Source organism: Pseudomonas sp. TZ252 (assembly GCF_056110345.1).
In genome coordinates, this window is the sequence record NZ_CM148566.1 from 2,791,363 (window position 1) to 2,846,764 (window position 55,402).

The 55,402-nt window shown below is 66.2% G+C and carries 52 protein-coding genes (2 of these 52 running past the window's edge); 25 read left to right on the forward strand and 27 right to left on the reverse strand.

The window, feature by feature from the left end; genetic code table 11:
- From ACYAF3_RS12825 to ACYAF3_RS12835, 3 genes are all read right to left on the reverse strand, one after another.
- A protein-coding gene (locus ACYAF3_RS12825) for a CynX/NimT family MFS transporter (protein WP_474727909.1) crosses the window boundary here: on the reverse strand, positions 1–977 show its 5' portion. 238 nt of this gene lie to the left of the window's left edge; the window shows 977 of its 1,215 coding nt (coding positions 1–977); its start codon is at positions 975–977; its stop codon lies beyond the left edge, outside the window.
- Positions 978–1,139: 162 nt separating this feature from the next.
- A complete protein-coding gene (locus ACYAF3_RS12830; protein ID WP_034007873.1) occupies positions 1,140–1,910 on the reverse strand; it encodes a hypothetical protein in 771 nt (256 codons plus the stop codon).
- A gap of 108 nt (positions 1,911–2,018) precedes the next feature.
- Positions 2,019–2,705 (reverse strand): Crp/Fnr family transcriptional regulator, encoded by a 687-nt coding sequence (locus tag ACYAF3_RS12835; RefSeq protein ID WP_474727910.1) that lies wholly within the window; start codon positions 2,703–2,705, stop codon positions 2,019–2,021.
- A gap of 75 nt (positions 2,706–2,780) precedes the next feature.
- On the opposite strand from ACYAF3_RS12835, the gene ACYAF3_RS12840 reads away from it, so the two are divergent.
- Positions 2,781–3,296: an Mpo1 family 2-hydroxy fatty acid dioxygenase gene (locus tag ACYAF3_RS12840; RefSeq protein ID WP_003107722.1), complete on the forward strand. Its 516-nt coding sequence runs from the start codon at positions 2,781–2,783 to the stop codon at positions 3,294–3,296.
- Positions 3,297–3,335: 39 nt separating this feature from the next.
- On the opposite strand, the gene loiP is transcribed toward ACYAF3_RS12840, so the two are convergent.
- Entirely contained in the window at positions 3,336–4,094 is a 759-nt protein-coding gene (loiP, locus tag ACYAF3_RS12845; RefSeq protein ID WP_003084230.1) for a metalloprotease LoiP, read from the reverse strand.
- Between the two features lie 171 nt (positions 4,095–4,265).
- A complete protein-coding gene (locus tag ACYAF3_RS12850) occupies positions 4,266–5,018 on the reverse strand; it encodes a sulfite exporter TauE/SafE family protein (protein WP_003118717.1) in 753 nt (250 codons plus the stop codon).
- A gap of 93 nt (positions 5,019–5,111) precedes the next feature.
- Between ACYAF3_RS12850 and ACYAF3_RS12855 the strand changes: the two genes are divergently transcribed.
- Entirely contained in the window at positions 5,112–5,810 is a 699-nt protein-coding gene (locus tag ACYAF3_RS12855; protein WP_003160946.1) for an ArsR/SmtB family transcription factor, read from the forward strand.
- A gap of 13 nt (positions 5,811–5,823) precedes the next feature.
- Here ACYAF3_RS12855 and ACYAF3_RS12860 read toward each other — a convergent pair whose 3' ends face one another.
- The 6 genes from ACYAF3_RS12860 to ACYAF3_RS12885 form a co-directional block, all read right to left on the reverse strand.
- The gene (locus ACYAF3_RS12860; protein WP_003104490.1) at positions 5,824–6,813 is read right to left on the reverse strand and encodes a sulfate/molybdate ABC transporter ATP-binding protein; all 990 of its coding nucleotides are present in this window, start codon (positions 6,811–6,813) and stop codon (positions 5,824–5,826) included.
- 3 nt (positions 6,814–6,816) lie between these two features.
- Positions 6,817–7,686 (reverse strand): sulfate ABC transporter permease subunit CysW, encoded by an 870-nt coding sequence (gene cysW, locus ACYAF3_RS12865; protein WP_003084239.1) that lies wholly within the window; start codon positions 7,684–7,686, stop codon positions 6,817–6,819.
- A 10-nt stretch (positions 7,687–7,696) separates the two neighbouring features.
- The gene (gene cysT, locus ACYAF3_RS12870; protein WP_003084241.1) at positions 7,697–8,515 is read right to left on the reverse strand and encodes a sulfate ABC transporter permease subunit CysT; all 819 of its coding nucleotides are present in this window, start codon (positions 8,513–8,515) and stop codon (positions 7,697–7,699) included.
- 161 nt (positions 8,516–8,676) lie between these two features.
- Complete coding sequence (locus tag ACYAF3_RS12875) at positions 8,677–9,675, reverse strand: sulfate ABC transporter substrate-binding protein (protein WP_003084243.1); 999 nt, start codon at positions 9,673–9,675, stop codon at positions 8,677–8,679.
- A gap of 176 nt (positions 9,676–9,851) precedes the next feature.
- A complete protein-coding gene (oscA, locus tag ACYAF3_RS12880; RefSeq protein WP_003084246.1) occupies positions 9,852–10,034 on the reverse strand; it encodes a sulfur starvation response protein OscA in 183 nt (60 codons plus the stop codon).
- Between the two features lie 163 nt (positions 10,035–10,197).
- Positions 10,198–12,480, reverse strand: a complete 2,283-nt coding sequence (locus ACYAF3_RS12885) for a putative bifunctional diguanylate cyclase/phosphodiesterase (RefSeq protein ID WP_003118721.1) — start codon at positions 12,478–12,480, stop codon at positions 10,198–10,200.
- Between the two features lie 171 nt (positions 12,481–12,651).
- On the opposite strand from ACYAF3_RS12885, the gene desA reads away from it, so the two are divergent.
- The 6 genes from desA to ACYAF3_RS12915 all read left to right on the forward strand — a co-directional run bounded on the left by desA (position 12,652) and on the right by ACYAF3_RS12915 (position 20,550).
- On the forward strand, positions 12,652–13,830 hold the full coding sequence (desA, locus tag ACYAF3_RS12890; RefSeq protein WP_003104496.1) for a delta-9 fatty acid desaturase DesA: 1,179 nt from the start codon (positions 12,652–12,654) through the stop codon (positions 13,828–13,830).
- 228 nt (positions 13,831–14,058) lie between these two features.
- Positions 14,059–15,444 carry a sodium:solute symporter family protein gene (locus tag ACYAF3_RS12895; RefSeq protein ID WP_003104497.1) on the forward strand — a complete coding sequence of 462 codons (1,386 nt, stop codon included), beginning with the start codon at positions 14,059–14,061 and terminating at the stop codon, positions 15,442–15,444.
- 55 nt (positions 15,445–15,499) lie between these two features.
- Positions 15,500–16,456: an agmatinase gene (gene speB / locus ACYAF3_RS12900; protein ID WP_003104498.1), complete on the forward strand. Its 957-nt coding sequence runs from the start codon at positions 15,500–15,502 to the stop codon at positions 16,454–16,456.
- Positions 16,457–16,508: 52 nt separating this feature from the next.
- Positions 16,509–17,471 (forward strand): LysR family transcriptional regulator, encoded by a 963-nt coding sequence (locus ACYAF3_RS12905; protein ID WP_003118724.1) that lies wholly within the window; start codon positions 16,509–16,511, stop codon positions 17,469–17,471.
- A gap of 112 nt (positions 17,472–17,583) precedes the next feature.
- Positions 17,584–18,555: a GGDEF domain-containing protein gene (locus tag ACYAF3_RS12910; protein ID WP_003104500.1), complete on the forward strand. Its 972-nt coding sequence runs from the start codon at positions 17,584–17,586 to the stop codon at positions 18,553–18,555.
- A gap of 612 nt (positions 18,556–19,167) precedes the next feature.
- A complete protein-coding gene (locus ACYAF3_RS12915) occupies positions 19,168–20,550 on the forward strand; it encodes an OprD family porin (protein ID WP_003084265.1) in 1,383 nt (460 codons plus the stop codon).
- Between the two features lie 134 nt (positions 20,551–20,684).
- Here the strand turns inward: ACYAF3_RS12915 and aguA are convergent, their stop codons facing one another.
- The 5 genes from aguA to ACYAF3_RS12940 form a co-directional block, all read right to left on the reverse strand.
- Entirely contained in the window at positions 20,685–21,791 is a 1,107-nt protein-coding gene (aguA, locus tag ACYAF3_RS12920; protein ID WP_003118139.1) for an agmatine deiminase, read from the reverse strand.
- Positions 21,792–21,876: 85 nt separating this feature from the next.
- A complete protein-coding gene (gene aguB, locus ACYAF3_RS12925; protein ID WP_003111119.1) occupies positions 21,877–22,755 on the reverse strand; it encodes an N-carbamoylputrescine amidase in 879 nt (292 codons plus the stop codon).
- A 162-nt stretch (positions 22,756–22,917) separates the two neighbouring features.
- A complete protein-coding gene (locus ACYAF3_RS12930) occupies positions 22,918–23,583 on the reverse strand; it encodes a TetR/AcrR family transcriptional regulator (RefSeq protein ID WP_003107783.1) in 666 nt (221 codons plus the stop codon).
- A 60-nt stretch (positions 23,584–23,643) separates the two neighbouring features.
- A complete protein-coding gene (locus ACYAF3_RS12935; RefSeq protein WP_003107781.1) occupies positions 23,644–24,705 on the reverse strand; it encodes a polyamine ABC transporter substrate-binding protein in 1,062 nt (353 codons plus the stop codon).
- Between the two features lie 255 nt (positions 24,706–24,960).
- On the reverse strand, positions 24,961–26,337 hold the full coding sequence (locus ACYAF3_RS12940) for a glutamine synthetase family protein (protein WP_003112937.1): 1,377 nt from the start codon (positions 26,335–26,337) through the stop codon (positions 24,961–24,963).
- Positions 26,338–26,615: 278 nt separating this feature from the next.
- Here ACYAF3_RS12940 and ACYAF3_RS12945 point away from each other — a divergent pair, with 278 nt between their 5' ends.
- From ACYAF3_RS12945 to ACYAF3_RS12980, 8 genes are all read left to right on the forward strand, one after another.
- Positions 26,616–27,368 (forward strand): gamma-glutamyl-gamma-aminobutyrate hydrolase family protein, encoded by a 753-nt coding sequence (locus ACYAF3_RS12945; RefSeq protein WP_003118755.1) that lies wholly within the window; start codon positions 26,616–26,618, stop codon positions 27,366–27,368.
- A 40-nt stretch (positions 27,369–27,408) separates the two neighbouring features.
- The gene (locus ACYAF3_RS12950) at positions 27,409–28,767 is read left to right on the forward strand and encodes a glutamine synthetase family protein (protein ID WP_003084290.1); all 1,359 of its coding nucleotides are present in this window, start codon (positions 27,409–27,411) and stop codon (positions 28,765–28,767) included.
- 65 nt (positions 28,768–28,832) lie between these two features.
- Positions 28,833–30,203 (forward strand): putrescine--pyruvate aminotransferase, encoded by a 1,371-nt coding sequence (gene spuC, locus ACYAF3_RS12955; protein ID WP_003084297.1) that lies wholly within the window; start codon positions 28,833–28,835, stop codon positions 30,201–30,203.
- Between the two features lie 115 nt (positions 30,204–30,318).
- Positions 30,319–31,422: a putrescine-binding protein SpuD gene (gene spuD, locus ACYAF3_RS12960; RefSeq protein WP_003084299.1), complete on the forward strand. Its 1,104-nt coding sequence runs from the start codon at positions 30,319–30,321 to the stop codon at positions 31,420–31,422.
- Between the two features lie 418 nt (positions 31,423–31,840).
- On the forward strand, positions 31,841–32,938 hold the full coding sequence (gene spuE / locus ACYAF3_RS12965; protein ID WP_003084301.1) for a spermidine-binding protein SpuE: 1,098 nt from the start codon (positions 31,841–31,843) through the stop codon (positions 32,936–32,938).
- A gap of 54 nt (positions 32,939–32,992) precedes the next feature.
- Positions 32,993–34,147 carry a polyamine ABC transporter ATP-binding protein gene (gene potA / locus ACYAF3_RS12970; protein ID WP_003084303.1) on the forward strand — a complete coding sequence of 385 codons (1,155 nt, stop codon included), beginning with the start codon at positions 32,993–32,995 and terminating at the stop codon, positions 34,145–34,147.
- A 26-nt stretch (positions 34,148–34,173) separates the two neighbouring features.
- Positions 34,174–35,055, forward strand: coding sequence for an ABC transporter permease subunit (locus ACYAF3_RS12975; RefSeq protein ID WP_003121722.1), 882 nt, complete (start codon positions 34,174–34,176; stop codon positions 35,053–35,055).
- Positions 35,056–35,137: 82 nt separating this feature from the next.
- The gene (locus ACYAF3_RS12980) at positions 35,138–36,007 is read left to right on the forward strand and encodes an ABC transporter permease subunit (RefSeq protein WP_003084307.1); all 870 of its coding nucleotides are present in this window, start codon (positions 35,138–35,140) and stop codon (positions 36,005–36,007) included.
- Positions 36,008–36,184: 177 nt separating this feature from the next.
- On the opposite strand, the gene hacB is transcribed toward ACYAF3_RS12980, so the two are convergent.
- Positions 36,185–38,572: an N-acylhomoserine lactone acylase HacB gene (hacB, locus tag ACYAF3_RS12985; RefSeq protein WP_023115706.1), complete on the reverse strand. Its 2,388-nt coding sequence runs from the start codon at positions 38,570–38,572 to the stop codon at positions 36,185–36,187.
- A 110-nt stretch (positions 38,573–38,682) separates the two neighbouring features.
- On the opposite strand from hacB, the gene ACYAF3_RS12990 reads away from it, so the two are divergent.
- A complete protein-coding gene (locus tag ACYAF3_RS12990) occupies positions 38,683–39,735 on the forward strand; it encodes an AraC family transcriptional regulator (RefSeq protein ID WP_003112941.1) in 1,053 nt (350 codons plus the stop codon).
- Here ACYAF3_RS12990 and ACYAF3_RS12995 read toward each other — a convergent pair.
- Positions 39,714–40,217, reverse strand: coding sequence for a transcriptional regulator (locus tag ACYAF3_RS12995; RefSeq protein WP_003112942.1), 504 nt, complete (start codon positions 40,215–40,217; stop codon positions 39,714–39,716). The genes ACYAF3_RS12990 and ACYAF3_RS12995 overlap by 22 nt on opposite strands.
- 104 nt (positions 40,218–40,321) lie before the next feature.
- Complete coding sequence (locus ACYAF3_RS13000) at positions 40,322–40,933, reverse strand: DUF6436 domain-containing protein (protein WP_003118762.1); 612 nt, start codon at positions 40,931–40,933, stop codon at positions 40,322–40,324.
- Between the two features lie 76 nt (positions 40,934–41,009).
- Here ACYAF3_RS13000 and bipL point away from each other — a divergent pair, with 76 nt between their 5' ends.
- On the forward strand, positions 41,010–41,951 hold the full coding sequence (gene bipL / locus ACYAF3_RS13005) for a phospholipase BipL (protein ID WP_003084318.1): 942 nt from the start codon (positions 41,010–41,012) through the stop codon (positions 41,949–41,951).
- A gap of 19 nt (positions 41,952–41,970) precedes the next feature.
- Here bipL and ACYAF3_RS13010 read toward each other — a convergent pair whose 3' ends face one another.
- A complete protein-coding gene (locus tag ACYAF3_RS13010) occupies positions 41,971–42,723 on the reverse strand; it encodes a hypothetical protein (protein WP_003084320.1) in 753 nt (250 codons plus the stop codon).
- 48 nt (positions 42,724–42,771) lie between these two features.
- Between ACYAF3_RS13010 and ACYAF3_RS13015 the strand changes: the two genes are divergently transcribed.
- A complete protein-coding gene (locus ACYAF3_RS13015; protein WP_003118764.1) occupies positions 42,772–43,470 on the forward strand; it encodes a 2OG-Fe(II) oxygenase in 699 nt (232 codons plus the stop codon).
- 21 nt (positions 43,471–43,491) lie between these two features.
- Here ACYAF3_RS13015 and ACYAF3_RS13020 read toward each other — a convergent pair whose 3' ends face one another.
- A complete protein-coding gene (locus tag ACYAF3_RS13020; protein WP_003084327.1) occupies positions 43,492–44,046 on the reverse strand; it encodes a DUF6160 family protein in 555 nt (184 codons plus the stop codon).
- 265 nt (positions 44,047–44,311) lie between these two features.
- On the opposite strand from ACYAF3_RS13020, the gene ACYAF3_RS13025 reads away from it, so the two are divergent.
- On the forward strand, positions 44,312–44,806 hold the full coding sequence (locus tag ACYAF3_RS13025) for a 2-thiouracil desulfurase family protein (RefSeq protein WP_003112945.1): 495 nt from the start codon (positions 44,312–44,314) through the stop codon (positions 44,804–44,806).
- Positions 44,807–44,808: 2 nt separating this feature from the next.
- Here the strand turns inward: ACYAF3_RS13025 and ACYAF3_RS13030 are convergent, their stop codons facing one another.
- Together ACYAF3_RS13030 and ACYAF3_RS13035 are read right to left on the reverse strand one after the other, a co-directional pair.
- The gene (locus tag ACYAF3_RS13030; protein ID WP_003084339.1) at positions 44,809–45,501 is read right to left on the reverse strand and encodes an amino acid ABC transporter permease; all 693 of its coding nucleotides are present in this window, start codon (positions 45,499–45,501) and stop codon (positions 44,809–44,811) included.
- A 71-nt stretch (positions 45,502–45,572) separates the two neighbouring features.
- Positions 45,573–46,343 carry a cystine ABC transporter substrate-binding protein gene (locus ACYAF3_RS13035; protein WP_003112946.1) on the reverse strand — a complete coding sequence of 257 codons (771 nt, stop codon included), beginning with the start codon at positions 46,341–46,343 and terminating at the stop codon, positions 45,573–45,575.
- A gap of 292 nt (positions 46,344–46,635) precedes the next feature.
- Here ACYAF3_RS13035 and ACYAF3_RS13040 point away from each other — a divergent pair, with 292 nt between their 5' ends.
- Complete coding sequence (locus tag ACYAF3_RS13040) at positions 46,636–47,073, forward strand: DUF4399 domain-containing protein (RefSeq protein WP_003084345.1); 438 nt, start codon at positions 46,636–46,638, stop codon at positions 47,071–47,073.
- A gap of 57 nt (positions 47,074–47,130) precedes the next feature.
- Here ACYAF3_RS13040 and serA read toward each other — a convergent pair whose 3' ends face one another.
- The gene (gene serA / locus ACYAF3_RS13045; protein ID WP_003112947.1) at positions 47,131–48,360 is read right to left on the reverse strand and encodes a phosphoglycerate dehydrogenase; all 1,230 of its coding nucleotides are present in this window, start codon (positions 48,358–48,360) and stop codon (positions 47,131–47,133) included.
- 203 nt (positions 48,361–48,563) lie between these two features.
- On the opposite strand from serA, the gene ACYAF3_RS13050 reads away from it, so the two are divergent.
- The 4 genes from ACYAF3_RS13050 (at position 48,564) to ACYAF3_RS13065 (ending at position 52,237) form a co-directional block, all read left to right on the forward strand.
- Complete coding sequence (locus ACYAF3_RS13050) at positions 48,564–49,958, forward strand: FAD-binding oxidoreductase (protein ID WP_023115707.1); 1,395 nt, start codon at positions 48,564–48,566, stop codon at positions 49,956–49,958.
- A gap of 91 nt (positions 49,959–50,049) precedes the next feature.
- Positions 50,050–50,715: a fumarylacetoacetate hydrolase family protein gene (locus ACYAF3_RS13055; RefSeq protein WP_003110705.1), complete on the forward strand. Its 666-nt coding sequence runs from the start codon at positions 50,050–50,052 to the stop codon at positions 50,713–50,715.
- A 98-nt stretch (positions 50,716–50,813) separates the two neighbouring features.
- Positions 50,814–51,803, forward strand: a complete 990-nt coding sequence (locus ACYAF3_RS13060) for an SdiA-regulated domain-containing protein (RefSeq protein WP_016561505.1) — start codon at positions 50,814–50,816, stop codon at positions 51,801–51,803.
- An 83-nt stretch (positions 51,804–51,886) separates the two neighbouring features.
- Positions 51,887–52,237 (forward strand): NirD/YgiW/YdeI family stress tolerance protein, encoded by a 351-nt coding sequence (locus tag ACYAF3_RS13065; protein ID WP_003084357.1) that lies wholly within the window; start codon positions 51,887–51,889, stop codon positions 52,235–52,237.
- An 80-nt stretch (positions 52,238–52,317) separates the two neighbouring features.
- Here ACYAF3_RS13065 and aphB read toward each other — a convergent pair whose 3' ends face one another.
- From aphB to ACYAF3_RS13080, 3 genes are all read right to left on the reverse strand, one after another.
- On the reverse strand, positions 52,318–53,352 hold the full coding sequence (gene aphB, locus ACYAF3_RS13070; protein WP_003112950.1) for an acetylpolyamine amidohydrolase AphB: 1,035 nt from the start codon (positions 53,350–53,352) through the stop codon (positions 52,318–52,320).
- Between the two features lie 15 nt (positions 53,353–53,367).
- Positions 53,368–54,762: an APC family permease gene (locus ACYAF3_RS13075; protein ID WP_003112951.1), complete on the reverse strand. Its 1,395-nt coding sequence runs from the start codon at positions 54,760–54,762 to the stop codon at positions 53,368–53,370.
- Between the two features lie 420 nt (positions 54,763–55,182).
- Positions 55,183–55,402: the 3' end of an ABC transporter substrate-binding protein gene (locus ACYAF3_RS13080; protein WP_003084365.1), read on the reverse strand. It continues 824 nt past the right edge of the window; only the last 220 of its 1,044 coding nucleotides appear in the window; the start codon falls outside the window, past its right edge; it ends in the stop codon at positions 55,183–55,185.

A 55,402-nucleotide genomic window follows, 5' to 3' on the forward strand; every position in this document is an offset into this window, starting at 1 on the left:
TGCGGCGCGTCGAAGTGGTCGAGGCAGACGATCAAGCCCATGGGGAACAGCCCGCCGATGCCCAGTCCGAGACACAGCGCCCAGAGCAGCGGCAGGCTGGCCGGCGCCCAGGCGAGGCCGAGGAAGCCGGCCAGCATCAGCGCCGTTAGCCCGACCAGCACCGGGCGGCGATCCCGCGAGCGGCTGGCCAGGGCCGGCGCGAGCAACCCGGAGAGCACCTCCATGGCCGTCAGGAAACCGAGCAGCAGCCCGGATTCCTGGGCGCTCCAGCCCTGCTCCAGGTAATAGGGCGCGAGCCAGGCCAGCACGCAGGTGTAGCAGGCCGTGCCGAGGCCGAAGAACAGGACCAGCAGCCAGGTCCGCGGATAGCGCAGGAGGCTCCTGCCCGGCTGCGCGTCGGGCAGGCGCAGGCGGGTGCCGGGTTGCAGCCACCAGGCCAGCAGCGCGAGCGCGGCGAGCGCCGCCCAGGCACCGAGGCCGAGCCGCCAGCCGGCGTGCTCCGCCAGGGTCGGCGCGGCGCTGGCGGACAGCGCCGCGCCAGCCATGATGGCGGTGACGTAGAGCCCCGTGCAGAGCGGCGTGCGCGCGCCGAAACGGGCCTTGATCAGGGCCGGCATCAGCGCCTGGATCAGGGCGATGCCGAGACCGGCGAGCATGGCGCTGCCGAGCAGGTCGGGCAGGCCTCGGCTGCCCAGGCGCAGGGCGCTGGCGGCGCCGATCAGCAGCAGGGCGAGGGCCACCGAACGCCACTCGCCGACGCGGCGGGCGATGCCCAGGCCGAAGAACATGCCGAGGCCGAGGGTCAGCACCGGCAGGGCGGTCAGCAGCGAGACGTCGCCGAAGCTGAGCGCGATCTCGCCGCGCATGGCGTTCAGCAGTGGGCCGACGGCGGCCATGGAGGGCCGCAGGTTGAGGCCGACCAGGACGATGGCGGCCATCAGCCAGAGGGTGCGGCCGGGTGGGTTGGCAGTGGGCATGGCGATCTCCTTTCGGGAGCACCATTGCGCCTGCGCCAGGGCGTGGCGGCAAATCAAAATCCGCAGGGCGGATTCGAAAAAATGCGCTGGCCAGGGAGTCGGGGCGGACGCTGGCGCAACGTTGCGAGTCGCGAGGTTATCCGCCCCGTGCGGCGCGTGGCCTCACTCCGCACTCAAGCGCATCAGGCTTTCGCTCAGGGCCCGCGCGTGGCGGTCGACGATGATCGGCGCCCAGGGCCTGCCGGAAGCGCTGACCAGCGCGCTGCTCTTGCTGTTCAGGTCGCGCAGGGCCTGGCTCAGGTACTCCCAGCGGTTTTCCAGTTTCTTCAGTCCCGCCGGGTTGGCGCTTTGCGCCACCAGCAGGGCGATGCGCCGGTCGATCAGCGGGACCAGCACGCTCTCGTCCTGGCCGAGATAGTCCCGGGGCTGCTCGCGGGCAATCTCCAGCCCGCCCAGGTAGGCGCGCGCCAGGTATTGCAGGGACAGGTACTCGACCCGCACCGGCAACTGCCAGAGCGGCAGGGGCTGGTCTGGCGGGGGCGGCGGCACCTGGCGTTCCACCAGGTTGAGGAAGTCACGCAGGGCGCGGCTCAGTTGCTGCGGGTAGCGCCAGGGCAGGTCCTCTTCGCGGGGGCCGTAGGCCGCGCCTTCACGGATGCGCGCCACCAGCGTCTTTTCGCCTTGCCGCAGGAGCACCCCCTCGGGGGCGGCGGCGAGCGCCCGATCGAGGCTGGCGAGGTCCTTCTCCAGTTGCGCCGCGTGCTGTTCCTGGAAACCCTCGCCGCGCAGCAACAACAGGCTGCCCACCGCGCGACAGGCCTGGACCTGCAGTTGTTGCAGGGCGCGTTGCTGGTCGTCGAGGGTAGCGCGCGCCGGCAGCGCCAGCAGCAGGCAGTAAAGACAGAGGACAGCGGGAAGCGCGGGACGGAGCATGGGGAGATCCTGTTGTTGTCGTTATGGATATCCGCACCGAGGGCAGGTGCCCTGCACACGGTAGCCGGCCATGGCGCGCCTGCAAGCGTTCGAAAGTGTGATTCGCGCTCAGCCGTGGGTGGCCGCGCGCAGGCCGGCGAGGTCGAGAATCTCGATGCCGCCGTAGCTGAGCTGGAGGATGCCCTGGGCTTCGAGGTCCTTGAGGATCTGGTTGGTGGTCTGCCGCGACAGCGACAGCATCAATGCCAGCTGTTCCTGCGGCAGGTGCAGGACCTGCCGGCTGCGGCTGTTGTCGTAGCCCTCGGCGAGCATCAGCAGGCGCCGCGCCAGGCGTTGCGCGGCCGGCAGCAGGGCCATCTCTTCCAGGGCGATGAATGCCAGGCGCAGCTTGTGGCTCATCAGCAGGGCCATGTCGCGCCAGTAATGCGGCTCGCGGCGAAGCTGTTCGAGCAGCGCCGCCTGCGGTACCTGGAGTAGCTGGGTGTGGCCTTCGGCGTAGGCGTCGTGGGTGCGCGCCTGGCCGTCGAACAGGGCGATCTCGCCGAACCAGTGCGGCGCTTCCACCAGGATCAGCAGCGCCTCCTTGCCGTTCTCGCTGACCGCGCTGATACGGATCGCGCCCTCGACCACGCAGTACAGTCCGCAGGGCGCGTCGCCGCGGGCGAACAGGCGCTGGCCCGGCGGCAACTGGCGCGGTTGGGCGAGTGCCAGCAGGTGCGTCTGCAAGGCCTCCGGCAAACCCTGGAACCAGCGGCCGGCCTGGAGTTGCGAACGGTAGTCGGTACGCTCGTTCATGTTTGTCGTCTAGCTGACAGAGTGGAAAACCGGGGCGGCGCGATGATGCGAGAACCCTGGCGTGAGACCACAACAATGAAAACCCTAGTCGATCACCTTGCGCAATACGCCGCCTACCACCGCGACCGGCGCAACATCTTCAGCCATTTCATCGGCATTCCGATGATCGTCCTCTCCATCGCCGTGTTGCTGGCGCGGCCGGCGCTGGGGTTCGGCCTGTCTCCGGCGCTGCTGCTGGCGCTCGCCGCGGCGCTGTTCTACCTGCGCCTGGACCTGCGCTTCGGCGTGGCCATGACGGCGCTGCTGGCGCTGACGGTGTGGGGCGCTGCGCAATTGGCGGCGGGGACTACCGCGGCCTGGCTGGGCTGGGGCGTCGGCCTGTTCGTGGTCGGCTGGATCATCCAGTTCGTCGGTCATTACTACGAAGGGCGCAAGCCGGCCTTCGTCGACGATCTCAGCGGGTTGATCGTCGGTCCGCTCTTCGTGCTGGCGGAACTGGCCTTTCTGCTGGGGCTGCGCGGCGACGTGCAGCGCGAGGTCGAGGAGCGCGCCGGCCCGACCTGCATTCGCGAGCACAAGCGGGCGGCGTGAGGCGGTCTCCCGCGAGCGCGGGAGACCGGGGTGGGAGCGTTACTTGCGATCCGCAGCGATGCGCTGGCGGATGTGATCGGCGCGGGCCTGGGAGCCCGGGTGCGAATCGAACATGCTGCTGTCGCCGCCGCCCAGCTTGGCCAGCTTCTCGAAGGCGGTGACCAGGCCCTGGGTGTTCACTCCGCGCTTCTTCAGCAACTCGTAGGAGAAATCGTCGGCGTCGGATTCCTGGGACTGGGAGAACTGCGCGTTGACCAGCGATTCGGTGAGTTCGCCCAGCTGGGAGCCGGACAGGGCGGCCAGCGCGCCGCTCTTCGAGGCGCCGGCGGCGCCGCGCACCGCGGCGGCCGCGTAGGCGGTCTGGGCGGCCTTGCGGGTGTGGCCGAGGGCGACGTGGCCCATCTCGTGGCCGAGTACGCCTTCGATCTCGTTGTCGCTCATCAGCTCCATCAGCCCGCTGTAGACGCGGATGCAGCCGTTGGCCATGGCCCAGGCGTTGACCTCCTCGGTGAGGTAGACCTTGTAGTTCACCGGCACGCCGTCGATCTGGTCGCCCAGGGCCTTGGCGATCTTGTCCAGGCGCTGGCCGTACTTGCTGTTGGCCGGGGCGATGCGGTTTTGCTGGTCGGACTCGGCGCAGGCCTGGTCGGCGACCTGGCGGACCTCGGCGTCGCTCAGGGTTGCAGCCTTCACCGCCATCATGCCGTGCTGCATGAGGTCCCCCTGGGGCAGGTTCTGGCAGCCGGCCAGGGTGGCGCAGGCGAGGGCCAGGGCGGAAAGGGAAAGACGGGTCTTCATCGTGTGCTCCTTGCGATAGGTGGCGTTCCGTGCCGGACGGGCGTGTTCCGCCCGGTGCCGCGCGCCCGGTGGGGGTCGCGCGGCGGCGGATGATAGCGACTTGTGCCGTTCGTCGGAAGTCCCGCGAAGGCCGCAGGCCCGCCCTGGCGGGTGCGCAATGCGTCCCTGGCGTCAGTGGAAACCGCGCCAGGCGAGGTCGGCGCCGAGCAGCAGGAGACCGACGAAGAAGCAGCGCCTGAACAGCGTCGCGCTGATCCGCTGGCGCAGCCACTGGCCGAGGAGCATCCCGCCCAGCGCCGGGACCAGGGTCAGCAGCGAGGCGCCGAGCATCTGCGGTTCGAGCAGGTCGCCGTGCACGCCGAGAGTGACCGCCAGGGCCAGGGTCGAGGCGCTGAACGACAGGCCGAGGGCCTGGACCAGTTCGTCGCGCTGCAATCCTAGGGCTCCCAGATAGGGCACCGCGGGAATCACGAAAACCCCGGTGACCGCGGTCAGCGCGCCGGTCGCCAGCCCGACCAGCGGGCCGGCCCAGGGCTCGTGGCGCGCCGGCAGGTGCAGCGGGATCGCGGCCAGGCCGAGCAGCGCGTAGGCCGCCAGGGCCAGGCCGAGCACGCCGGTGGCCTGCCTTGGGGCGTCGCCGCCGAGCCATGCGCCGACCAGCAGGGTGCCCACGATCACCCCGAGCAGCAGGCCGGCCAGGCGCTTCATCAAGCCGAGGAAGCGCGGGCCGCAGGCGAGCTGCCAGAGGTTGGTCACCATCGACGGTACGATCAGCAGCGCCGCCGCCTGCATCGGCGGCATGGCCAGGCCGAGCAGGCCCACCGAGACCGTCGGCAGGCCCAGGCCGACCACGCCCTTGACGAAGCCCGCGAGAAGGAAGGTGAGGGCGATCAGTGGGATCAGGGCGTGGAGGTCGACGGACATGCGGGTTCTTCCTTGTCTCGGGCTGGCGCGAACGGGCGATGGCGGCCAGTATCTCTCGTCGTCGACAGGCAATGTTTCACCCGGAGGTGAAGCATGCAATTCAATCCCGGCTTCAGTTCGCTGGCGGCGCTGCTCGCCGATCCCGGCCGCGCGCAGATGATCTGGGCACTGATGGATGGCAGCGCCCGCCCGGCCAGCGAGCTGGCGCTGCTGGCGGGCGTCTCGCCGTCCTCCGCCAGCGGCCACCTGGGACGGCTGGTCGAGGGCGGCGTGCTGAGCCTGGAGGCGCGCGGGCGCAATCGCTTCTATCGCCTGGCCGGGCCGGAAGTGGGACAGGCGGTGGAAGCGCTGGTCAGCGCCTCCCTGGCCCTGCAGCCGCAGCGGCGCAGCCTGCCGCCGAGCCACGGCACGCCGTCGGCGTTGCGCGAGGCGCGGACCTGCTACGACCACCTGGCCGGCGAACTCGCGGTCGGTGTGTTCGCACGGATGCTGGATGCCGGCTGGATCGAGCAGGAGGGCAGGACGCTGCGCCTGAGCGCGACCGGCGAGGCCGGGCTGGCCAGGTTGGGAATCGACCTGGCGGAGGTCCGCCGCCGCCGTCGGCAGTTCGCCTGCGCCTGCCCCGACTGGAGCGAACGCAAGCCGCACCTCGGCGGCGCGCTGGGGGCGGCGTTGCTGGAGGCCTGTCTGCGCCAGGGCTGGTTGCGGCCGCAGGACGGCTCGCGGGCGTTGCAGGTGTCGTCGAAGGGCCGCGCGGGACTGCGCGGCCTGGCGGAGCGCACGGCGGGCTGAACCCGCCGCGGGATCAGAGATTGGCCACCGGCTGGAAGGCCTTCGGCTTGAAGTAGAGGGTCTCGCCGCGGGCCAGGCCGGCCAGGCTGTCGTGGTCCTTCACCACTTCGGCTTCGATCAGTTCGTCCTGGCCGTCGACCTTCAGCGTTACCCGGGTGATCGCCCCCAGCGGACGGATGTCGCGGACCTCGGCGGCGCGGTGCTCGGCCACCGCGGAACGCGACAGCGACACTTCGTGGGGGCGGAACAGCAGGTGCTGATCGTTGCCCAGTTGCAGGCGGTTGGAGTCGCCGAGGAAGTGGTAGACGAAATCGCTGGCCGGGTTCTCGTAGACCTCGCCGGGCGAGCCGATCTGCTCGATCACGCCCTTGTTCATCACCACGATGCGGTCGGCCACTTCCATCGCTTCTTCCTGGTCGTGGGTGACGAACACCGAGGTCAGGTTGATCTCCTCGTGCAGGCGCGCCAGCCAGCGGCGCAGCTCCTTGCGTACCTTGGCGTCGAGGGCGCCGAAGGGTTCGTCGAGGAGCAGGATCTTCGGCTCCACCGCCAGCGCGCGGGCCAGGGCGATACGCTGCCGCTGGCCACCGGAGAGTTGCTCGGGATAGCGGTCGGCGAGCCAGTCGAGCTGCACCATGTTGAGCAGCTCGTGGACCTTGGCCTTGATCGCGGATTCGCCCGGCCGCTCGCCCTTGGGCTTCATGCGCAGGCCGAAGGCGACGTTGTCGAACACCGTCATGTGGCGGAACAGCGCGTAGTGCTGGAAGACGAAGCCGACGTTGCGGTCGCGCACGTCGTGCTGCGAGACGTCCTCGCCATGGAACACGATGTTGCCGGCGTCCGGGGTTTCCAGCCCGGCGATGATCCGCAGCAGGGTGGTCTTGCCGCACCCGGAGGGGCCGAGCAGGGCCACCAGCTCGCCGCTCTGGATGTCCAGGTTGATGTTGTCCAGGGCCTTGAAGGCGTTGAAGTTCTTGCTGACGTTACGGATTTCGATACTCATGGTTCATTCCTCGTCAGCATTGCTTTTCAGTCGGGACATGCGGGATTCGCTCCACTGCTTGAGCAGAAGGATGACCAGCGCCATCAGCAGCAACAGGCTGGCGACGCTGAAGGCGGCGACATGGTTGTATTCGTTGTAGAGGATCTCGACGTGCAGCGGCAGGGTGTTGGTGACACCGCGGATATGCCCGGAAACCACCGACACCGCGCCGAACTCGCCCATCGCCCGCGCGGTGCAGAGCACCACGCCGTAGATCAGGCCCCACTTGATGTTCGGCAGGGTCACGTGCCAGAACATCTGCCAGCCGTTGGCGCCGAGCAGGCGGGCGGCTTCCTCCTCCTGGGTGCCCTGCTCCTGCATCAGCGGGATCAGTTCGCGGGCGACGAAGGGCACGGTGACGAAGAGGGTCGCCAGGACGATTCCGGGCACCGCGAAGACGATCTGGATGTCGTGGTCGCTCAGCCATTCGCCGAAGTAGCCCTGGGCGCCGAACAACAGCACGTAGATCAGGCCGGCGATCACCGGCGAGACCGAGAACGGCAGGTCGATCAGGGTCACCAGGATGCTCTTGCCGCGAAACTCGAACTTGCTCACGCACCAGGCGGCGGCGACACCGAACAGCAGGTTGAGCGGCACCGAGATGGCCACCGCGATCAGGGTCAGCTTCAGCGCGGCCAGCGCGTCGGGTTCGAGGATCGCCTCGAAGAAGGTGCCGAAACCCTGCTTCAGCGCCTCGCTCAGGACCACGTAGAGCGGCAGCAGGAGGAACAGGGCGAAGACCAGCCAGGCCAGGACGATCAGGGCCAGGCGGCCGCCGGCGTTGCCGCGGCGGGAGGCGCTGGCGGTGGCAGCGGAAATGCTTGCACTGGACATGGCGCCCTCCTTACGGGGTTTCGATGCGACGCTGCAGCAGGTTGATCAGCAGCAGCAGGATGAAGGACACCACCAGCATCAGCACGCCGATGGCGGTGGCGCCGGTGTAGTCGTACTGGTCCAGCTTGACCATGATCAGCAGCGGCAGGATCTCGGTCTTCATCGGCATGTTGCCGGCGATGAAGATCACCGAGCCGTATTCGCCGACGCCCCGGGCGAAGGCCAGGGCGAAACCGGTCAGCCAGGCCGGCAGCAGCGCCGGCACGAGGATGTGGCGGAACACCTGCAGCGGCCTGGCGCCGAGGCAGGCGGCGGCTTCCTCGACTTCCTTGGGAATGTCGGCGAGCACCGGCTGCACCGTGCGGACCACGAACGGCAGGGTCACGAAAGTCAGCGCCAGGGTGATCCCCAGGGGGGTATAGGCGATCTTGAAGCCGAGGTCGCTGGCGAACTGGCCGACCAGGCCGGCCGGCGCATAGAGCGCGGTGAGGGCGATACCGGCGACGGCGGTGGGCAGGGCGAAGGGCAGGTCGATCATGGCATCGATGATCTTCCGTCCGGGGAATTCGTAGCGCACCAGGACCCAGGCCAGCAGCGTGCCGATCAAGCCGTTGAGCACGGCGGCGGCGAGCGCGGTGCCGAAGCTCAGCTTGAGCGCGGCGAGCACCCGCGGCGCGCTGATGATGGCCCAGAATTGCTCCCAGCTGAGCTGGGTGGTCTTGAGGAACATGGCCCCCAGCGGGATCAGGACCAGCAGGCTGAGGTACACCAGGGTGTATCCCAGGGTCAGCCCGAAGCCGGGTATGACCGGGGAAATGCGTCGTGACATGTTCTGTCCTTACTCTGCGTTGGAACGCTTGGTGGCTCTCCCGGTGCCGGTTCCTTCCGGCAGTGGGCCCGGTACGGGACCGGGCCTGCTAGCCCCCTCGCCCGTCCGGGAGAGGGTCTGGGAGAGGGGCCGTGGTTCGGGCGACGGGTCTGCCGTCGCGATCATTGCGCCTGGTAGATCTGGTCGAAGATGCCCCCGTCGTTGAAGAACTTCGGCTGGGCCGTCTTCCAGCCGCCGAAATCGGAGTCGACGGTGACCAGGTTCAGTTTCGGGAACTGCGTGGCGAACTCGGCGGCGACCTTCTGGTTGCGCGGCCGGTAGAAGTTCTGCGCGGCGATGCGCTGGCCTTCCTCGCTGTACAGGTATTGCAGGTAGGCCTCGGCGACCTTGCGGGTGCCTTTCTTCTCGACCACCTTGTCGACCACCGCGACCGGCGGTTCGGCAAGGATGGAGATGGAGGGTACGACGATCTCGAAGTTTTCCCCGCCCTGTTCCTTCTTCGCCAGGAACGCCTCGTTCTCCCAGGCCAGCAGCACGTCGCCGATCTGGTTGTTGACGAAGGTGATGGTCGAGCCGCGGGCGCCGGTGTCAAGTACCGGTACGTGCTTGTACAGCGCCTGCACGTAGTCCTTGGCCTTCTCGTCGCTGCCGTACTGCTTCTTCGCCCAGGCCCAGGCGGCGAGGAAGTTCCAGCGCGCGCCGCCGGAGGTCTTCGGGTTCGGCGTGATGACTTCCACGCCTTCCTTGGTCAGGTCGCCCCAGTCCTTGATTCCCTTGGGGTTGCCCTTGCGCACCAGGAACACGATGGTCGAGGTGTAGGGGGTGCTGTTGTCCGGCAGGCGTGCCTGCCAGTCGGCCGGCAGCAGCTTGCCGAGCTTGTGCAGTTCGTCGATGTCGCCGGCCAGGGCCAGGGTCACCACGTCGGCCTTGAGCCCGTCGATCACCGCGCGGGCCTGCTTGCCGGAGCCGCCGTGGGACTGCTGGACGGTCAGGTCCTCGCCGCCCTGGGCCTTCCAGTGCTTGATGAAGGCCGCGTTGTAGGCCTGGTACAGCTCGCGGGTCGGGTCGTAGGAAACGTTCAGCAGTTGCGTGGCTGCGGCAACCGGGCCGGAGACCAGGGCGCTGGCGAGTGCGGCCAGGGCGAAACGACGAAGGGACATGTGCAGCTCCTAGGTGTGTGCTGTTTCGATTGTTCTAATGGGGTGTTGGCGGAACGACGGGAACACGGGGCGTCAGGCGCGCATTCGCGGCCGACAGCTGCAGTACCGGTGCGGATGGGGTATCGAACGGATGTTCATGGCGAGACGCCTCCGGTGGTCCAGTCGGGTCGTGTGCTTCAGGCCTGCTTGACGGCCGGTTGCTGCAGACGGAATTTTTCCTTGCGCTCGATCTGCACCACCTGGCCGTTGTGCACGGTGATCTCGACGGCGCCGAAGCGCAGGCCGCGCAGGGCACTCTGGATTTCACGCAGGATGGTGGCTTCGTCCTGGCCATCCAGGCTTCTGAGGGTTGCGCTCATGGGTCTCTGCTCCTGTGGCTCGAGGTGCCGCGTTGCTCGACGAAGTGGAGGCGGCGTGAGGCGCATAGTAAGCAGTGGGCAATATTCTTAAAAATATTGTTTAAGAATCTTTATAGGTAAAGTGGTTATAAGACGGCGAAGCGGCCCGGCTTCGCCGCCAGGCTCAGTCTTCCGGCAGCGCCACGGGCGGCAGGTCGAAGCGCAGCGCTTCCGCCGGTTGCGGCCGTCCGTACCAGTAGCCTTGGCCGAAGTCGCAGCCATGTTCGCGCAGGAACAGCGCCTGGTCCTGATGCTCGATGCCCTCGGCAACCACCCGCAGCCCCATGCTTTGCGCCAGGGCAACGATCGCCCGGGCGATCGCGGCGTCGTCCACCGCGCCGGGCAGGCCGGCGACGAAGCCCTGGTCGATCTTCAGCTTGTGCACCGGCAGCCGCTTGAGGCGCATCAGCGAGGAATAGCCGGTGCCGAAGTCGTCGATGGCCAGGTTCACGCCGAGGATACGCAGGCGGCAGAGCAGGTTGAGGGACTGCTCGAAGTCCTCCATCACCGCGCTTTCGGTGACTTCCAGCTCCAGGTAGCGGGGCTCCAGTCCGGACTCTTCCAGGGCATTGGCGATCCTTTCCTCCAGGCCGCCGCGGTTGAACAGCCGGCTGGAGACGTTGACCGCGACGAACTCCAGCTCGACGCCGCGCTGTTGCCACTCGCGCATCTGCCGGCAGGCACGCTTGAGCACCCAGTTGTCCAGCGCGGCGATCAGCCCGCATTCCTCCGCCACCGGGACGAACTCGCCTGGCGGCACCAGGCCGCGCTCGGGATGCTGCCAGCGCACCAGCGACTCGACGCCGACGATCCGCCCGCTGGCCAGGTCGTGCACCGGCTGGTAGTGGACGCGCAGTTCGTCGTGATCCAGCGCATGGCGCAGGGCCGATTCCACCTGGACATGGGCGCGGGCCCGGGCGGTCAGCACGCGGGTGTAGAAGGCGTAGGCGTTACGCCCGCTGTCCTTGGCCTGGAACAGCGCGGCGTCGGCGTGTTGCATCAGGTGGTCGACGTCGCTGGCGTCTTCCGGGTAGAGGCTGACACCGAGGCTTGCGCTGATATAGATCGGCTGGCAGTGGATGTCGAACGGCGCGTTGAAACCGTCGAGGATGCGCTGCGAGAGGCGCGCGACGGCTTCCGGGTCGTCGTTCTCGACGAGGATGGCGAATTCGTCGCCGCCCAGTCGCGACAGCAGGCAGCGCTCGTCGAGCTGGTGTTGCAGGCGCTTGCTGACCTCCTTGAGGAGCATGTCGCCAGTTGTATGGCCGAGGCTGTCGTTGATGTGCTTGAAGTGGTCGAGGTCGATCAGCAGCAGGGCCCCGGCCACCGTCCGGTCCTTGCCGTTCTCCAGCGCCTGCTCGATGCGCTCGCGCAGCAGCACGCGGTTGGGCAGGCCGGTCAGCGAGTCGTGGTGGGCGAGGAAGTCCAGCTCGTTCTCCGAGCGCTTGATGCTGCTCAGGTCGGAGAACACCCCGACGTAGTGGGTCAGCTGGCCCTGGTCGTTGCGCACCACGCGGATGTGCAGCCACTGCGGGTAGATCTCGCCGCTCTTGCGCCGGTTCCAGATTTCTCCGCTCCAGACGTCCTGCTCGCGCAGGGCCAGCCACAGGCGCTGGTAGAACGCCTGGTCCTGGCGGCCGGAGCGGAGGATCGCCGGGGTCTTGCCGAGCACGTCTTCGGAGCGGTAGCCGGTGATGCGCTCGAAGGAAGGGTTGACGTGCACGATCACCGCCTGGGCATCGGTGACCAGAACGCCCTCGCGGGTGCTGTCGAATACCGCCGCGGCCTGGCGCAGGTGGTCTTCCTTGAGCCGCTGCAGGGTGATGTCGCGGGCCACGCCAGTGTAGTGCAGCGGCTTGCCCAGGGCGTCGCGGAGGACCCGGCCGCGCGAGTGGATCCAGCGGTAGTCGCCGTCCTTGTGGCGCAGGCGGTAGATGTGGTCGAGATTGTCGGTCAGGCCCTGCAGGTGGTTGCGGTGGGCCTCCAGCACGGTGGCGTACTCTTCGGGGTGCAGGCGCTTCTTCCAGGTCTCGATGGGGTCGCCGAGTTCCTCCGGAGCGAGGCCGATCAGCGCGGCGTAGCCCGGCGAGACGAACATCCGGTCGGTCACCAGGTCCCAGTCCCAGAGTCCGTCGCGCACCGCTTCCAGGGCGCGGTTCAGGCGCTGCTCGCTGCCGTGCAGTTCGTCGTAGGCCTGGGCCTTGCGGCGGAACTGGCGTACCAGGTAGAGGTACAGGAGCAGGCCGGTTGCGGCGAAGAAGAACAGCCGCTTGGCGGTCATCCAGAACACCAGTTGGTCGTGGTCCTGGACCTGGTTTTGTAACAAATGATCGCTCAGGAACGCCCAGGCGATGGCGATTGCGAGATAAGCCAGGCTCAGGCGAAGGGCACTCAGGCGGGGGCTCATGGGATTTTCAGTGGGCAATTATTGGCCGGGCAGTATAAATGATGGCCATCCGGCCCTGTTCATATCTAAAAGAACGGATGGTAATCCCCAGCCGCTTGGTGATAATGCCCCCAGGTTTTGTCAGACAAGGCCCTCATCACTCCCAAGTCCCCCCGAGGTTCAGTACCGCCTATGTGGTTCAACGGTTTTCTCGACCTGTCGCCGTGGCAACTGGTGGCAGTTACCCTGGTGCTGACGCATATCACCATCGTCAGCGTGACCGTCTACCTGCATCGCTATTCCGCCCACCGTGCACTCGACCTGCACCCCGCGCTGCAGCACTTCTTCCGTTTCTGGTTGTGGTTGACCACAGGGATGAACACGCGCGAATGGACCGCGATCCACCGTAAGCACCATGCCAAGTGCGAGACCGTCGAGGATCCGCACAGCCCGGTGCACAAGGGCCTGTTCACCGTCCTGCGCGCAGGCGCGGAGCTGTACAAGGCCGAGGCGAAGAACCAGGACACCCTGCGCATCTACGGCAAGAACTGCCCGGACGACTGGATCGAGCGCAATCTCTACTCGCGCTTCCCGATCGGCGGCGTGGTGCTGATGGCGCTCATCGACCTGGCCCTGTTCGGCGCCCTTGGCCTGACCGTCTGGGCCGTGCAGATGGTATGGATTCCGTTCTGGGCCGCCGGCGTGGTCAACGGCCTCGGCCACGCGGTCGGCTATCGCAACTTCGAATGCCGCGACGCCGCCACCAACCTGGTGCCCTGGGGCATCCTCATCGGCGGCGAAGAGCTGCACAACAACCACCACACCTACCCGAACTCGGCCAAGCTGTCGGTGAAGAAGTGGGAATTCGACCTGGGCTGGGCCTGGATCAAGCTGTTCAGCTTCCTGCGCCTGGCCAGGGTCGCCCGGGTCGCGCCGATCGCCCATCGGGTCGAGGGCAAGCACAGCCTGGACATGGACACCGCCATGGCGATCCTCAACAACCGCTTCCAGATCATGGCGCAGTACCGCAAGCTGGTGATCGCGCCGCTGGTCAAGCAGGAAGTGGCCAAGGCCGACGAGTCGGTGCGCCACCTGTTCCGCCGCGCCAAGCGCCTGCTGTCGCGCGAGACCAGCCTGCTGCAGGACCGCCACCACGTGCGCATCGACTCGATGCTCGCCCACAGCCAGGCGCTGAAGGTGATCTACGAGAAGCGCCTGGCGTTGCAGCAGATCTGGGCCAAGACCAGCGCCAACGGCCACGACATGCTGGCGGCGATCAAGGACTGGGTGCATGAGGCGGAAGCCAGCGGTATCCAGTCGCTGAAGGAGTTCGCCGCGCAACTGAAGACCTACTCGCTGCGTCCCGCCTGACGCCTGGCGCGCCCTCGCGGGTGCGTCAGCCGCCTCTGCAACGCGCCGGCTCCTGCCGGCGCGTTGCGTTTCGGCGTCGCCAGTGCGACGCCCCGCCGATACTTCTCTTCCTCCGCAAGTCGACTTGCCCGATCCGGGATTCAGCCCGGGCGGCGCCCGGCCTATCTTCGGCGTGCCCAGGCGCCACGCCGGGCGTCACGCAGAACAACAAGAAAAGGAGCGCGGGCGATGTTGCTGGATTACCTGATCATGCTGGTCTACGCCCTGGCCATGCTGGGCCTGGGCTGGTACGGAATGCGCAAGGCGAAGAGCCAGAGCGATTTCCTCGTCGCCGGACGCCGTCTCGGCCCCGGCCTCTACCTGGGAACCATGGCCGCGGTGGTGCTCGGCGGCGCGTCGACCATCGGTACGGTCAAGCTCGGCTACCAGTTCGGCCTGTCCGGCTTGTGGCTGGTGTTCATGCTCGGCCTGGGGATCATCGTCCTCAGCCTGGTGTTCTCGCGGCAGATCGCGCGCCTGCGGGTGTTCACCGTGACCCAGGTGCTGGAGCAGCGCTACCAGGCCTCCTCGCGCCTGATCGGCGGGGTGGTCATGGTCGCCTACGACCTGATGGTGGCGGTCACCGCGACCATCGCCATCGGCTCGGTCACCGAGGTGGTATTCGGCATCCCGCGGATCCCGGCGATCCTCTGCGGTGGCGGGATCGTCATCGTCTATTCGGTGATCGGCGGCATGTGGTCCCTTACGCTGACCGACATCATCCAGTTCGTGATCAAGACCGTCGGTATCTTCCTGGTCCTGCTGCCGTTGTCGATCGACGGCGCCGGTGGCCTGGCGCGCATGCAGGAGGTGCTGCCGGCGGGCTTCTTCGACCTCGGCCACATCGGCCTGGATACCATCCTCACCTACTTCCTCCTGTACTTCTTCGGCGCGCTGATCGGCCAGGACATCTGGCAGCGGGTGTTCACCGCGCGCAGCGAGACGGTGGTGCGCTACGCCGGGCTTGGCGCCGGCGTCTACTGCATGCTCTACGGCGCCGCCTGCGCGCTGATCGGCGCGGCGGCGCGGGTCCTCCTGCCGGACCTGGCGGTGCCGGAGAACGCCTACGCCGAGATCACCCGCGAGGTACTGGCGCCGGGCCTGCGCGGCCTGGTGGTGGCGGCCGCGCTGTCGGCGATCATGTCCACCGCCAGCGGGTGCCTGTTGGCGGCGGCCACCGTGCTGCAGGAAGACATCTACGCGCGCTTCCTCCGCCCCGGTACCACCAGCGACATCCGTCTGAGCCGTTGCATCACCCTGCTGATGGGCGTGGCGATGCTGGTCCTGGCGTGCCTGGTCAACGATGTCATCGCGGCCCTGAGCATCGCCTACAACCTGCTGGTCGGCGGCCTGCTGGTGCCGATCGTCGGCGCGCTGCTGTGGCGCCGGGCCAGTCCGCAGGGGGCGATCGCCAGCATCGTCGCCGGTTGCCTGGCGGTGATCGCCTGCATGGCCCGCGACGGCCTGCTCGCCAACTCGCCGATCGTCTACGGCCTGCTGGCCAGCCTGGCGACCTTCGTCGCGGTCAGCCTGGCTACCCGTCCTGCCGCCAGCCTGCGAGCCCAGCCGGAATGAACCCACCGCGCCGGGCGGCGCCCGGCGCTTTCTTCCCGCCACACGGAGATGCTCCATGTCGAACGACCATCCGCAGCCCCTCGACGCCGCCGAGATTCCACGCTTCGCCGGTATCCCGACCTTCATGCGCCTGCCGGCGTTCACCGACCCGGCGGCGCTGCAGGTCGGCCTGATCGGCGTGCCCTGGGATGGCGGCACCACCAACCGCGCCGGTGCCCGCCATGGCCCGCGCGAGGTGCGCAACCTGTCCAGCCTGATGCGCAAGGTGCATCACGTCAGCCGCATCGCGCCCTACGACCTGGTGCGGGTCGGCGACCTCGGTGATGCGCCGGTGAATCCCATCGACCTGCTCGATTCGCTGCGCCGCATCGAAGGCTTCTATCGCCAGGTCCATGCCGCCGGTACCCTGCCGCTGTCGGTCGGTGGCGACCACCTGGTGACCCTGCCGATCTTTCGCGCCCTGGGTCGCGAGCGGCCGCTGGGCATGGTGCATTTCGATGCGCATTCCGATACCAACGACCGCTACTTCGGCGACAACCCCTACACCCACGGCACGCCATTCCGCCGGGCCATCGAGGAAGGTCTGCTCGACCCGCTGCGCACGGTGCAGATCGGCATTCGCGGCTCGGTGTATTCGCCGGACGACGACGCTTTCGCCCGCGAGTGCGGCATCCGCGTGATCCACATGGAAGAGTTCGTCGAACTGGGCGTCGAGGCGACCCTGGCCGAAGCCCGGCGGGTGGTGGGCGACGGGCCGACCTATGTGAGTTTCGACGTCGACGTGCTCGACCCGGCCTTCGCGCCTGGCACCGGCACCCCGGAGATCGGCGGCATGACCAGCCTCCAGGCCCAGCAACTGGTCCGCGGCCTGCGCGGGCTGGACCTGGTCGGCGCCGACGTGGTGGAAGTCTCGCCGCCGTTCGATGTCGGCGGCGCCACGGCGCTGGTGGGGGCGACCATGATGTTCGAACTGCTCTGCCTGCTTGCCGAGTCGGCCGCGCGAAGCGCCTGACGGCGTTCCGCCGGCCTGGCTTTGGCGCTATAACGAAGGCGGACCGAACGCCATGGGGGCGGGAATGCTGGGCAACCTCAACGACATCGACCTGCGCATGCTGCGCACCTTCTGCGCCATCGTCGAGGCCGGCGGCTTCACTGCCGCCCAGGCGCGCCTGAACACCAGCCTGTCGCGCCTGAGCGTGCTGGTGCGCGACTTGGAGGTGCGCCTGGGCTATTCCCTGTGCCGGCGCGGCAACGGCGGTTTCCAGTTGACCGAGGAGGGGCAGGAGCTCTACGACGCCGCGCTCGGCCTGTTCAGCGACATCGCCCGTTTCCGCGAGCAGGTCCGCGGCCTCGGCGGGCGCGATCGCGAGGCGTTGCACCTGGGCTGCGTCGATGGCGTCATCGGCCAGCATTGCCTGCCGTTGCCGCTGGCCATCCGGCTGTTTCGCCAGCGCGCCCCGGAGGTGCTGCTCAAGCTGCACACGCGGCGTCCCGACGAACTCGAGCACGCGGTGCTGGAAGAGCGCCTGCAACTGGCGGTGGGGGCCTTTCACCACCGGTTGTCCGGGCTCTACTACCAACCCCTGTTCCGCGAGGAGCAGAACCTCTATTGCGGCAGCGCGCACCCCTTCTTCGCCCGGGCGGACGACGAGCCGACACTGGACGAGATCTGCGCCGCCGACTATGTCGGCCGCGGCTACATGGCGGAAAACCATCGCCCGCACGACCTGCGCTTCAACCAGGGGACCGACGCCTACACCATGGAGGCCATCGCTACCCTGGTCTTCAGCGGCACCTACATCGGCTACCTGCCGACGCACTATGCCGCCACCTGGGTCGCCGAAGGGCGCATGCGGGCGATCCGGCCACGGCAACTGGCCTACGACTCGGAATTCCATTGCATTACCCGTCAGGGACACGAAGAACGACCGACCCTGACCCTGTTCCTGCGCTCGCTGTTCGAGGCGCAGAAACAACTGGGCGTGCAGGCTCCGGCGAATACGAACGGCATCGCTCGGCAATTGTGATCAAGCGCACTGGCTGGAGCCTTTCCCTGCCGTTCGGCGGGCATTTCTGTATCGCCGCGACCCCTGCGCTAAGTTGGCGGTCGAACCCGTTCCGCGAGCAGAGCGACGATCCATGGACGACCTAACCGGCATTCCCGAAGACCCGCAGGAGGCCGCGCTGGCCTTGCTGCACAGCCGTGCCGAAGTGGCCCGGCTGAAGGAGCGCGAGCAACTCTTCAGCGCCTTGCTGGCCAGCGTCAACTCGGTGCTCTGGGCCTACGACTGGCAGAACCGGCGAATGGTCTACGTCAGTCCCGCCTACGAGAAAATCTTCGGCCGTTCCGCGGCGCTGCTGCTGGCGGACTACGAGGAATGGCGCAACAGCATCTACCCGGACGACCTCGACTACGCCGACAGCAGCCTGCTGCAGGTGCTCGAACGTGGCGCCGTGGAACAACGCGAATACCGCATCGTGCGTGGCGACGGCGAGGTCCGCTGGCTCAACGACAAGTGCTTCGTCAGCCGCCAGGGCGAGGCGGGACTGCCGCTGATGGTGGTGGGCATCGCCGAGGACATCACCGACAAGAAGCACATGGAGAGCGAGCTGCAACGGCTGGCCACCACCGACGTGCTGACCCAGAGCAGCAACCGTCGCTATTTCTTCGACAGTGCCGAGGCGGCCTTCAAGGAGTGTCGCCGCGAGGGGATACCGTTGGCGTTCCTGCTGCTGGACGTCGATGATTTCAAGAAGATCAACGACCGCTTCGGCCACCAGGTCGGCGACCAGGTCCTCCAGCGTATCGCCCAGAGCGGCAGTGCCGCGCTGCGCCGTGGCGACCTGTTCGGGCGGATCGGCGGCGAGGAGTTCGCCGTGCTGCTGCCCGGCTGCGACGAGCAGACCGCGCGACAGATCGGCGAACGCCTGCAGCGCGAGGTGCAACGCCTGCGCTTCCAGGAGGGCGAGCACAGCTTCGGGATCACCGTCAGCCAGGGCCTGACGGTCCTCCAGGCCGATGACGAGGGACTCGGTGCCCTCTACAGCCGGGCCGACGCCGCGATGTACTCGGCCAAGCGCCAGGGCAAGGACTGCATCGTCGTGGGCTGACCGCTGGGCAAACGTTTCCGTTTTGTCGACGGCGCCACGGAATACCTCTTTGGGGAGGCGACCGGCAGGTCGCGGCTGCGGTACAATATTCCTTAAAGCTATTAAATATGAATAATTAATTCTTTTTAGGTTTATTGCGGATATTTTACTGTTTATTACCCACGCGCTATAAAGCGCGGGAAATAACGAATTCTGAAACGTGGCGGTAACTCGCCAGAAAGGAAGCTGTAATAGGCGGTTTTCTGCCGACACCCTTCGGCCCGTCAGCCGGGAGAAGGGCAGGAAGCCCGAGAGGACGCGAAGGCGGAGCCCGATGGAAAGATTGGCTTACAAATTGCCTTCACTGGCGGTGGGTCGAGACACCCGCCGCACAATAACAAGACACGAGTACGCCCATGCACACGCTTCCGTTCGCTGCCTCCCTGCCTGCTTGCCTGCCCCGTCGTTCCATCGTCGCGGGTTGCGCCGTTTCCTGATCCATCGAATGCCGAGTTTCGCGCGCGCCATCTTCCGGGATGGTACGGCGCTCAGTGTTTCAACGACCGGTCGGGCCCACGCGTTCCACTTCCCCCGACCGGAAGACAATTAGCAATACCAATGGGGAAAAGACCAATGAAGAGTCGCAAGATCAACAAGTCACGACTGGCCCTGGCCATCACTGCCGGTACCCTCGGTGCCCTGGCGCAACAGGCGGTCGCCGCCGGTTTCATCGAGGACAGCAAGGCATCGCTGACCCTGCGCAACTTCTACATCAATACCGACAACCGCAATGGCACCGCCTCGCCGAGCAAGCAGGAAGAGTGGGGCCAGGGCTTCATCCTGAATTACCAGTCGGGCTTCACCCAGGGCACCGTCGGCTTCGGCGTCGACGCGCTGGGCCTGCTCGGCGTGCGCCTGGACGGCGGCGGCCGTGCCGGCAAGAGCGGCCTGGACCGCCAGCCGGGCACCGTGTTCCCGCTGGAAAGCAACGGCGAGCCGGTGCACGACTTCGCCAGCCTGGGCCTGACCGCCAAGGCCAAGGTGTCCAACACCGAGTTCCGCTACGGCACCCTGCAGCCGAAGCTGCCGGTGGTCACCTACAACGACGGCCGCCTGCTGCCGGTCACCTTCGAGGGCGGCCAGGTCACCTCGACCGACCTCAAGGACTTCACCCTGGTTGCCGGCCAACTGGAGCACTCCAAGGGCCGTAACTCCACCGACAACCGCAGCCTGAGCATCGCCGGCGCCAACGGCAGCAGCGCCAGTTCGCGCGACAGCAACAAGTTCTACTACGCGGGTGGTGACTACAAGGTCAACAAGGACCTGACCCTGCAGTACTACTACGGCAACCTGGACGACTTCTACAAGCAGCACTTCCTCGGCCTGATCCACAACTGGCAGATTGGCCCGGGCGTCCTGAAGACCGACCTGCGCGCCTTCGACAGCAGCTCCGACGGCAAGAACGGCAGCCGTTCCGGCCGTGCCGACGGCTACGTCAGCAGCGGCTACTACGGCAGCGGCGTGACCAAGGGCGAAGTCGACAACCGCGCCTTCAGCGGCCTCTTCACCTATACCGTCAGCGGCCACAGCATCGGCGCCGGCTACCAGATCCTCAACGGCGACAGTGACTTCCCGTTCCTGAACCGTGGTGATGGCGAAGGTTCTACCGCGTACCTGATCACCGACGTGCAGATCGGCAAGTTCCAGCGTGCCGGCGAGCGCACCTGGCAGGTCCGCTACGGCTACGACTTCGCCACCGTCGGCGTGCCGGGCCTGACCTTCAATACCATTTACCTGAGCGGCGACAAGATCAAGACCGCCCGCGGCGACCAGAGCGAGTGGGAACGCGATATCTCCCTGGCCTACGTGATCCCGGACGGCACCTTCAAGGGCCTGGGCTTCACCTGGAAGAACGCCTCCTTCCGCAGCGGCCTGCCGGCTGCCGGTTCGAGCAACAACCAGCGCGACCAGGACGAGAACCGCCTGATCGTCAGCTACACCCTGCCGCTGCTGTAAGCTCCGGCCGGACAGGAAAAAGCCCGCGTCCTCCTGGAGGACGCGGGCTTTTTTCATTCATGGCGCCACTCGGCGTGCCGGGCCGGCCAGGGCGAACAGCGCCGCGGCTGGCCATCCGCCCTGCGGGATGCCCGTCAGGCCTTGCGCGGCGCCGGTTGCTGCTGGGTGATGCAATGGATGTTGCCGCCGCCGAGGAGGATCTCGCGCCCCGGGACCATCACCACCTCGTGCTCGGGGAACACGCGCTGGAGGATCGCCCTGGCCTCGGCGTCCTTGGGATCGTCGAAGCTCGGCGCGATGATGCCGCCGTTGACGATCAGGAAGTTCACGTAGGAGCCGGCCAGGCGAATGGAGGGATCGCGCGGCTGGCTGCCCTCGACGATATCCACGCCGTCGCACTCTTCCTGGGTCGCGTACAGCGGGCCGGGGATCGGCATCTTGTGTACCACCAGCTTGCGTCCCTTGGCGTCGCGGCTTTCTTCCAGCACGCGGAGGGCGGCCTGGCAGCGCAGGTAGTTCGGGTCGTCCTGGTCGTCGGTCCAGGCCAGCAGCACCTCGCCGGGACGCACGTAGCAGCAGAAGTTGTCGACGTGGCCGTCGGTCTCGTCGTTGTAGAGGCCGTTCGGCAGCCAGATGATGCTCTCCACCGCAAGGTAGTCGCGCAGGGTCCGCTCGATCTCCGCCTGGCTCAGGTGCGGGTTGCGGTTGTGGTTGAGCAGGCATTCCTCGGTGGTGATCAGCGTGCCTTCGCCGTCGACGTGGATCGAGCCGCCCTCGAGGACGAAGTCGTCGGTGCGGTAGCGGGCGCGCCGTTCGATCTCGAGGATCTTGCGTGCCACCTGGTCGTCGCGCTGCCAGGGGAAGTACAGGCCGCCTTCGAAGCCGCCCCAGGCGTTGAAGCCCCAGTCGACGCCGCGTACATCGCCCTTGTCGTCGATGACGAAGGTCGGGCCGGTGTCGCGGACCCAGGCATCGTCGCTGCTGATTTCCACGACGCGGATGTTGCCGTCGTCGAGGCGTGCGCGCGCGTTCTCGTACTGCCCGGCGCTGGCGCAGACGGTGACCGGCTCGAAGCGCGCGATGGCCTTGGCCACCGCGGCGAAGGCCGCCTGGGCCGGCTTGCCGCCGTTGCGCCAGTTGTCCGGGCGTTCCGGCCAGACCATCCAGGTCTGCTCGTGGGGTTCCCATTCGGCGGGCATGCGGAAGCCGTCGGCGCGTGGGGTGCTGGTCGGGTTGCTCATCGCTGCTCCTGAAATCGTTGCTATGCGCGGCGGACGCCGGCGCGGAATGCGCGGGGCGTCCCCGCGCGGATCGTTTCCCGAGGCCTCACGACTCCAGCGAACCGTCCAGGGTCTTCAGCGGACCGTAGAGGTTCGGCCGGCGGTCGCGGAACACGCCCCAGGCGCTGCGGGTGCGCTCCAGCGCATCGAGGTCGAAGGTGTGGACAAGGATACCTTCCTCGGTGCGGTTCAGCTCCTCGACTTTCTCGCCGAACGGGTCGGCGATGAACGAAGAACCATAGAAGGTGATGTCGTAGCCATCCTGCTCCTCGCGGCCGATGCGATTGGAAGCCACCAGCGGCATCAGGTTGGCTCCGGCATGGCCTTGCTGCACGCGCTGCCAGTGATCGCGCGAGCTGATGCTGGCGTCGTGCGGTTCGCTACCGATGGCGGTCGGGTAGAACAGGAGTTCCGCGCCGAGCAAGGCCATGCTGCGCGCCGATTCGGGGAACCACTGGTCCCAGCAGATACCGACGCCGATCCGTGCGTAGCGGGTCTGCCAGACCTTGAAGCCGGTGTCGCCCGGATTGAAGTAGTACTTCTCGTGGTAGCCCGGGCCGTCCGGGATGTGGCTCTTGCGGTAGACCCCGAGGTTGCCGCCATCGGCGTCGATGACCGCGATGCTGTTGAAGCGGGCGCGCCCGGCGCGTTCGAAGAAGCTGATCGGCAATACCACCTGCAACTCCCGGGCGAGGGCCTGGAAGTGGGCGATGGCGGCGTTCTCCTCGACCGTGGTGGCCAGCTGCAGGTAGTCCGGGTTCGGCTTCTGGCAGAAGTAGGGGGTCTCGAACAGTTCCTGGATCAGGATGATCTGCGCACCCCTGGCGGCGGCCTGGCGCACCAGTTTCTCGGCGCGGGCGATGTTCGCCGGACGATCCCAGGAGCAGGCCATCTGGGTGGCGGCGACGGTGACGTTGCGGGTCATGGAGCACCTCGTGTGCTGGCTCGGATGGCTGCCGGGCTTGGCGGCGGCCGGTTGTGGGTCGGGCGGGCGGGAACGGGGTGTCGCGCCCGATCGAGTGATGGGCGGATTTATATCCGATAAAAATCGGACTGTGAAGCGGTTTAAGAGGGTATTATGGATTTTCTATCGATTTAAATCGGATATAAATCCGGATAATGGTTCGCTACGCTTTTCCAGGATCGGCGGCAGGTAGAGCCCCAGGTAGGCGTCGAACACCCGCATGCCTTCTTCCGCCAGGCGTGCGTCGATGATCCCGTGACGCTGGACCGACAATGCGTAGACGCGATCGCCTAGCTCCATGGCCAGGCTGAAGATCTCGATATCGGTCGGCAGCGGTGGCAGCAGGAAATGCCGCTCGAACAGGGCGCGCATGGCCTGGCCGAGTTGCACGTCATGCTGGCGATCGGCCTGGGTGACTTCGGCCAGGCCGTGGCTGGCGAGAATCAGTTGGCGGGCCGCCGCGTCGCGGGCGTAGACCGCCAGCATGCGCTCCTCGACGATCCGCGACAGGTCGCGCCAGCAGCGCAGGCCTGCATGGTCCACCGGCTGTTCGAGGCACGCGCGGAAGGCGGCGTGGACCTCGCCGGTCAGCCCCTGGAGCAGGGCCGGCACGCTGGGGAAGAAGTGGTAGACCGACGATGGCGGCATTTCCGCGCGTTCGGCCACGCTATAGATGGTCAGGCCGCCGATGCCTTCGTCGGCGAGCAGGCCGCGGGCGGCGTCGAGGATCGCGGCGATCCGGGCCTGGCTGCTGGCGCGGGGCTTGCGGGTGGACGAGGTGGGCTGCATGGCGGGTCTCCGGGCGTGAGCGGCTATTGGACGCCAGCTCACGCGACCGGGGCAAGCCGCTCAGTGGCTGGCGCCGCGGAAGGCCTTCCAGATCTCGTCGACCACCGGCCGGAGTTTTTCCGGCGGCGTTTCCAGGGCGAACAGGCGGCGGCTGGTGTCGCGGTCCGGATACAGGCCGGGTTGCTGGCGCAGGGCGGGATCGAGGAAGCCGGCGGCGTCGGCGTTGCCGCTGGGGTAGAGGGTGGCGGCGGTGATCTGTGCGGCGATCTTCGGTTGCATCAGGTAGTCGATGAAACGGTGCGCCTCGCGTGGATGCTGGGCGCCGGCCGGGATCACCAGGTTGTCGATGAACAGCACCGAGCCTTCCTGCGGTACCTCGAAACTTACCGGCTGGCCCGCCTTGGCCGCGCGCAGGGCGTCGCCGACCCAGGCCATGGCCAGGCAGAGGCGACCGCCTTCGAGGTCGGCGATGTAGCGCTCGCTGTCGACGTAGCGCAGGTTCGGTCGCAGTCCGTGCAGCGCCTCGGCGGCGCGGCGTACCTGGCTCGGCGCAGTACGACCGAGGTTGCGGCCCTGGTAGTTGAGGAGGATCGCCAGGGTTTCGTCCGGCGCGTCCAGCAGGCTGATGCCGCAGCTTTTCAGGCGCTGGCTCTGGCTGGCGTCGAACAGCAGGCTCCAGCTGTTGGGCAGCGGCCCGCCATAGGCGGCTTCGGCCTGCGGGGTATTGATGGCCAGGCCTACGGCACCCCATAGATAGGGGACGGCGTGGCGATTGTCAGGATCGACCGCGGCCAGTTTGCTCAGCAATTGACGGTCGAGATGGCTGCGGTTGGGCAGCTGGGTGAAGTCCAGCGGCCGCAGCAGGTTGTCCTTCAGCAGGGCCGGCAGGGTGTCGTGGGAGGGGACGGCGACGTCGATCGCCTCGCCACTGCGCAGCGCCTTGTCCAGTTCCTCGGCGGTGGCGAAGGTGTGGTACTCGACGCGGATGCCGGTGTCCTTCTGGAAGGACTCGAGCACCTGCGGGTCGATGTAGTCGTTCCAGTTGTAGACGCGCAGGGTCTCCTCGGCCTGGGCCAGCCAGGGTGCGAGGGCGAGGAACAGCAGGGCGGAAAGGCGGGGCATGGAATCTTCTCGCTGGACGGAACGGAGCGGACGATGGTGCCGGAGCCAGGCGGCAGAGGCATTGATGCAGGCCAGCATCGAGTCTGGTGGGAGGCGTGGCGGCAGGCTGTGCCGTGGCGCACATTTCCCGGTTCCGAGAAAAGGACCGGGGCGGTTTCCCAGACACAGACGCCCCCGCGTTGAGTGTCTGCGAAACCGCCCCGGATTTCGCTGCGTACGGCGCCGGCCCAGGACCGGCGCGCCGATACCGCTACCTCAGACGGTATGCAGGTACCAGTTGTACTCGAGGTCGGAGATCGAGTGCTCGAACTCCTCCAGCTCGCTTTCCTTGCAGGCGACGAAGATGTCGATGTACTTCGGGTCGATGTACTTCGCCATGATCTCGCTTTCGTCCAGCTCGCGCAGGGCGTCGCGCAGGTTGTTCGGCAGGCTCGGCTCCATCTGCTCGTAGGAGTTGCCTTCGATCGGCGCGCCCGGCTCGACCTTGTTGGTCAGCCCGTGATGAACGCCTGCCAGCACCGCTGCCAGTAGCAGGTAGGGGTTGGCGTCGGCACCGGCCACCCGATGTTCCAGGCGTACCGCGTCCGGGCTGCCGGTGGGCACGCGCAGGGCCACGGTGCGGTTGTCCAGGCCCCAGCTCGGCGCGTTCGGCACGTAGAACTGCGAACCGAAGCGGCGGTAGGAGTTGACGTTCGGGCAGAGGAAGGCCATGGAGGCCGGCAGGGTCTCGAGCACACCGCCGATCGCATGGCGCAATGCGGCGTTCTGCTCGGGATCCTCGCTGGTGAAGATGTTGTTGCCATGCTTGTCGAGCAGCGAGATATGCACGTGCAGTCCGTTCCCGGCCTGGCCCGGATAGGGCTTGGCCATGAAGGTGGTGTCCATCTCGTGGTCGTAGGCGATGTTCTTGACCAGGCGCTTGAGCAGCACCGCGTGGTCGCAGGCCTTGAGGGCGTCGTTGACGTGGTTGAGGTTGACCTCGAACTGCGCCGGTGCGGATTCGGCGACGATGGCGTCGGCCGGGATGCCCTGGGCGCGGGCGCCGTCGATGATGTCCTGGAGGCACTCGACGTATTCGTCGAGGTCGTCGATGGAGTACACCTGCACCGACTGCGGACGCTTGCCGGAGATCGGCGAGCGCGGAGGCTGCGGCCGGCCGTTCACGTTCTCCTGGTCGATCAGGTAGAACTCCAGCTCGAAGGCGGCGACGATGGTCAGTTCCATCTCGGTGAACCTGGCCACCACCTGGCGCAGGACTTCGCGGGGGTCGGCGAAGAACGGCTCGCCTTCCAGTTCGTGCATGGTCATCAGCAGTTGCGCGGTCGGGCGCTTCTGCCAGGGTTCCATGGAGAGGGTGCCGGGGATCGGGTAGCAGATCCGGTCGGCGTCGCCGATGTCGAGACCCAGGCCGGTACTCTCTACGGTGGAGCCGGTGATATCGAGGGCGAACAGGGAAGCGGGGAGATTGATACCTTTTTCGAAGACTTTGTTCAGACTGTTGCGTTCGATCCGCTTGCCGCGAACCACGCCATTCATGTCTGCAATAAGGAGGTCGACGAACTGGACCTCGGGATGTTCCTTGAGGAACTCGCTCGGTTCAGTGAGCTGAACGGCACGCTGGGGTACCGACATGATGCAACACCTTTTTTGTTAAAAATTTCAATCATGCGGGGGGTAGGCTATGAGTCAATCCGAAAGCCTGTGGGATGTCAATAGCCGCCAAAAACGCCCTCTTGTGGGGCATTGAGGCCGTTTTCAGGGCATTTTCGCCGGACGAAAAGCCGAAAAAAACCTCGCGTCGAAGGGTGTTCAGGAGTGCGTGTTCAATTTTTTACAGGCCTATTGTGTAAAAAAATGAACAACGCTAAGCTCGGCCAAACCCCATAACATCTACAAACAACGGGTGTCTCATGTCTCGCCTGCCGTTAATCGGCGTCACCGCCTGCACCAAGCAGATCGGTCTTCATCCCTACCACATTGCCGGCGACAAATATCTGCGTGCCGTCGTCAACGGCGCTGGCGGTCTCCCGCTGATCATTCCTGCGCTGGGCGAGTCGATCGACCAGGCAGCCCTGCTGGACAGCGTCGACGGCTTGCTCTTCACTGGCTCGCCGTCGAACGTCGAGCCCCGTCATTATAGTGGACCGGCGAGCGAGCCCGGCACCCTCCACGACTCCGACCGCGACGCCACCACGCTGCCGCTGGTCCGCGCCGCCATCGACGCCGGCATTCCGGTCCTCGGCATCTGCCGCGGTTTCCAGGAAATGAACGTGGCTTTCGGCGGCAGCCTGCACCAGAAGGTGCACGAGGTCGGAACCTTCATGGACCACCGCGAGCCGGCCAACCAGCCGCTCGAGGTTCAGTACGCGCCGCGCCATGCCATGCATGTGCAGCCGGGCGGAGTGCTCGCCGGTATCGGCTTGCCGAGCGAGTTCCAGGTCAATTCCATCCATGGCCAGGGCGTTGATCGTCTGGCGCCGGGCCTTCGAGTAGAAGCACTGGCGCCTGACGGGTTGGTCGAAGCCATCTCCGTAGAAGGTGCAAAAGCCTTCGCTCTTGGTGTGCAATGGCACCCGGAGTGGCAGGTTCTGACGAACCCCAACTATCTCGCTATCTTCCAGGCTTTCGGTAAGGCCTGCAGCAAGAGGGCGGGGCAACGTTGAGTCCGGCTGTTGGGGCCGGACTCTCAACCCTGAGGTCTTTATGACTACCAAGTTAGACCAGCTGACCAGCTGGCTGAAGGAACGCAAGATCACCGAAGTGGAATGCCTGATTTCCGATCTGACAGGCATCGCCCGCGGCAAGATCTCGCCGACCAACAAATTCATCGCGGAAAAGGGCATGCGCCTGCCGGAGAGCGTTCTGCTGCAGACCGTCACCGGCGACTACGTGGAAGACGACATTTACTACGACCTGCTCGACCCGGCCGACATCGATATGGTCTGCCGCCCGGACGAGAATGCCGTGTTCCTCGTCCCCTGGGCCATCGAGCCCACCGCGATGGTGATCCACGACACCTTCGACAAGCTCGGCAATCCCATCGAGCTGTCGCCGCGCAACATCCTCAAGCGCGTGTTGAAGATGTATGCCGACAAGGGCTGGCGGCCGATCGTGGCGCCAGAGATGGAGTTCTACCTGACCAAGCGCAGCGACGACCCCGACTATCCGTTGCAGGCCCCGGTGGGCCGCTCCGGACGCCAGGAAACCGGGCGTCAGTCGTTCTCCATCGACGCCGCCAACGAGTTCGACCCGCTGTTCGAGGACATGTACGACTGGTGCGAGGCCCAGGGCCTTGACCTGGATACGCTGATCCACGAGGAAGGCACCGCGCAGATGGAGATCAACTTCCGTCATGGCGACGCCCTCGACCTGGCCGACCAGATCCTGGTGTTCAAGCGCACCATGCGCGAGGCCGCGCTCAAGCACAACGTCGCCGCGACCTTCATGGCCAAGCCGATGACCGGCGAGCCGGGCAGCGCGATGCACCTGCACCAGAGCATCGTCGACGTGAAGACCGGCAAGAACATCTTCTCCAATGCCGACGGCACCATGAGCGAGCTGTTCCTGCACCATATCGGCGGCCTGCAGAAGTTCATCCCGGAAGTGCTGCCGCTGTTCGCGCCCAACGTGAACTCGTTCCGCCGCTTCCTGCCCGATACCTCGGCGCCGGTGAACGTCGAGTGGGGCGAAGAGAACCGTACCGTCGGCCTGCGCGTGCCGGACTCCAGCCCGGAGAACCGCCGGGTCGAGAACCGTCTCGCCGGCGCCGACGCCAACCCTTACCTGGCGCTGGCTGCCAGCCTGCTGTGCGGCTACATCGGCATGGTCGAAGGCATCAAGCCGAGCGCCCAGGTCAAAGGTCGCGGCTATGAACGCCGCAACCTGCGCCTGCCGCTGACGATCGAAGCGGCGCTGGAGCGCATGGAGAACTGCAAGCCCCTCGAGCAGTATCTCGGCAGCAAGTTCATCAGCGGCTACGTCGCGGTGAAGCGTGCGGAGCACGAGAATTTCAAGCGGGTAATCAGCTCCTGGGAGCGGGAATTCCTCCTGCTTTCCGTTTGATCCTGACCGGGGGCGGCCGGCGTGGTCCGCCGCTCCCGGACAGTCTTGAATAGAAGAGGTGTGACATGAACAGCCAAATCACCAACGCCAAGACCCGTGAGTGGCAGGCGTTGAGCCGCGACCACCATCTGCCGCCGTTCACCGACTACAAGCAGTTGAACGAGAAGGGCGCGCGGATCATCACCAAGGCCGAAGGCGTCTATATCTGGGACAGCGAGGGCAACAAGATCCTCGATGCGATGGCCGGCCTCTGGTGCGTCAACGTCGGCTACGGCCGCGAGGAGCTGGTCCAGGCCGCCACCCGGCAGATGCGCGAGTTGCCGTTCTACAACCTGTTCTTCCAGACCGCCCACCCGCCGGTGGTCGAGCTGGCCAAGGCGATCGCCGACGTCGCTCCGGAAGGCATGAACCACGTGTTCTTCACCGGCTCCGGCTCCGAGGCCAACGACACCGTGCTGCGTATGGTCCGCCACTATTGGGCGACCAAGGGCCAGCCGCAGAAGAAAGTGGTGATCGGCCGCTGGAACGGCTACCACGGCTCCACCGTCGCCGGCGTCAGCCTGGGCGGCATGAAGGCGTTGCATGAGCAGGGTGATTTCCCCATCCCGGGCATCGTCCACATCGCCCAGCCCTACTGGTACGGCGAGGGCGGCGACATGTCGCCGGACGAGTTCGGCGTCTGGGCCGCCGAGCAGCTGGAGAAGAAGATTCTCGAAGTGGGCGAGGAAAACGTCGCCGCCTTCATCGCCGAGCCGATCCAGGGCGCCGGCGGCGTGATCGTCCCGCCGGACACCTACTGGCCGAAGATCCGCGAGATCCTCGCCAAGTACGACATCCTGTTCATCGCCGACGAAGTGATCTGCGGCTTCGGCCGTACCGGCGAGTGGTTCGGCAGCCAGTACTACGGCAACGCCCCGGACCTGATGCCGATCGCCAAGGGCCTCACCTCCGGCTACATCCCCATGGGCGGGGTGGTGGTGCGCGACGAGATCGTCGAAGTGCTCAACCAGGGCGGCGAGTTCTACCACGGCTTCACCTATTCCGGTCACCCGGTGGCGGCCGCCGTGGCCCTGGAGAACATCCGCATCCTGCGCGAAGAGAAGATCATCGAGAAGGTGAAGGCGGAAACGGCACCGTATTTGCAGAAACGCTGGCAGGAGCTGGCCGACCACCCGTTGGTGGGCGAAGCGCGCGGGGTCGGCATGGTCGCCGCCCTGGAGCTGGTCAAGAACAAGAAGACCCGCGAGCGTTTCACCGACAAGGGCGTCGGGATGCTGTGCCGGGAACATTGTTTCCGCAACGGTTTGATCATGCGCGCGGTGGGCGACACTATGATTATCTCGCCGCCGCTGGTGATCGATCCGTCGCAGATCGATGAGTTGATCACCCTGGCGCGCAAGTGCCTCGATCAGACCGCCGCCGCCGTCCTGGCTTGAGTCCCTGAGCGGACTTTTGCCAGACTGCGCCAGTGCGTTGGCCAGGCTCACCGGGTGGTGACGCGATCGGTTGCGCCACCGCCCGGATACTTCAACAAAAATGGAGCTACCCCGCATGATGAAACGTTTCGGTAAGACCCTGCTCGCCCTGACCTTGGCGGGCTCTGTGGCCGGTATGGCGCAGGCTGCGGACAACAAGGTGCTGCACGTGTACAACTGGTCCGACTACATCGCGCCGGACACCCTGGAGAAGTTCACCAAGGAAACTGGGATCAAGGTCGTCTACGACGTCTACGACAGCAACGAAGTGCTGGAAGCCAAGTTGCTGGCGGGCAAGTCCGGGTACGACGTGGTGGTGCCGTCCAACTCCTTCCTCGCCAAGCAGATCAAGGCCGGGGTCTACCAGAAGCTCGACAAGTCCAAGCTGCCGAACTGGAAGAACCTGAACAAGGACCTGATGCACACCCTGGAAGTCAGCGACCCGGGCAACGAGCATGCGATTCCCTACATGTGGGGCACCATCGGCATCGGCTACAACCCGGACAAGGTCAAGGCGGCCTTCGGCGACAACGCGCCGGTGGATTCCTGGGACCTGGTATTCAAGCCGGAGAACATCCAGAAGCTTAAGCAGTGCGGCGTCAGCTTCCTCGACTCGCCGACCGAGATCCTCCCGGCGGCCCTGCATTATCTCGGCTACAAGCCGGACACCGACAATCCCAAGGAACTCAAGGCGGCCGAAGAGCTGTTCCTGAAGATCCGTCCCTACGTCACCTACTTCCACTCGTCGAAGTACATTTCCGACCTGGCCAACGGCAACATCTGCGTCGCCATCGGCTACTCCGGCGACATCTACCAGGCCAAGTCCCGCGCCGAAGAGGCGAAGAACAAGGTCACCGTCAAGTACAACATTCCCAAGGAAGGCGCCGGCAGCTTCTTCGACATGGTCGCCATTCCGAAGGACGCCGAGAACACCGAGGGCGCCCTGGCCTTCGTCAACTTCCTGATGAAGCCGGAAATCATGGCCGAGATCACCGACGTGGTTCAGTTCCCCAACGGCAACGCGGCGGCCACCCCGCTGGTGTCCGAGGCGATCCGCAACGACCCGGGCATCTACCCGAGCGAAGAGGTCATGAAGAAGCTGTATACCTTCCCCGACCTGCCGGCCAAGACCCAGCGGGCGATGACCCGCAGCTGGACCAAGATCAAGTCCGGCAAGTGATCCGCGAGGAGCCCGGCGGCGCCTGAAGCCGCCGGCGCTCCGGCACGAGAGAACCGGAACGCGGCCGGGTTTCCTCCGGCCACGCTCCCCTGCGAAGAGGTTCGACTCTTTTGCCCGTTCGTCCAGACGCTTCCTCCTGGGGGCCCGACGACCGGACGCAGTATCGACGACGAAGACGCTGCCATGGGCGCTGCGCCAATCTGCCGCGCCGGGGCCGGTCGTGTCGCTCGCACCGGGGCCGAGGGCCCGGAAAACCTGAAACCAACACGCCGGTAGGGAACCCAGCTCACTCATGTTTCCCGGCGGAATCGTCGGGTTGTCATGAAACCCGAGTGATCTGGGCTTACATCGGCACTTGAAGAACACGGGTCGAACAGGCAGGGTGCTGCCGTGAAAAGGCCCGGAACAGGAGTCGGACATGCAACATTCCATTGGCAAGACACTGCTGGTAGCCGCTCTGGCTACGGCGATCGCGGGCCCCGTGCAGGCGGAGAAGAAGAGCCTGCACATCTATAACTGGACCGATTACATCGCTCCCACCACCCTCAAGGACTTCACCAAGGAGAGCGGGATCGACGTCAGCTACGACGTCTTCGACTCCAACGAGACCCTCGAGGGCAAGCTGGTCTCCGGCCACTCCGGCTATGACATCGTGGTGCCGTCGAACAACTTCCTCGGCAAGCAGATCCAGGCCGGTGCCTTCCAGAAGCTGGACAAGAGCAAGCTGCCGAACTGGAAGAACCTCGATCCGGCGCTGCTCAAGCAACTGGAGGTCAGCGACCCGGGCAACCAGTACGCGGTTCCCTACCTGTGGGGCACCAACGGCATCGGTTACAACGTGGCCAAGGTCAAGGAAGTCCTCGGCGACCAGCCGATCGACTCCTGGGCCATCCTCTTCGAGCCGGAGAACATGAAGAAGCTCGCCAAGTGCGGTGTGGCCTTCATGGACAGCGGCGACGAGATGCTGCCCGCCGCCCTCAACTATCTGGGGCTGGACCCCAACACCCACGACCCGAAGGACTACAAGAAGGCCGAGGAAGTCCTGACCAAGGTTCGCCCCTACGTCAGCTACTTCCACTCCTCCAAGTACATCTCCGACCTGGCCAACGGCAACATCTGCGTCGCCTTCGGCTATTCCGGGGACGTCTTCCAGGCCGCTGCCCGCGCCGAAGAGGCCGGCAAGGGCATCGACATCCAGTACGTGATTCCCAAGGAAGGCGCCAACCTGTGGTTCGACCTGATGGCGATTCCCGCCGATGCCAAGGCCGCCGATAACGCCTACGCGTTCATCGACTACCTGCTGCGTCCGGAGGTGATCGCCAAGGTCAGCGACTACGTCGGCTACGCCAACGCGATACCGGGGGCCCGCCCGCTGATGGACAAGAGCGTCAGCGACAGCGAGGAGGTGTATCCGCCGCAGGCCGTGCTCGACAAGCTCTACGTTTCCGCCGTGTTGCCGGCCAAGGTGCTGCGCCTGCAGACCCGTACCTGGACCCGGATCAAGACCGGCAAATAAGTTCAAATTCCGCCCGGTAGCGTGACCGGGCTCAACGACTTGGGAGTTGTGGTAATGGCGATAGCCTCCGGTGCCTACAAGAAAGCCCTAGAGGGCAACCAGCAGCCGAAAGAGGTGCTGGTAAAGATCGACCGGGTAACCAAGCAGTTCGACGAGACGCTGGCGGTGGACACCGTGTCCCTGACCATCAACAAGGGCGAGATCTTCGCCCTGCTCGGCGGCTCCGGTTCGGGTAAATCCACCCTGTTGCGCATGCTCGCCGGTTTCGAGCGGCCCACCGAGGGGCGGATCTTCCTCGATGGCCAGGACATCACCGACCTGCCGCCCTACGAGCGGCCGATCAATATGATGTTCCAGTCCTATGCGCTGTTCCCGCACATGAGCGTGGCGCAGAACATCGCCTTCGGCCTCAAGCAGGACGGCCTGCCCAAGGCCGAGATCGACGAGCGCGTGGCCGAGATGCTCAAGCTGGTGCACATGACCCAGTACGCCAAGCGCAAGCCGCACCAGCTCTCCGGCGGCCAGCGCCAGCGGGTGGCCCTGGCCCGTTCGCTGGCCAAGCGGCCGAAGCTGCTGCTGCTCGACGAGCCGATGGGCGCGCTGGACAAGAAGCTGCGCTCGCAGATGCAACTGGAACTGGTGGAGATCATCGAGCGCGTCGGCGTGACCTGCGTGATGGTGACCCACGACCAGGAAGAGGCCATGACCATGGCCCAGCGCATCGCCATCATGCACCTGGGCTGCATCGAGCAGATCGGCAGCCCGATGGACATCTACGAGACCCCGGCGAGCCGCCTGGTCTGCGAGTTCATCGGCAACGTCAACCTGTTCGACGGCGTGCTGGTGGAGGACGTGCAGGACCATGCGGTGATCGCTTGCCCGCAGCTGGAGAACCCGATCTACATCGGCCACGGCATCAGCACCCGCGCCGAGGACAAGCGCATCACCTACGCGCTGCGGCCGGAGAAAGTGATGATCAGCGCGCAGAAGCCGGACAACCTGGAACACGCCGGGCACAACTGGGCCCAGGGCACCGTCTACGACATCGCCTACCTTGGCGGCCACTCGGTGTACTACATCAAGCTGGCCTCCGGGATGATCGTCCAGGCCTTCATGGCCAACGCCGAGCGCCACGTCGCCCGGCCGACCTGGGACCAGTCGGTGTACATCAGCTGGTACGACGACAGCGGCGTGGTACTGCAGTCATGAAATTCGCCAACAGCCTGAAAAAGCGCATGCCCACCGGGCGGCATGCGGTCATCGGGGTGCCGTTCCTGTGGCTCTTCCTGTTCTTCCTGCTGCCCTTCGCCATCGTGCTGAAGATCAGCCTGGCGGAAGCGGACGTGGCCATCCCGCCCTACACCGAGATCTTCGCCTACGCGGACCAGCAGTTGCAGGTGCTCCTCAACCTCGGCAACTACCTGATGCTGACCGATGACCCGCTCTACATCGATGCCTACCTCGGCTCGCTGAAGATGGCCTTCATCAGTACCCTGATCTGCCTGCTGGTGGGCTACCCGATGGCCTACGCCATCGCCCGCTCCAGCCAGTCCTCGCAGACCGTCCTGCTGCTGCTGATCATGATGCCGACCTGGACGGCGATCCTGATCCGGGTCTATGCCTGGATGGGCATCCTTTCCAACAACGGCCTGCTCAACAGCGTACTGATGGGGCTGGGGCTCATCAGCGAGCCGCTGACCATCCTCAATACCAACATCGCGGTGTACATCGGCATCGTCTATTCCTACCTGCCGTTCATGATCCTGCCGCTCTACGCCAACCTGGTGAAGCACGACCCGAGCCTGCTGGAGGCCGCTTCCGACCTGGGCGCGCGTAACTTCACCAGCTTCTGGAAGATCACCGTGCCGCTGTCGAAGAACGGCATCATCGCCGGCTGCATGCTGGTGTTCATCCCGGCGGTGGGCGAGTTCGTCATCCCGGAACTGCTCGGCGGCCCCGAGACCCTGATGATCGGCAAGGTGCTCTGGCAGGAGTTCTTCAACAACCGCGACTGGCCGGTGGCGTCCGCCCTGGCGGTGGTGATGCTGGCGATCCTGATCATCCCGATCATCCTGTTCAACAAGAACCAGGCCAAAGAACTGGAGGGCAAGGTATGAGCCAGCACAGCGTATCCCGCTCCGTATCCCGTTCAACAGGCTCTCCATCCAGAAGCGTGGCCAAAGAACTGGAGGGCAAGGTATGAAGCGCTGGAATTTCTCCAACGTCATGCTGATCGTCGGCCTGCTCTTCATCTACCTGCCGATGCTGATCCTGGTGATCTATTCGTTCAACGCCTCCAAGCTGGTGACGGTGTGGGGCGGCTGGTCGGTGAAGTGGTACGTCGGCCTGCTGGACAACACCCAACTGGTCAGCTCGGTCGGACGCTCCCTGGAGATCGCCTTCTATACGGCGTTCTCCTCGGTGCTCCTCGGCACCCTGGCGGCCTTCGTCCTCACCCGCATCCCGCGCTTCCGCGGTCGTACGCTGTTCGGCGGCATGGTCACCGCGCCGCTGGTGATGCCGGAAGTGATCACCGGCCTGTCGCTGCTGCTGTTGTTCGTGGCCATGGCGCAACTGATCGGCTGGCCGCAGGAACGGGGTATCGTGACCATCTGGATCGCCCACACCAGCTTCTGCTCGTCCTACGTGGCGGTGGTGGTGTCGGCGCGCCTGCGTGAACTCGACCTGTCGATCGAGGAAGCGGCGATGGACCTGGGCGCCAAGCCCTGGAAGGTGTTCCTGCTGATCACCATCCCGATGATCGCGCCCTCGCTGGCGGCGGGCGGCATGATGTCCTTCGCCCTGTCGCTGGACGACCTGGTACTGGCCAGCTTCGTCTCCGGACCCGGCTCGACCACCTTGCCGATGGAAGTGTTCTCGGCGGTACGCCTGGGCGTGAAGCCGGAGATCAACGCGGTGGCCAGCCTGATCCTGCTGAGCGTTTCGCTGTTCACCTTCTTCGCCTGGTACTTCACCCGCCAGGCCGAGGAGCGGCGTCGCCGGGCGATCCAGCAGGCGATGGAAGAGACCGCGACCGACTGGCAGAAAGGCTCGCCGACCCCGGCCTGAGCCCTCCGCCGAAAAGAAAAGGCCACCTGCGGGTGGCCTTTTTCATTGGCGCGTCGGTGGCGGGAAATGCCTGGCTACGCTCCGTAGGGCGACGCCCGAGGCGTTATCCGCCGATACCCCGTTGTATCCGGCGGACAACCACCATGCGGTTACTCGCCCGACCCCACGCCGACCGGCTCAGCGCTTCGGCTCCAGCACCAGCACGCCCTTGCTGTTCGCCTTCACCTCGTTTTCCTCGTAGTGCTGCGGCAGGTAGTGGCCCTCGATGTAGGCCTCGGCCTGGTCGTCGTAGTGGCCGTCGAAGGGCACGCCGCTCTGCCCGACCGGGTTGATGCCGAGGCTGTGGGTCGGGTCGGCGAAGTCCACCAGGCGCCGGGTCGATGGACCGTAGGTGACCGCCCAGGGGGCCGGGCCGATCTTCGCCGACAGATTGTTCGGTACCTCGTGGGTGCCGGGGGCGGCGAACGGACCGACGTTGAGAAGGCGCTTGAGCAGCGCCTGCTGGCCCAGGGCGTGCTCGTGGGTCAGGGTATGCGCCTTGCCCCACAGCCAGCCGGACGGGTCGTTGCCGAGGGTGCCGCGCAGATGCGCGAGGGAGGCGTTCCAGGCGGCCCTGACGATATCCGCGCGGGTTTCCCGGCGTTCTGTGCGGCGGTCGTCCCACCAGGGCGAGTCGGCGTCGGCAGCCAGCCGAGGCAGCGCGCTGTCGATGGCGCGGGTGGCGATCAGGCTGTCGAAGAAGGCATCGCCCAGTTCGTCGTGCAAGGCGCCCTCGGCAATCTGGAACAGCAACTGGTTGAACAGCGTGGCGGCGGTCGAGTCGACCGGGTAGTCGCCGTTCCAGGCCGCCAGTTGCTCGACCAGGCGCTTGCCTTCGGCGTCGTCGACCACCTCGCGCAGGACCGGCAGCAAGGGTGCGAGCAGGCGTGGCGCGTAGCCGGTGCGATTGCCGAGTTGCAGCGCGCGGCTGTTGTCCAGGTTCCATTTGGTGCCGCGGTCGGCCAGTTGGGTATCCAGCCACTGGCCGCGGTCCGCCAGGTTGTAGTAGCCGGGAATCGGCCGGCCATTGGCCGGGACCGGCTGGAAGTTGGCGGAGACGATATAGCCGCGCGCCGGGTTTTCCTCCTGTGGGTTGTCGGCGAACGGATAGAAGCCGGACTTGTCCGCCTCGCCCTTGCTGCCGTCGAGGATGAAGCTCGGGTTCACCCCCTCCGGCCGCTTCGGCAGGGCCGCCGAGGCCCACCAGCCGATATCGCCGGCGGCATTGGCCCAGACCAGGTTGAGTCCCGGCGAATGGATCTTCGAGGCCGCCGCGCGGGCCTTGGCCAGGGTATCGGCGCGATTCAGCTGGTAGAAGGCGTCGAGCACCGGGTTCTCGGTCTCGAGGAAAGCCCACCACATGGCGATCGGGGTCTTGCCGGAGCTGGCGCCGAGCGCGTCGTTGACGATCGGACCGTGGGGCGAGCGGCGCAGGGTGAGCTTCACCGGCGCAGCGCCCTTGACCGCGATTTCCTGCTCCTCGCTCTGCAGGTCGACCCATTCGCCCTGGTACCAGACCTGGTTGGGGTTGTCCGGGTTGACCTTCTCGGCGACCAGGTCGAGGTCGTCGTTCTGGAACATCGTCAGGCTCCAGCCGAACGCACGGTTGTGGCCCAGCGAGGCGAAGGGGTTGAGCGCCTGGTGGTGGCCATAGAGTTCGAAGCCGGGCGCGCTCAGCTGGGCCTCGTACCATACCGCCGGCGCGGCGAAGCGGATATGCGGGTCGCCGGCCAGCAGGGGCTTGCCGCTGGCGGTGCGGCTGCCGGCGACGACCCAGGCGTTGCTGCCCTCGAACTGCGGCAGGCCGGCGTCCTCCAGGGCCTGCTGGCTGAGACGGGCGAGGGCGCCGAGGTCCTTCCAGTCGCCGGCGCCCAGTGCGCCGGAGGGCGTCAGCACGCCCTGCGGATGCCAGTCGAGATCGAAGATGCGCAGGTAGTCGCTGCCCAGTTCGTCGCGGATGTAGGTCAGCACCGGCTCGGTGCGGAAGGCGGCGGCGAAGCTGTAGGCCATGTAGCCGGCGATGCTCAGGGTATCTTCGGGGGTGAAGGGACGCCTGGGTATGCCCAGCAGATCGAATTCGAGCGGCGCCGGGTTGTTTTCCTGGAACTGGTTGACCCCGTCCAGGTAGGCCTCCAGCACTTTCCAGGGCTGCGACTGCTTGTCCTGGCGGGCGCTGTATTCGGCGGCGTGGTCGCGGATGCGCAGGGTGCGGAACAGACGGTCGGTATCCACCAGCTTGGGTCCGAGCACTTCGGCCAGCTCGCCGCGCGCCAGGCGCCGCAGCATTTCCATCTGGAACAGGCGGTCCTGGGCGTGCACGTAGCCGAGGGCGCGGTAGAGGTCGGTCTGGTTCTGCGCGTACAGGTGCGGAACCCCGCGCTCGTCGTAGCGCACGTCGACCGGCGCCTGCAGGTGGGCCACGGCGAGCGAGCCGTTGCGGAGCGGCTGCTTGGCATGGAGGTACCAGGCGCCGCCGGCAGCCGCGGCGGCGACCGCCACGGCGATCACGGTCAGGGTGCGTTTCATCGATCCTTTCTCCTTGTTGTAGTGCCGAGCATTCTGCGGATGCGGCCGGCCCGCGGCATTGACCGAATGCTCGGACCCTGGAAGTCTTTGGTCAATCGCGAGGAGCCGCCATGCAGGACGACCCGTCTACCAGCCCCCTGACCCATTCCGCCACGTTGCGGCGTCTGTTGTATGAAGCCCTGGACGCCCTCGGGCTCGACCCCACCCGCGTCTACCGCAGCGTCTACCGGCGTATCCCGCTGCCGCCGCCGACCCTGGGCGGCCGCCTGGTGCATGACAACGCCCCGTTGTTCTGGACCGAGCTGGCGGCGGTGACCGGCGATGCCGACATCGGCCTGCACCTGGGCGAGGCAATGAAGCCGCGCCTGCTCGATGTGGTCGGCTACCTGCTGCTGTCCGCGCGCGACCTGGAGGAGGCGCTGCGCAGCTTCGTGCGTTTCCAGCACATTCTCTCCGGCGGTTTCGCCGCGCGCCTCGAGGTCGAAGGGGAAACGGCAAGGCTGATCCTCGACATCAACTACCTGGGCTATGCCTCGCTGCGCCAGCAGATCGAATGCTTGATGCTGCTGTTCCTCAAGCTGCTGGCGCTGATCAGCGACGACGAGTTCGTCGCCGAGCGCATCGAGTTCCGCCACCGAGCCCCGCCGCGGCTGGGCGAACACCGCCGGTTGTTCGGCAGGCTGCCGCTGTTCTCGCGGCCGCACGATGCCCTGGTGTTTTCCGCCGCCTTGCTGCGGCGTCCTTCGCGCAACGCCAATCCGGACATGCATGACGTGCTGACCCGCCACGCGGAAGAACAGTCCCGCGAACTCAGCGAGAACCGCTTGCTCAATCGCGTGCGCTACCTGATCGAGCTGCGCCTCGGTGAGGGCTATGGCTTGCGCCAGTGCGCGGCGGAGCTGGGCCTTGGCAGCGGTGCCTTGCAGCGTGCGCTGGCCGCTGGGGGAGCGAGTTTCCGGCAGGTTCGCGATGAGGTTCGCCGGCAGCGGGCGAGCGAGATGCTGTTGGCCGGTCGCGCCATCCGCGAGGTGGCCAAGGCTTGCGGGTTCGCCGAGCTGTCGCCGTTCTACCGGGCCTTTCGCCGCTGGCACGCCGCGCCCCCGGAGCAATACAGGGCGCGGCTGGCGAAGCGGGAAGAGGGTTACTCGACCAGCGGTACCTGACGGCCGATCTCCAGGGTGGCGATGGCGTCGAGCTGGATCTCGATCTGCAGGAAGCGCATGGCGCGCTTGGGCGAGACGTTCTTGGCGATGCGCTTGACGTACTTGTCGCGCAGTTCCAGACGGTCCTCCTGGAGGTCGTCGACACGCTCGATCAGCTTGCTCGCCTGGTCGTCGCTGACGTTGCCGCTGTTGTAGGCCTGGGCGTAGTCGAGCAGGAGCTTGAGGGTTTCCTTGCTGAGCTTGTCCGACTCGGTGCGGTAGGTGTTGTAGATCGGCCAGAACTTCTCGCCTTCCTGGTCGGTGAGGTTCATGTTGGCCTCGACGATGCGCTTGCGCTTGTAGTCGACGTCGGCCAGGTCGTTCTGGATCTGCGCCTGGTGCTCCTTCATCAGTTCCTTGCTGCTGGGCTGAGGGTCGTTCTGGGCGGCCATCAGTGGCAGGCTGACGAGGGCGAGCAGGGCGAGGGTGGGACGTAGGGACATGCAGCGACTCCTTGGTTCGGCAACGGCCCCTCGTGGGCCGACCCGGGCAGTGTAGCCGCTACGCCTTCCGGCGCCCCCTCCGGAAGGCCCGGTGTTGAGCCAGGTCAGCCTTTTTCCGGGGTCCAGGGGCAGTAGCAACCCACGGCGAGGGTATGGGTGGCATCCACCGGACGTCCCTGCAGCAGCGCTTCGAGGATCGGTTCGATGAAGCTGTTGCTGGAGGTGCATACCGCGCCCTCGCTATAGGGGCCGAAGTAGGCCAGGCGGCCGTCGCGGTCCCAGATCGCCACGGCCGGGCTGGCCGGCAACTGCTCGGAACCGGGCAGACCAGCGAGGGGGCGCAGGGCGGCCAGGTTGTCCGGCAGGCGGCCCTGGCTGCCAGGCTTCTGCAGGACATGGAACTCCACGCCCTTGCCGGCGAAGCGTTCGATCAGCTCGCCGAGGTGCTGCTGGTTGCCGACGTTGCAGGGGCAGGCCGGGTCCCAGAAATGCACCAGGCGGATCGCCCCCGGCCCGGCCAGCTCGGCCGGCAGGCGCAGGCTGTCGCCGGAGAACAGGGTGGTCTGCTCGCTGAACGGGCGGATGTAGCGGATCTCGAACCACCAGTAGGCGGCGAGCAGGCCGCCGGCCCAGAGCAGGCCGACCAGGCTGACGAGGAGCGTCTTGCGGCGGGGAGTCATGGCATTCACACGGAAAACGGGTGCCAAGCTTGCCATGTGTTCGCGCGCAGCTGAATATCCCTGGGTTTCGCCCGTGGCCCGGCCACGAATCGATTGCAGCCCGGAACCGCCGATGTCAGAAGCCTTCAACCCCGATTACCTGCGCCAGCACCTGCGACCCTTGGCCGCGGCCGAGGCGGACGCCGCCGTCCTCGCCTACCAGGCCTACTACGGCCTGGACCTGCGCTCCCGCCATCCGCGCCTGCAAGCGCGGCTCGGCAGCATGGCGGTCGACGGGCGCCGCCTGGCGGTGCAGGCCTGGCTGCTGCCGGAAGCGCGCGGCAGCCTGTTGCTGATGCATGGCTATTACGACCACATGGGACTGTATCGGCACGTGGTCGACTGGGCGCTGGGCATGGGCTTCTCGGTGCTCGCCTGCGACCTGCCGGGGCATGGCCTGTCCGAAGGCGAGCGGGCCAGCATCCGCGACTTCGCCGAATACCAGGCGGTGTTCAAGGGCCTGCTGGGCCAGGCTGCCGAACTCGACCTGGCGGCGCCCTGGCACCTCTGCGGACAAAGCACCGGGGGGGCGATCCTGCTGGACTACCTGCTGCACGGCGGCGAACGTCCCGAGCTGGGCGAGACGATTCTCCTGGCGCCGCTGGTGCGCCCGCGCGCCTGGGGCTGGTCGAAGCTCAGCTACCGCCTGCTGAGCCCCTTCGTCGACTCGATCCCGCGGCGCTTCTCGGAGAACTCCAGCGATCCGCAGTTCCTCGACTTCCTCCGCGAGCACGATCCGTTGCAGCCACGCACCCTGCCGACCGCCTGGGTCGGCGCGCTGACCCGCTGGGTGCCGCGCATCGAGCGGGCACCTCGGCGTGCCCTGAGCCCCCTGGTGGTGCAGGGCGAGTCCGACGAGACGGTGGACTGGCGCCATGGCCTGAAGGTGCTGCGGGAGAAATTCGACGAGCCGCGGATACTGTTGCTGGAAGAGGCGCGCCATCACCTGGCGAACGAAAGCGAGGGGCTGCGGCGGCGCTATTTCGATTTCCTGAGCGACGCGCTGGGGGCCTGAGTTCCAGGCCCCGCGTCGATCAGGGGGCGACCGCCTGGTCCACCGCCAGGCCGGCTTTCAGCGCGGCCAGGGCCGCCTGGTAGTAGCTGCGGCCGGCCGGCGACTCGGCGAAGTTCACGTACTGGGTGAGTTCCGCATCGGAGAGATCGCGGTAGACATACAGCAGGGTGTTCTCCAGGTCCGCGCCGATCTGCTGCACCAGGCGCTGGCGCTGGCCTTCCAGCAACTGGCCGGTCTGTCCGCCGCCAAGCAGGCCGGGGAGGCCCGGAAGCATCTGGCTGAGGCTGTCGGCGGCGACCCCGGCCAGGGCCAGGCTGACTTCCGCGCCGGCCTCTCGGGCCGGAAGGACCTGGGCCAGGCGCTTGACCAGGGCCCGGCGTGGCTCGCTGGCGGTCTGCCGCGGCAGGCCGTTGCTGTGCTGGAGCAACTGGTCGCGGCGGGTGGCGAGCACCTCGGCGGCGACCACCTTGCGCCCCAGCGGCGACTCGAAGAAATTCAGCGGGCTGGCGCTGTCCGGCAGGTTCTCGCGCAGGCCGTTGAGGGCGCGCTGGTCGACTTCGGCCGGGGCGAAGCGGCGATTGCTGTTGTCCACCAGGGTCTGGTAGAGCGCGGGCGGCAGCTTGTCCTGGTAGCGCTTCTGCGCCGCGTCCAGGGCATCGCTGAAATGCGCGCGCTGGTCGGGCCAGCCAGCGGCCTGGTACAGGCGTTGATAAGGGTCGGCCAGGGCGGGCAGACCAACCAGCAGTAAAGCGAAGGCGAGCAAAGCGCGCATTGATACTCCTTTGGCGGCGAAAGCCTCGTCGTTCGGGTGGTGCCGTCCATGGGGCGCTATTGTCGACATGCGGCGGACCGCTTGTCGAGACACCGGGGCGGCACGCTACAATGGACAATGCACATCAACGTCAATCATCCCCTCCTGCATCGCATCGTCGATGAACTGGTCGACCAGGGCTGGTCGCACCAGAGCATCTTCATGCCTGAGCGTCTGACCACCAGATTGGCCGAAGAGTGCCGCACCCGTGCGGTCGCGGGCGACCTGACCCCGGCGGCGATCGGCCGCGGCGACGGCCAGGTGATCCGCGAAGGCATCCGCGGCGACCTCACGCAATGGCTGGAGCCCGGAGAATCCGAGGCCTGCGACGAATACCTGGGGGTGATGGACAGCTTGCGCCAGGCGCTCAACGCCTCGCTGTTCCTCGGCCTCGAGGATTTCGAGTGCCACTTCGCGCTGTACCCGCCGGGCGCCTATTACCAGAAGCATGTCGATCGTTTCCGCGACGACGACGCACGCACCGTCTCCGCGGTTCTCTACCTCAACGATGCCTGGTTGCCCGAGCATGGCGGCGCGCTGCGCCTGCACCTGCCGCAGCGGCAGGTGGACATCCAGCCGACGGGCGGTAGCCTGGTGGTGTTCATGTCCGCCGGCACCGAGCACGAAGTCCTGCCCGCCAGCCGCGACCGGCTGTCGCTGACCGGCTGGTTCCGCCGGCGCAACGAATCCCTCCTGCAACTCTCCTGAACCCTCGGCGGCGTCGCCGCCTCAGTGACCCCAGACCTTGATCGTGCCGCGCAGGTCGGTGATGTCGCGCAGTTCGATGCGGCCGATCGAGTTGTCGCCGATGTACAGGTCGCTGGCCACCCGCAGGCGGATGCGCTGCGCCGGCAGGCCGCTGGCGATCAACTGGTCGTTGATGGTGGCGAGGTCCGGCAGGCTGATCGCCAGTTGCTGCCCGCCGCCGCTGCCGGTGGTCACGTCCAGTGCCAGGGTCGGCTGCTCGACGCCGAAGATCGGCAAGCTCAGGCCGAGCTGGGCGGCGCCCAGGGGGATGTTGCCGCCGCGCCCGTCCGGGCAGTCGCCGGCCTTCACGCAGCCGTTGTCGATCACCAGGTTGCGCAGCGAGAGGCTGCCGCCGTCGTCCACCCAGGCGACCCTGGCCGCGCCGGCGCGCAGGTCCAGGCGCAGGCTGATGCCGGCCTGGCCGGTGACCTGGCTGAGACTGTCGTTGTCCAGGGCCTCCATGGCCGCCTGGCTGGCAGCGCTGGCGAGCAACGCGGGGGCCAGGAAAAACGGTAGAAGCGAGCGGGTCGGGAGCATGACGGGCGGGTCCTTCGCGGTTGCGCGGGAAGCCAGTCTGCTCGGGGCGGCGGAGGTTCGCCATGGGCCGCCCGCAGTTCTATCCTAAGGATCGGCAAGAAATAGCCCTGGTCCCCGCCATACGGGCGCTGGAGCGCTACCGCGAGGCCTAACTCCGGTTGGGTGGAGGGCGGGTTTCCCCGGTGCTTCCCGGCTACTGTTACCGGGCGTGACCATCGGCGAGCGGCGGGCTACTCTGTGTGCCTGTCAAAGGGGTGGAGCATCCATGCAGAAGGTTCTGGTCAGCCGTTGCCTGCTGGGCCACCTGGTGCGCTACGACGGTGGCAGCCATGGCCCGTTCGACCTGCTCTCGCGCTGGCATGCGCAGGGGCGGATCGTCGCCCTTTGCCCGGAGGTCGCCGGAGGCCTGCCGACGCCCCGCCCGCCAGCGGAGATCCCCGGCGGCCAGGGCGGCGAAGTGCTGGACCGGCTGAACCGGGTCTTCACCGTCGACGGCGAGGATGTCAGCGAAGCATTCCTGCTGGGTGCGGAGGCGGCAGTGGAGCTGGTCCGCCGCCATGACATCCGGATGGCCGTGCTCAAGGCGCGCAGTCCGTCCTGCGGCAACCTGGAGAACTACGACGGGCGCTTCAACGGCAACCGGGTCGCCGGCGAGGGCGTTACCGCCGCCGCCCTCAAGCGCATGGGCGTGCTGGTATTCAACGAGGATGAACTGGACCGCGCCGCGGTCTGCCTGGCCGGCCTCGACGCCGGCGGCTGAACTCAGCGCCGCAGCGGCGCGGTCAGGCGGTTCTCCAGGGCTTTCTGCACACGCTCGAAGAGTGCCGAAAGCAGCCAGTAGATCCCGGCGGCGGCGAGATAGAGCGGCAGCGGCTGGAAGGTCTCGGCGATGACCTCCTTGGTCGCCAGCATCAGTTCGGTCACGGTGATCACGGAGATCAGCGAGGTGTCCTTGATCAGGCTGATCAGGCTGTTCGACAGGCTCGGCACCGCCAGGCGCAGGGCCTGCGGGGTGATGATGTTCCACAGGGTCTGGCCCCAGGTCAGGCCGACCGAGAGCCCGGCTTCCCATTGTCCCTTGTCGATGCCGAGGATCGCCCCGCGCATGGACTCCGAGAGATAGGCCGCGACATTCAGGGTCAGCGCCAGGATGCCCGCGGTGACCGGGGTGAACTCGATGCCTACGCTCGGCAGCCCGTAGTACAGGACGAAGATCTGCACCAGCAGTGGCGTCCCGCGGAAGGCGCTGACGTAGACCGCGGCGATCTGCGAGACCACCGGCACCTTGGTCACCCGGACCACCGCGACGCTGAAGCCGAGGATCAGGCCCAGGACCATCGATACCGCGGCGAACAGCACGGTATACATCGCGCCCTGGAGCAGGAAGGGCCAGGCCATCCCGAGCAGCTCGACCAGGTTGGCGAGCCATTCGAGCAATTTCTGCAGCGAATTCATTCAACACTCCATCGACAAACACGACGGCCGCGTCTCTCGGGCGCGGCCGCTTCCCCCGTTCGGGCGGGAGCTCACTTCGGCGGCTGGCTGACGTCCAGGCCGAACCACTTTTCCGAGAGCTTGGCGAAGCGGCCGTCGGCCTTGATCTTCTCCAGCGCCGCATTCAGCGCCTCGCCGAACTTCGGATTGTTCTTCCGGTAGGGAATCGCCATGTTCGCCACCGGTCCCACCGCCGCGCCGGGCTTGACCGGCAGCTTGGCCTCGCGGATGGCGAAGGGGATCAGCAGGCGGTCGTTGAGCGCCGCGTCGATGCGTTTGCTGGCCAGGTCCTGCAGGTATTCCGGGGCGCCCGGATAGGTGCGCACGTTGACGCCGGCCACCGACTTCGCCAGGTCGGCGTAGTTGGTGCCCTGGCCGACGCCGAGCTTGAGGCCCTTGAGGTCTTCCAGCGACTTGAACTGGCGGGTTTCGTCGGCGCGCACGATCAACTGGGCGCTGGAGATGGTGTATGGCTCGCTGAAGTCGAAGACCTTGCGCCGCTGCTCGTTCACCGAGACCTGGTTCAGCGCGATGTCGTACTTGCCGCTCTGCAGGCCGGCGAGGATGCCGCTCCATTCGGTGGTGACGAATTCCGGCTTGACCGCCAGTTCGGCGGCCAGCAGTTCGCCCAGTTCGGTCTCGAAGCCGGTGAGCTTGCCGCCCTGCTTGAAGTTGAACGGCGGATAGGTGCCCTCCAGGGCGATGCGCAGGGCGCCGCGCTGGTGGACGTCGTCGAGCAGCTCGGCATGGGCCAGCGGAGCGGCCAGGGATACCAGCATCAGCAGGCGGGGCAGAAATCGCATGTAGTACTCCTCGGGTGGGAATGAACGTCGGTCGGGCCTATGCTGTTCGTTCAGCTTAGCCGGGCCCGCGTCCTGGACAATCGCGAACCTACTGGGTTGCATGCGGTCTTTCCAGGGGTTGCGGGCATTGACCCGGATTATGTGCGCGAGCGCCGCTCTAACACGGGCTTCGCAGTGGAAATCGCTGTGCCAGCGATGCCTTTCCCTGATTCGGAAGGCACGAAGAGTGCCGGGGAAATTCCGTCCAGTGGTGTTTCCCGGGTGCTAACGGAAGTGAAAACAGGAGACTCCCATGAGAGTGACATTGCCTTGCCTCGGTCTAGCCGCCCTGATGTTCGGCGCATCCGCCAGCCTGATGGCTGCCGACCTGCCCCGGACGAAGGCGCCCGAAGGGGCGAAAGTGTATTTCATCACGCCGGCCGATGGTGCAACCGTCGACAAGACCTTCACCGTGAAATTCGGCCTGAAAGGCATGGGCGTGGCGCCGGCCGGCGTCGACATGCCGGATACCGGCCACCATCACCTGTTGGTGGACCTGAAGGAGCAGCCGGCGATGAACCTGCCGCTGCCGATGACCGACAACATCCGCCACTTCGGCAAGGGCCAGACCGAAACCGAGATCACCCTGCCGCCGGGCAAGCACACCCTGCAACTGCTGGTGGGCGACAAGAACCACGTGCCGCTGGAGCCGACCGTGGAGTCGGAGAAGATCACCGTTACCGTCAAGTGACGGAAACGAAAAAAGGAGGCCGCTGGGCCTCCTTTTTCCTTTCCGCCGGACGCTGCCTTAGAACAGCACGCGGCTACGGATGGTACCGTTGACCTGCTGGAGTTTCTCCAGGGCCAGGTCCGAGTACTCGGCATCGACGTCGATCACTACGTAGCCGACCTTCTCGTTGGTTTGCAGGTACTGGCCGGAAACGTTGATGCCGTTGTCGGCGAAGACCTTGTTGATCTCGCTCATCACGCCGGGGATGTTGGCGTGGATGTGCAGCAGGCGGTGCTTGCCCGGGTGCGACGGCAGGGCCACTTCGGGGAAGTTGACTGAGGACACCGAGGTGCCGTTGTCGCTGTACTTGACCAGCTTCTCCGCCACTTCCAGGCCGATGTTGGCCTGTGCCTCGGCGGTGGAGCCGCCGATGTGCGGGGTCAGGATCACCCGGTCCAGGCCACGCAGCGGGCTGGCGAATTCCTCGTCGTTGGATTTCGGCTCGACCGGGAACACGTCGATGGCGGCGCCGATCAGGTGCTCGTCCTTGATCGCGGCGGCCAGGTGGTCCAGCTCGACCACTGTGCCGCGCGCGGCGTTGATCAGGATGCCGCCCTTCTTCATCGCGCGGATTTCCTTCTCGCCGATCATCCACTGGGTGGAGGGCAGTTCGGGAACGTGCAGCGAGACGATGTCGGACATGCCCAGCAGCTCGTGCAGGCTGCCGATCTGCACCGCGTTGCCCAGCGGCAGCTTGGTCACGGTGTCGTAGAAGAACACCTGCATGCCCAGGGCCTCGGCGAGTACCGAGAGCTGGGTGCCGATCGAGCCGTAGCCGACGATGCCGAGCTTCTTGCCACGGATCTCGAAGGAATTCGCCGCGCTCTTGATCCAGCCGCCGCGATGGCAGGAGGCGTTCTTTTCCGGGATGCCGCGCAGCAGCAGGATCGCCTCGGCCAGTACCAGCTCAGCCACAGAGCGGGTGTTCGAGTAGGGCGCGTTGAACACGGCGATACCGCGTTCGCGGGCGGCGTTGAGGTCGACCTGGTTGGTGCCGATGCAGAAGCAGCCGACCGCGATCAGTTTCTTCGCGCAGTCGAAGACCTCTTCGGTCAGCTGGGTGCGGGAGCGAATGCCGATGAAGTGCGCATCGGCGATCCTTTCCTTCAGCTCGTCGCCGGAAAGCGCGGTCTTGAGGTACTCGATGTTGGTGTAGCCGGCGGCCTTCAGCGTGTCCACGGCGTTCTGGTGGACACCTTCGAGAAGAAGGAACTTGATCTTGCTCTTGTCGAGAGAGGTCTTGCTCATCTGCGTAAACCTGTTGTCCCGGAGGAAGTGGCTGGAAAGCGAACTGCGCGAAGCGGGTCCGGCCGGCGCTGGCCGGCACCCGCAACTCGGCGCCCAGAGGCACTAAGCGCGGGGGGCGTATGCTAGCATGTTCTCCCTTTTCCTTGCCCGGTTGCGACCTGAGTTGTTCTCAGGACGACCATGAATCATTTGAGAGTTCCCGAATGACCCGCGAAGCCCTGATCGAATCGCTCAAGCCCCTGGTCGAGCCTGGCAAGCTGCTCGACGACGCCGCCTCCCTGGACGCCTACGGCAAGGACTGGACCAAGCATTTCGCCCCTGCGCCGCTGGCCATCGTGTTCCCCAAGAGCGTCGAGCAGGTCCAGGCGATCGTCCGCTGGGCCAACCAGCACAAGGTCGGTCTGGTCCCGTCGGGCGGTCGTACCGGGCTCTCCGCCGCGGCCGTGGCGGCCAACGGCGAAGTCGTGGTGGCCTTCGACTACATGAACCGAATACTCGACTTCAATGCCTTCGACCGCACCGTAGTCTGCCAGCCGGGCGTGGTTACCAAGCAACTGCAGACCTTCGCCGAGGAAAACGGCCTGTACTACCCGGTTGACTTCGCTTCTTCCGGTTCCAGCCAGATCGGCGGCAATATCGGCACCAATGCCGGCGGGATCAAGGTCATTCGCTACGGCATGACCCGTAACTGGGTGGCCGGGATGAAGGTCGTCACCGGCAAGGGCGACCTGCTCGAGCTGAACAAGGACCTGATCAAGAACGCCACCGGCTACGACATGCGCCAGCTGTTCATCGGCGCCGAAGGCACCCTGGGCTTCGTGGTCGAGGCGACCATGCGTCTGGAGCGCACGCCGAAGAACCTCACCGCTATGGTCCTCGGCACGCCCGACTTCGACTCGATCATGCCGGTGCTGCATGCCTTCCAGAGCAAGCTCGACCTGACCGCCTTCGAGTTCTTCTCCGACAAGGCCCTGGCCAAGGTCCTGGCCCGTGGCGATGTACCACGGGCGTTCGAGACCGACTGCCCGTTCTACGCCCTGCTGGAGTTCGAGGCGACCACCGAGGAAGTCGCCAACGAGGCGCTGGCCACCTTCGAGCACTGCGTCGAGCAGGGCTGGGTGCTGGACGGGGTGATGAGCCAGAGCGAGCAGCAGTTGCAGAACCTGTGGAAGCTGCGCGAGTACATCTCCGAGACCATCTCCCACTGGACGCCGTACAAGAACGACATCTCGGTCACGGTTTCCCGGGTGCCCGCCTTCCTCAAGGACATCGACGCCATCGTCGAGGCCAACTACCCGGACTTCGAGGTGGTGTGGTTCGGCCACATCGGCGACGGCAACCTGCACCTGAACATCCTCAAGCCGGAAAACCTCGGCAAGGACGAGTTCTTCGCCAAGTGCGCGACCGTCAACAAGTGGGTGTTCGAGACCGTCGAGAAGTACGACGGCTCGATTTCCGCCGAGCATGGCGTGGGCATGACCAAGCGCGACTACTTGACCTACACCCGCTCGGAAACCGAAATTGCCTATATGAAGGCACTGAAGGCGGTGTTCGACCCCAACGGGATCATGAATCCCGGCAAGATCTTCGCCGAGTAGCAGGTGTCGCAACGCAGAGGGCCGGTCATCCGGCCCTTCTCGTCTGTGGCGGGCGCCACGGATGCCTTTCCACCCGTTCAGGAGTCGGTAAATGAGTTACCAGCATCAATATATCGACGGCACCCCGATCCACTTCCCCCTGGGCAAGCTGGTCTGCGTCGGGCGCAACTACGCCGAACACGCCAAGGAACTGAACAACCCGGTTCCCACCGAGCCGCTGCTGTTCATCAAGCCCGGCTCCTGCGTGGTGCCGGTGAGCGGCGGGCTGAGCCTGCCGCAGGAGCGCGGCTCGGTACACTACGAGGCGGAAATCGCCGTGCTGATCGGCAAGCCGCTGTCGCGCAAGCCGAACCGCGAGGAGGTCCTCGACGCGATCTCCGGCTATGCGCCGGCGCTGGACCTGACCTTGCGCGAGGTCCAGGCGAAACTGAAGGAAAAGGGCCTGCCCTGGGAGCTGGCAAAGAGCTTCGATGGCGCCGGCGTGCTGTCGCCGTTCGTGAACGCCGACCAGTTTCCCGACCCGACCGACATCGGCATCCGCCTGACCATCAACGGCGAGGTGCGCCAGGACGGCAACAGCCGCGACATGCTCAATCCGATCGTGCCGCTGATCCAGCACATCGCCGGGCATTTCTCGCTACAGGCCGGCGATGTGGTGCTGACCGGCACGCCGTCCGGGGTCGGGCCGCTGAACAGCGGCGACGAGTTGCTGCTCGAATTGCCGGGCGCCAGCCGTTTCGAGACCCGCGTGCTCTGAACCGCTGCGGCCGCCGGGTGCAGCCGGCCTCCCTAGCGCCGGCAGCGGAAACGACTGTCGGTCGGCTGGCCGACGCTTCGATTGACAGGCCGGGGGCAATGCCCTTTCATGGCGACGCCCAAGAAAACACCTGGCCAAACAGTCGAGCCTCGCCCATGTCCCTTGCCTCCAAGCTTCCCCGTTTCCGCTGGCTGCTGCCGGCGTTCGTCGTGCTCGTCGGCGTGGTGCTGACCATCGTCATGCATTGGGACGATCGCGCCGGCCTTTGGTGGAAGGAAAGCCAGGCCAGCCAGCAGCAGCGCGACGAAAGCATCTGGCTGCCGGGCTATCGGGTGGTGATCGACGCCAAGCCGTTGCGGGGCCTGGAGGAGGAAGAAACCTCGGACCTGGCCTACAACCCGGCAACCAGGACCCTGTTCACCGTTACCGGCAAGCGGCCGCTGCTGGTGGAGCTGTCGCTCACCGGCGACGTGCTGCGCACCATCCCGCTGCTCGGCCTGAGCAATCCCGAAGGCGTGGCGGTGCTGGAGAACGGCAACGTCGCGGTGACCGACGAGCGCCGCAATACCCTGACCATCTTCCATGTCGACCCGCAGACCGCCGAGCTGAGCACCAAGAGCCTGGCCGAATTCCCGCTGGGCAATATCGGCAAGAAGAACAAGGGCTTCGAGGGCATCGCCTGGGATCCGCGCCAGCAGCGTCTGTTGCTGAGCAAGGAGCGCGATCCGATGACCCTGTTCAGCTGGAAGAGCGACGGCGGGCCGAGCCTGAGCGGGGCGATGACCGCGCTACCGAGCGACGACCTGTACATGCGCAACGTCTCGGCCCTCAGCGTCGACCCGCGTACCGGCCATACCCTGGTGCTGTCGGCCGAATCGCATCTGCTGCTGGAGCTGGACGAGAAGGGCGAGCCGGTCAGCTTCATCAGCCTGCTCGGCGGCTTCAACGGCCTGGACAGCAAGATCCCGCGCGCCGAAGGGGTGGCCATCGACGACGAGGGCACCATCTACATGGTCAGCGAGCCGAACCTGTTCTACGTGTTCCGCAAGAAGAGCGGCGAGCGCCTGGCCACCAGCGACGCCGATTAAGCTTCGCTTAAGCGCCGATTAAGCCTGGTTTCAGCAAGGCTTCGTAGCCTGGACCCATCGAAACCAACTACGAGGCGTTACCCATGAAACTTCGTCACCTGCCCCTCATCGCTGCCATCGGCCTGTTCTCCACCGTCACCCTGGCCGCCGGCTATACCGGCCCGGGCGCTACCCCGACCACCACCACGGTGAAGGCCGCGCTGGAAGCCGCCGACGACACCCCGGTGGTCCTCCAGGGCACCATCGTCAAGCGCATCAAGGGCGACATCTACGAGTTCCGCGATGCCACCGGCAGCATGAAGGTGGAGATCGACGACGAAGACTTCCCGCCGATGGAAATCAACGACAAGACCCGGGTCAAGCTGACCGGCGAAGTCGACCGCGACCTGGTCGGCCGCGAGATCGACGTCGAGTTCGTCGAAGTGATCAAGTAAGGCCCTGAATCGAAACGGCCCGCCTCCCGGAAGAGAGGCGGGCCGTTTCGCGTTCCGACCGGGTGAAGTTGCGGGCGGGCTTACCGGTGAACCCCTTCGAAACCCTGTAGCACGTTCACTGCGTTGATCCCGATTTCCTCCACCGCGTAGCCTCCCTCCATCACGAACAGCGTGGCCAGGCCGAGCTTGCCGATGGCTTCGCCCATGCGCAGGTAGTCGGGGCTGTCCAGGCGGAACTGGGAAATCGGGTCCTCCTTGAAGGTATCCACCCCCAGGGAAACGATCAGGGCGTCCGCCGCATAGGCCTGGATCTGCCGGATCGCCGCCTGCAGCGCCTGGCTCCAGGTCGCCCAGTCGCTGCCGGCCGCCAGTGGGTAGTTGAAGTTGTAGCCGGTGCCGACGCCGTTGCCCTTCTCGTCGGCGTAGCCGAGGAAATAGGGGTATTCGAAGCGCGGATCGCCGTGGATCGAGGTGAACAGCACATCGGCGCGGTCGTAGAAGATGTCCTGGGTGCCGTTGCCATGGTGGTAGTCGACGTCGAGGATCGCCACCCGCCCGGCGCCCCGGTCGAGGAAGGCCTGGGCGGCGATGGCGGCATTGTTGAAGAAGCAATAGCCGCCCATGTAGTCGGCCGCGGCGTGGTGGCCCGGCGGGCGACAGAGCGAAAATACCGAGCGCGCGCCGTTGGCGAGTTCGGACTGGCCGCTGAGGGCGACGTTGGCCGAACTGGTGATCGCCTGCCAGGTCCCGGCGGTGATCGGCGCGCCGGCGTCGAAGGAGTAGTAGCCGAGGCGACCGTCGATGTTGTCCGGCTCCGTCTGCCGCAGGCGCCGGGTCGGCCAGGCGATCGGCAGCATGTCGTGGCTGCGGCCGGTGGCCAGCCAGTCCTGCCAGGCGTTCTGCAGGAAACGCACGAAACCCTCGCTGTGCACCCGGCGGATCGGTTCCAGGCCGAAGTCGCGCGGTGCGCGGACTTCGCCGAGGCCGACGGCCTTCACGCGGTCGAGGACCATGTCGGCGCGGCTGGGTTTTTCGAAGCAGGGGGTGAACTGGCCGCCGATCAGTTCGTGCCGGCCGTGGTGCAGGCGATGGTCGTCGCTGTAGATGGTCAGCATGTCGGGCTCCCGGGCTCAGTTCTGTTCGGAGAAGGTCACGGTCGGCGCCTTGCGGCGGAAACCGCCGGTATGCAACGCCAGGTAGGCGAGGCCGGCGGCGAACCAGGTCAGGCCGATCACCAGGGTCAGCGCCGAGAGGCTGGTCCACAGCCACAGGGTCAGGCCCAGGCCGATGGCCGGCACCAGCCCGTAGCGCAGCAGGTCGCGCGGGGCGCGGCGGCCGTCGAGCAGCAGGTAGCTGCGGATCACCGCCAGGTTCACCGCGGAGAACGCCACCAGCGCGCCGAAGCTGATCATCGAGGCCAGGGTGGTGAGGTCGATGACCACCGCCAGCAGGGAAATCACCGAGACCACCAGGATCGCGATCACTGGCGTCTTGAAGCGCTCCGAGAGGCTGCCGAACACGCGCCGCGGCAGGATGCCGTCGCGGCCCATGCTGTAGAGGATGCGCGACACCGAGGCCTGCGAGGCCAGCGCCGAGCCGGCGGCGCCGGCGACGTAGGCGGCGGTGAAGAAGCTGGCGAGGAACTTGCCACCGGCCGCCAGCATCACTTCGTTGGCCGCCGACTCGGCGTCCTGGAATACGCTGCCGGGGAACACCAGTTGGCTGAAGACCGCCAGCACGGTGAACAGCAGGCCGGCGCCGACCGTGGTGATGACGATGGCGCGCGGGATGTCGCGTTGCGGGTCGCGGGTTTCCTCGGCCAGGGTCGAGACCGCGTCGAAGCCGAGGAACGACAGGCACAGCACCGCCGCGCCGGCCATCAACGGGGCGAAGCCCGGCTGGCTGCCGTCGCCGACGAAGGGCAGGCTCAGGTCCAGCGAGGGGATGCCGGCCAGGTGCTTGACCGCCATGGCGACGAACACCACGGCGAAGACGAACTGGGCGCCGACGATCACGTTGCTCATGCCGGCCACCGAGCTGATGCCGATCACGTTGAGCACGGTGACCAGGCCGATCGCCGCGAGCACGAAGACCCAGGCCGGCACCATCGGGAAGGCGATGTTGAGGAACAGGCCGATGAGCAGGTAGTTGATCATCGGCAGGAACAGGTAGTCGAGCAGCAGCGACCAGCCGGCGAGGAAGCCGACGCAGGGGCCGAAGCTGAGGCTGGTATAGGAATAGGCCGAGCCGGCGATGGGATATTTCTTCACCATGAAGCTGTAGGAAAAGGCGGTGAAGAGCATCGCCGCCAGGGTGATCAGGTAGGCGCTGGCGGTACGACCGCCGGTGATCTCGGTGACTACCCCGTAGGTGGTGAACATGGTCAGCGGAACCATGTAGACCAGCCCGAAGAAGACCAGGGCGGGAAGCCCGAGGATGCGCCGCAGGCCGGTGCCCTGGGCGCTGTGGACGTACTCGGGGCGCTTGCCGCCGATGAGGATGCCGTTGTTGCGTTCGCTGGCCATGTTCCGCTCCTCGCGAAATGCCGTATCGATCCCGCAGGCGGCCGCTTGGGCGGACCTTTCCTGCGCCGGGTGAATGGACGGGCTAGTGGAAAACCGCTGGGGTTTCCGCCGGGTCGGTGGAAATGGCAGTGACGAGAGGGCGCGCGGCGTGTGCGGGCACGGGCGTTGGGGCGTCGATAGTGTTCATGGCGTTCTCAGGAAGCGTTCTTGTTGGATTTCTAGCTCGCGGTCGCGAGGTTCCCTTGGGCTCTGCCGGCGCCGTTTCCGCGGCTCCGGGCGACCCCTCGAGGAGGGCGCGGTTCGACTCTAGCAATCCGGTTTCGCCGGGGAGAACCCTGTAGACGGTCAAAAAGGGATCGAAATGGCCAAGCTGGCTGGCCGGCCAGCGCTGGCGCGAGCTGGCCGCCAGCGCCGCGTCGATCATTTCTTAAGCTTGGTCCAGACCTTGCTGCGCAACGCCAGGGCTTTCGGCGAGCAGAGCTTGAACGGCTTCAGGCGGTCGAGCTTGTCCTGCGGGGTGTTGATCGCCGGGTCGTCGAACAGTGCTTTCTCCATGAATTTCTCCGAGCCGACGATGGCGTTGTTGTACTTGGCGAAGTTGGAGGCGGCGGCGATGTTCTCCGGGCGCATCATCCAGTCG

Bases quoted from the DNA above. Each gene is read 5' to 3' on its own strand.
- cysT (WP_003084241.1), bottom strand. From the start codon at position 8,515: ATGTCACGACGCATTTCCCCGGTCATACCCGGCTTCGGGCTGACCCTG.
- aguA (WP_003118139.1), bottom strand. From the start codon at position 21,791: ATGAGCAACCCGACCAGCACCCCACGCGCCGACGGCTTCCGCATGCCC.
- ACYAF3_RS12910 (WP_003104500.1), top strand. From the start codon at position 17,584: ATGGACGACCTAACCGGCATTCCCGAAGACCCGCAGGAGGCCGCGCTG.
- ACYAF3_RS13000 (WP_003118762.1), bottom strand. From the start codon at position 40,933: ATGGCAAGCTTGGCACCCGTTTTCCGTGTGAATGCCATGACTCCCCGC.
- ACYAF3_RS12905 (WP_003118724.1), top strand. From the start codon at position 16,509: ATGGGGGCGGGAATGCTGGGCAACCTCAACGACATCGACCTGCGCATG.
- ACYAF3_RS12935 (WP_003107781.1), bottom strand. From the start codon at position 24,705: ATGCCCCGCCTTTCCGCCCTGCTGTTCCTCGCCCTCGCACCCTGGCTG.
- ACYAF3_RS13020 (WP_003084327.1), bottom strand. From the start codon at position 44,046: ATGCTCCCGACCCGCTCGCTTCTACCGTTTTTCCTGGCCCCCGCGTTG.
- potA (WP_003084303.1), top strand. From the start codon at position 32,993: ATGGCGATAGCCTCCGGTGCCTACAAGAAAGCCCTAGAGGGCAACCAG.
- ACYAF3_RS12875 (WP_003084243.1), bottom strand. From the start codon at position 9,675: ATGTCCCTTCGTCGTTTCGCCCTGGCCGCACTCGCCAGCGCCCTGGTC.
- desA (WP_003104496.1), top strand. From the start codon at position 12,652: ATGTGGTTCAACGGTTTTCTCGACCTGTCGCCGTGGCAACTGGTGGCA.
- ACYAF3_RS13065 (WP_003084357.1), top strand. From the start codon at position 51,887: ATGAAACTTCGTCACCTGCCCCTCATCGCTGCCATCGGCCTGTTCTCC.
- ACYAF3_RS12840 (WP_003107722.1), top strand. From the start codon at position 2,781: ATGAAAACCCTAGTCGATCACCTTGCGCAATACGCCGCCTACCACCGC.
- serA (WP_003112947.1), bottom strand. From the start codon at position 48,360: ATGAGCAAGACCTCTCTCGACAAGAGCAAGATCAAGTTCCTTCTTCTC.
- ACYAF3_RS12930 (WP_003107783.1), bottom strand. From the start codon at position 23,583: ATGCAGCCCACCTCGTCCACCCGCAAGCCCCGCGCCAGCAGCCAGGCC.
- hacB (WP_023115706.1), bottom strand. From the start codon at position 38,572: ATGAAACGCACCCTGACCGTGATCGCCGTGGCGGTCGCCGCCGCGGCT.
- ACYAF3_RS12850 (WP_003118717.1), bottom strand. From the start codon at position 5,018: ATGTCCGTCGACCTCCACGCCCTGATCCCACTGATCGCCCTCACCTTC.
- ACYAF3_RS13050 (WP_023115707.1), top strand. From the start codon at position 48,564: ATGACCCGCGAAGCCCTGATCGAATCGCTCAAGCCCCTGGTCGAGCCT.
- ACYAF3_RS13075 (WP_003112951.1), bottom strand. From the start codon at position 54,762: ATGGCCAGCGAACGCAACAACGGCATCCTCATCGGCGGCAAGCGCCCC.
- aguB (WP_003111119.1), bottom strand. From the start codon at position 22,755: ATGACCCGCAACGTCACCGTCGCCGCCACCCAGATGGCCTGCTCCTGG.
- ACYAF3_RS12855 (WP_003160946.1), top strand. From the start codon at position 5,112: ATGCAATTCAATCCCGGCTTCAGTTCGCTGGCGGCGCTGCTCGCCGAT.
- ACYAF3_RS12945 (WP_003118755.1), top strand. From the start codon at position 26,616: ATGTCTCGCCTGCCGTTAATCGGCGTCACCGCCTGCACCAAGCAGATC.
- ACYAF3_RS13010 (WP_003084320.1), bottom strand. From the start codon at position 42,723: ATGCGCGCTTTGCTCGCCTTCGCTTTACTGCTGGTTGGTCTGCCCGCC.
- loiP (WP_003084230.1), bottom strand. From the start codon at position 4,094: ATGAAGACCCGTCTTTCCCTTTCCGCCCTGGCCCTCGCCTGCGCCACC.
- ACYAF3_RS12860 (WP_003104490.1), bottom strand. From the start codon at position 6,813: ATGAGTATCGAAATCCGTAACGTCAGCAAGAACTTCAACGCCTTCAAG.
- ACYAF3_RS12835 (WP_474727910.1), bottom strand. From the start codon at position 2,705: ATGAACGAGCGTACCGACTACCGTTCGCAACTCCAGGCCGGCCGCTGG.
- ACYAF3_RS13060 (WP_016561505.1), top strand. From the start codon at position 50,814: ATGCCCTTTCATGGCGACGCCCAAGAAAACACCTGGCCAAACAGTCGA.
- ACYAF3_RS12995 (WP_003112942.1), bottom strand. From the start codon at position 40,217: ATGTCCCTACGTCCCACCCTCGCCCTGCTCGCCCTCGTCAGCCTGCCA.
- ACYAF3_RS13025 (WP_003112945.1), top strand. From the start codon at position 44,312: ATGCAGAAGGTTCTGGTCAGCCGTTGCCTGCTGGGCCACCTGGTGCGC.
- ACYAF3_RS12990 (WP_003112941.1), top strand. From the start codon at position 38,683: ATGCAGGACGACCCGTCTACCAGCCCCCTGACCCATTCCGCCACGTTG.
- speB (WP_003104498.1), top strand. From the start codon at position 15,500: ATGTCGAACGACCATCCGCAGCCCCTCGACGCCGCCGAGATTCCACGC.
- ACYAF3_RS13030 (WP_003084339.1), bottom strand. From the start codon at position 45,501: ATGAATTCGCTGCAGAAATTGCTCGAATGGCTCGCCAACCTGGTCGAG.
- spuE (WP_003084301.1), top strand. From the start codon at position 31,841: ATGCAACATTCCATTGGCAAGACACTGCTGGTAGCCGCTCTGGCTACG.
- ACYAF3_RS13040 (WP_003084345.1), top strand. From the start codon at position 46,636: ATGAGAGTGACATTGCCTTGCCTCGGTCTAGCCGCCCTGATGTTCGGC.
- ACYAF3_RS13035 (WP_003112946.1), bottom strand. From the start codon at position 46,343: ATGCGATTTCTGCCCCGCCTGCTGATGCTGGTATCCCTGGCCGCTCCG.
- ACYAF3_RS12975 (WP_003121722.1), top strand. From the start codon at position 34,174: ATGCCCACCGGGCGGCATGCGGTCATCGGGGTGCCGTTCCTGTGGCTC.
- ACYAF3_RS12940 (WP_003112937.1), bottom strand. From the start codon at position 26,337: ATGTCGGTACCCCAGCGTGCCGTTCAGCTCACTGAACCGAGCGAGTTC.
- ACYAF3_RS13055 (WP_003110705.1), top strand. From the start codon at position 50,050: ATGAGTTACCAGCATCAATATATCGACGGCACCCCGATCCACTTCCCC.
- aphB (WP_003112950.1), bottom strand. From the start codon at position 53,352: ATGCTGACCATCTACAGCGACGACCATCGCCTGCACCACGGCCGGCAC.
- bipL (WP_003084318.1), top strand. From the start codon at position 41,010: ATGTCAGAAGCCTTCAACCCCGATTACCTGCGCCAGCACCTGCGACCC.
- ACYAF3_RS12830 (WP_034007873.1), bottom strand. From the start codon at position 1,910: ATGCTCCGTCCCGCGCTTCCCGCTGTCCTCTGTCTTTACTGCCTGCTG.
- ACYAF3_RS12885 (WP_003118721.1), bottom strand. From the start codon at position 12,480: ATGAGCCCCCGCCTGAGTGCCCTTCGCCTGAGCCTGGCTTATCTCGCA.
- ACYAF3_RS12980 (WP_003084307.1), top strand. From the start codon at position 35,138: ATGAAGCGCTGGAATTTCTCCAACGTCATGCTGATCGTCGGCCTGCTC.
- ACYAF3_RS12895 (WP_003104497.1), top strand. From the start codon at position 14,059: ATGTTGCTGGATTACCTGATCATGCTGGTCTACGCCCTGGCCATGCTG.
- cysW (WP_003084239.1), bottom strand. From the start codon at position 7,686: ATGTCCAGTGCAAGCATTTCCGCTGCCACCGCCAGCGCCTCCCGCCGC.
- ACYAF3_RS12915 (WP_003084265.1), top strand. From the start codon at position 19,168: ATGAAGAGTCGCAAGATCAACAAGTCACGACTGGCCCTGGCCATCACT.
- ACYAF3_RS12950 (WP_003084290.1), top strand. From the start codon at position 27,409: ATGACTACCAAGTTAGACCAGCTGACCAGCTGGCTGAAGGAACGCAAG.
- spuD (WP_003084299.1), top strand. From the start codon at position 30,319: ATGATGAAACGTTTCGGTAAGACCCTGCTCGCCCTGACCTTGGCGGGC.
- ACYAF3_RS13015 (WP_003118764.1), top strand. From the start codon at position 42,772: ATGGGGCGCTATTGTCGACATGCGGCGGACCGCTTGTCGAGACACCGG.
- spuC (WP_003084297.1), top strand. From the start codon at position 28,833: ATGAACAGCCAAATCACCAACGCCAAGACCCGTGAGTGGCAGGCGTTG.
- oscA (WP_003084246.1), bottom strand. From the start codon at position 10,034: ATGAGCGCAACCCTCAGAAGCCTGGATGGCCAGGACGAAGCCACCATC.